Annotated in this window: 57 protein-coding genes (1 of these 57 cut by a window edge); 27 read left to right on the top strand and 30 right to left on the bottom strand. The window is 68.3% G+C overall.

Annotated elements, in window-relative coordinates:
- The 3 genes from glcE to VLK31_RS34280 all read left to right on the top strand — a co-directional run.
- Window positions 1-336, top strand: partial view of a glycolate oxidase subunit GlcE gene (gene glcE / locus VLK31_RS34290; RefSeq protein ID WP_409172960.1) — the final stretch only. Its footprint begins 771 nt before the window's first position; the window shows 336 of its 1107 coding nt (coding positions 772-1107); the start codon falls outside the window, past its left edge; its stop codon occupies window positions 334-336.
- A gap of 23 nt (window positions 337-359) precedes the next feature.
- Window positions 360-1589, top strand: coding sequence for a glycolate oxidase subunit GlcF (glcF, locus tag VLK31_RS34285; protein ID WP_409172959.1), 1230 nt, complete (start codon window positions 360-362; stop codon window positions 1587-1589).
- Between the two features lie 112 nt (window positions 1590-1701).
- On the top strand, window positions 1702-2139 hold the full coding sequence (locus tag VLK31_RS34280) for a carboxypeptidase regulatory-like domain-containing protein (protein WP_409172958.1): 438 nt from the start codon (window positions 1702-1704) through the stop codon (window positions 2137-2139).
- A 36-nt stretch (window positions 2140-2175) separates the two neighbouring features.
- Here VLK31_RS34280 and VLK31_RS34275 read toward each other — a convergent pair whose 3' ends face one another.
- The 3 genes from VLK31_RS34275 to lplT all read right to left on the bottom strand — a co-directional run bounded on the left by VLK31_RS34275 (window position 2176) and on the right by lplT (window position 5019).
- On the bottom strand, window positions 2176-2667 hold the full coding sequence (locus tag VLK31_RS34275) for a glutathione peroxidase (RefSeq protein ID WP_409172957.1): 492 nt from the start codon (window positions 2665-2667) through the stop codon (window positions 2176-2178).
- 10 nt (window positions 2668-2677) lie between these two features.
- Window positions 2678-3577 (bottom strand): DMT family transporter, encoded by a 900-nt coding sequence (locus VLK31_RS34270; RefSeq protein WP_409172956.1) that lies wholly within the window; start codon window positions 3575-3577, stop codon window positions 2678-2680.
- A gap of 137 nt (window positions 3578-3714) precedes the next feature.
- The gene (gene lplT / locus VLK31_RS34265) at window positions 3715-5019 is read right to left on the bottom strand and encodes a lysophospholipid transporter LplT (RefSeq protein WP_409172955.1); all 1305 of its coding nucleotides are present in this window, start codon (window positions 5017-5019) and stop codon (window positions 3715-3717) included.
- A gap of 180 nt (window positions 5020-5199) precedes the next feature.
- Between lplT and alr the strand changes: the two genes are divergently transcribed.
- Together alr and VLK31_RS34255 are read left to right on the top strand one after the other, a co-directional pair.
- The gene (alr, locus tag VLK31_RS34260) at window positions 5200-6309 is read left to right on the top strand and encodes an alanine racemase (protein WP_409172954.1); all 1110 of its coding nucleotides are present in this window, start codon (window positions 5200-5202) and stop codon (window positions 6307-6309) included.
- On the top strand, window positions 6306-7061 hold the full coding sequence (locus VLK31_RS34255) for a hypothetical protein (protein ID WP_409172953.1): 756 nt from the start codon (window positions 6306-6308) through the stop codon (window positions 7059-7061). Before alr ends, VLK31_RS34255 begins: the two co-directional genes overlap by 4 nt.
- Here VLK31_RS34255 and VLK31_RS34250 read toward each other — a convergent pair.
- On the bottom strand, window positions 7015-8019 hold the full coding sequence (locus tag VLK31_RS34250; protein ID WP_409172952.1) for a LysR family transcriptional regulator: 1005 nt from the start codon (window positions 8017-8019) through the stop codon (window positions 7015-7017). The genes VLK31_RS34255 and VLK31_RS34250 overlap by 47 nt on opposite strands.
- 96 nt (window positions 8020-8115) lie before the next feature.
- Here VLK31_RS34250 and VLK31_RS34245 point away from each other — a divergent pair, with 96 nt between their 5' ends.
- The 3 genes from VLK31_RS34245 to VLK31_RS34235 all read left to right on the top strand — a co-directional run bounded on the left by VLK31_RS34245 (window position 8116) and on the right by VLK31_RS34235 (window position 11144).
- Window positions 8116-9084 carry a DMT family transporter gene (locus VLK31_RS34245; RefSeq protein ID WP_409172951.1) on the top strand — a complete coding sequence of 323 codons (969 nt, stop codon included), beginning with the start codon at window positions 8116-8118 and terminating at the stop codon, window positions 9082-9084.
- Window positions 9085-9094: 10 nt separating this feature from the next.
- Entirely contained in the window at window positions 9095-10222 is a 1128-nt protein-coding gene (locus VLK31_RS34240) for a serine hydrolase domain-containing protein (RefSeq protein WP_409172950.1), read from the top strand.
- A gap of 103 nt (window positions 10223-10325) precedes the next feature.
- Complete coding sequence (locus VLK31_RS34235) at window positions 10326-11144, top strand: hypothetical protein (RefSeq protein ID WP_409172949.1); 819 nt, start codon at window positions 10326-10328, stop codon at window positions 11142-11144.
- Window positions 11145-11204: 60 nt separating this feature from the next.
- On the opposite strand, the gene VLK31_RS34230 is transcribed toward VLK31_RS34235, so the two are convergent.
- The 15 genes from VLK31_RS34230 to hpaR are packed head-to-tail and all read right to left on the bottom strand — an operon-like array spanning window position 11205 to window position 23931.
- Entirely contained in the window at window positions 11205-12182 is a 978-nt protein-coding gene (locus VLK31_RS34230) for a 2-dehydropantoate 2-reductase (protein ID WP_409172948.1), read from the bottom strand.
- 19 nt (window positions 12183-12201) lie between these two features.
- Window positions 12202-13029 (bottom strand): class II aldolase/adducin family protein, encoded by an 828-nt coding sequence (locus tag VLK31_RS34225; RefSeq protein ID WP_409172947.1) that lies wholly within the window; start codon window positions 13027-13029, stop codon window positions 12202-12204.
- An 18-nt stretch (window positions 13030-13047) separates the two neighbouring features.
- Complete coding sequence (locus tag VLK31_RS34220) at window positions 13048-14040, bottom strand: Bug family tripartite tricarboxylate transporter substrate binding protein (protein ID WP_409172946.1); 993 nt, start codon at window positions 14038-14040, stop codon at window positions 13048-13050.
- 35 nt (window positions 14041-14075) lie between these two features.
- Window positions 14076-15812, bottom strand: coding sequence for a dihydroxy-acid dehydratase (gene ilvD, locus VLK31_RS34215; RefSeq protein WP_409172945.1), 1737 nt, complete (start codon window positions 15810-15812; stop codon window positions 14076-14078).
- 37 nt (window positions 15813-15849) lie between these two features.
- Complete coding sequence (locus VLK31_RS34210) at window positions 15850-16320, bottom strand: ester cyclase (protein WP_409172944.1); 471 nt, start codon at window positions 16318-16320, stop codon at window positions 15850-15852.
- A 30-nt stretch (window positions 16321-16350) separates the two neighbouring features.
- A complete protein-coding gene (gene hpaI, locus VLK31_RS34205) occupies window positions 16351-17184 on the bottom strand; it encodes a 4-hydroxy-2-oxoheptanedioate aldolase (RefSeq protein WP_409172943.1) in 834 nt (277 codons plus the stop codon).
- 10 nt (window positions 17185-17194) lie between these two features.
- Complete coding sequence (gene hpaH, locus VLK31_RS34200; protein WP_409172942.1) at window positions 17195-17998, bottom strand: 2-oxo-hept-4-ene-1,7-dioate hydratase; 804 nt, start codon at window positions 17996-17998, stop codon at window positions 17195-17197.
- A 12-nt stretch (window positions 17999-18010) separates the two neighbouring features.
- Complete coding sequence (locus VLK31_RS34195) at window positions 18011-18418, bottom strand: 5-carboxymethyl-2-hydroxymuconate Delta-isomerase (RefSeq protein ID WP_409172941.1); 408 nt, start codon at window positions 18416-18418, stop codon at window positions 18011-18013.
- 13 nt (window positions 18419-18431) lie between these two features.
- Window positions 18432-19259 carry an extradiol ring-cleavage dioxygenase gene (locus VLK31_RS34190; protein ID WP_409172940.1) on the bottom strand — a complete coding sequence of 276 codons (828 nt, stop codon included), beginning with the start codon at window positions 19257-19259 and terminating at the stop codon, window positions 18432-18434.
- Window positions 19256-19591: an aromatic ring-opening dioxygenase subunit LigA gene (locus VLK31_RS34185; RefSeq protein WP_409172939.1), complete on the bottom strand. Its 336-nt coding sequence runs from the start codon at window positions 19589-19591 to the stop codon at window positions 19256-19258. Before VLK31_RS34185 ends, VLK31_RS34190 begins: the two co-directional genes overlap by 4 nt.
- Before the next feature lie 3 nt (window positions 19592-19594).
- Window positions 19595-20605, bottom strand: a complete 1011-nt coding sequence (locus tag VLK31_RS34180) for a tripartite tricarboxylate transporter substrate binding protein (RefSeq protein ID WP_409172938.1) — start codon at window positions 20603-20605, stop codon at window positions 19595-19597.
- Window positions 20602-22065 (bottom strand): 5-carboxymethyl-2-hydroxymuconate semialdehyde dehydrogenase, encoded by a 1464-nt coding sequence (gene hpaE / locus VLK31_RS34175; RefSeq protein ID WP_409172937.1) that lies wholly within the window; start codon window positions 22063-22065, stop codon window positions 20602-20604. The genes VLK31_RS34180 and hpaE overlap by 4 nt, the downstream gene beginning before the upstream one ends.
- Window positions 22062-22844: a fumarylacetoacetate hydrolase family protein gene (locus tag VLK31_RS34170; protein ID WP_409172936.1), complete on the bottom strand. Its 783-nt coding sequence runs from the start codon at window positions 22842-22844 to the stop codon at window positions 22062-22064. Before VLK31_RS34170 ends, hpaE begins: the two co-directional genes overlap by 4 nt.
- Window positions 22841-23500, bottom strand: a complete 660-nt coding sequence (locus VLK31_RS34165) for a fumarylacetoacetate hydrolase family protein (RefSeq protein WP_409172935.1) — start codon at window positions 23498-23500, stop codon at window positions 22841-22843. The genes VLK31_RS34170 and VLK31_RS34165 overlap by 4 nt, the downstream gene beginning before the upstream one ends.
- On the bottom strand, window positions 23497-23931 hold the full coding sequence (gene hpaR, locus VLK31_RS34160; protein ID WP_013538719.1) for a homoprotocatechuate degradation operon regulator HpaR: 435 nt from the start codon (window positions 23929-23931) through the stop codon (window positions 23497-23499). Before hpaR ends, VLK31_RS34165 begins: the two co-directional genes overlap by 4 nt.
- Before the next feature lie 100 nt (window positions 23932-24031).
- Between hpaR and radA the strand changes: the two genes are divergently transcribed.
- Complete coding sequence (gene radA / locus VLK31_RS34155) at window positions 24032-25420, top strand: DNA repair protein RadA (RefSeq protein ID WP_409172934.1); 1389 nt, start codon at window positions 24032-24034, stop codon at window positions 25418-25420.
- Window positions 25421-25483: 63 nt separating this feature from the next.
- Here radA and VLK31_RS34150 read toward each other — a convergent pair whose 3' ends face one another.
- On the bottom strand, window positions 25484-25939 hold the full coding sequence (locus VLK31_RS34150; RefSeq protein WP_409172933.1) for a hypothetical protein: 456 nt from the start codon (window positions 25937-25939) through the stop codon (window positions 25484-25486).
- Between the two features lie 148 nt (window positions 25940-26087).
- On the opposite strand from VLK31_RS34150, the gene VLK31_RS34145 reads away from it, so the two are divergent.
- Window positions 26088-26522 carry a glycerate kinase gene (locus VLK31_RS34145; RefSeq protein ID WP_409172932.1) on the top strand — a complete coding sequence of 145 codons (435 nt, stop codon included), beginning with the start codon at window positions 26088-26090 and terminating at the stop codon, window positions 26520-26522.
- Between the two features lie 6 nt (window positions 26523-26528).
- Here VLK31_RS34145 and VLK31_RS34140 read toward each other — a convergent pair whose 3' ends face one another.
- Entirely contained in the window at window positions 26529-27485 is a 957-nt protein-coding gene (locus VLK31_RS34140) for a LysR family transcriptional regulator (RefSeq protein ID WP_409172931.1), read from the bottom strand.
- A 214-nt stretch (window positions 27486-27699) separates the two neighbouring features.
- Here VLK31_RS34140 and VLK31_RS34135 point away from each other — a divergent pair, with 214 nt between their 5' ends.
- A complete protein-coding gene (locus VLK31_RS34135; protein ID WP_409172930.1) occupies window positions 27700-29061 on the top strand; it encodes an MFS transporter in 1362 nt (453 codons plus the stop codon).
- Between the two features lie 23 nt (window positions 29062-29084).
- Window positions 29085-30296 (top strand): M20 aminoacylase family protein, encoded by a 1212-nt coding sequence (locus VLK31_RS34130; RefSeq protein WP_409172929.1) that lies wholly within the window; start codon window positions 29085-29087, stop codon window positions 30294-30296.
- A 21-nt stretch (window positions 30297-30317) separates the two neighbouring features.
- Here the strand turns inward: VLK31_RS34130 and VLK31_RS34125 are convergent, their stop codons facing one another.
- A complete protein-coding gene (locus tag VLK31_RS34125) occupies window positions 30318-31343 on the bottom strand; it encodes a recombination-associated protein RdgC (RefSeq protein WP_409172928.1) in 1026 nt (341 codons plus the stop codon).
- A 132-nt stretch (window positions 31344-31475) separates the two neighbouring features.
- Between VLK31_RS34125 and VLK31_RS34120 the strand changes: the two genes are divergently transcribed.
- Both VLK31_RS34120 and VLK31_RS34115 read left to right on the top strand, forming a co-directional pair.
- Window positions 31476-32426: a branched-chain amino acid transaminase gene (locus VLK31_RS34120; RefSeq protein WP_409172927.1), complete on the top strand. Its 951-nt coding sequence runs from the start codon at window positions 31476-31478 to the stop codon at window positions 32424-32426.
- Between the two features lie 5 nt (window positions 32427-32431).
- Window positions 32432-32641: a zinc-finger domain-containing protein gene (locus VLK31_RS34115; RefSeq protein ID WP_093127844.1), complete on the top strand. Its 210-nt coding sequence runs from the start codon at window positions 32432-32434 to the stop codon at window positions 32639-32641.
- Window positions 32642-32669: 28 nt separating this feature from the next.
- Here the strand turns inward: VLK31_RS34115 and VLK31_RS34110 are convergent, their stop codons facing one another.
- The 8 genes from VLK31_RS34110 to VLK31_RS34075 form a co-directional block, all read right to left on the bottom strand.
- Window positions 32670-33683, bottom strand: coding sequence for a hypothetical protein (locus VLK31_RS34110; RefSeq protein ID WP_409172926.1), 1014 nt, complete (start codon window positions 33681-33683; stop codon window positions 32670-32672).
- A gap of 8 nt (window positions 33684-33691) precedes the next feature.
- Entirely contained in the window at window positions 33692-34951 is a 1260-nt protein-coding gene (locus tag VLK31_RS34105; protein WP_409172925.1) for an O-antigen ligase family protein, read from the bottom strand.
- Between the two features lie 132 nt (window positions 34952-35083).
- Window positions 35084-36283, bottom strand: a complete 1200-nt coding sequence (locus VLK31_RS34100; RefSeq protein WP_409172924.1) for an ATP-binding protein — start codon at window positions 36281-36283, stop codon at window positions 35084-35086.
- A 10-nt stretch (window positions 36284-36293) separates the two neighbouring features.
- On the bottom strand, window positions 36294-37016 hold the full coding sequence (locus VLK31_RS34095) for a response regulator (RefSeq protein ID WP_409172923.1): 723 nt from the start codon (window positions 37014-37016) through the stop codon (window positions 36294-36296).
- A gap of 53 nt (window positions 37017-37069) precedes the next feature.
- Window positions 37070-38722, bottom strand: coding sequence for an NAD(P)/FAD-dependent oxidoreductase (locus VLK31_RS34090; RefSeq protein ID WP_409172922.1), 1653 nt, complete (start codon window positions 38720-38722; stop codon window positions 37070-37072).
- 3 nt (window positions 38723-38725) lie between these two features.
- Window positions 38726-39565 (bottom strand): beta-ketoacyl synthase chain length factor, encoded by an 840-nt coding sequence (locus VLK31_RS34085; RefSeq protein WP_409172921.1) that lies wholly within the window; start codon window positions 39563-39565, stop codon window positions 38726-38728.
- Window positions 39566-39591: 26 nt separating this feature from the next.
- A complete protein-coding gene (locus VLK31_RS34080; protein WP_409172920.1) occupies window positions 39592-40797 on the bottom strand; it encodes a beta-ketoacyl-[acyl-carrier-protein] synthase family protein in 1206 nt (401 codons plus the stop codon).
- Between the two features lie 159 nt (window positions 40798-40956).
- On the bottom strand, window positions 40957-42366 hold the full coding sequence (locus VLK31_RS34075; RefSeq protein ID WP_409172919.1) for an AmpG family muropeptide MFS transporter: 1410 nt from the start codon (window positions 42364-42366) through the stop codon (window positions 40957-40959).
- A 59-nt stretch (window positions 42367-42425) separates the two neighbouring features.
- On the opposite strand from VLK31_RS34075, the gene VLK31_RS34070 reads away from it, so the two are divergent.
- From VLK31_RS34070 to VLK31_RS34010, 13 genes are all read left to right on the top strand, one after another.
- Window positions 42426-43292 (top strand): M48 family metallopeptidase, encoded by an 867-nt coding sequence (locus VLK31_RS34070; RefSeq protein ID WP_409172918.1) that lies wholly within the window; start codon window positions 42426-42428, stop codon window positions 43290-43292.
- A 315-nt stretch (window positions 43293-43607) separates the two neighbouring features.
- The gene (gene atzF, locus VLK31_RS34065) at window positions 43608-45347 is read left to right on the top strand and encodes an allophanate hydrolase (protein WP_409172917.1); all 1740 of its coding nucleotides are present in this window, start codon (window positions 43608-43610) and stop codon (window positions 45345-45347) included.
- A gap of 20 nt (window positions 45348-45367) precedes the next feature.
- A complete protein-coding gene (locus VLK31_RS34060) occupies window positions 45368-46375 on the top strand; it encodes an ABC transporter substrate-binding protein (RefSeq protein WP_409172916.1) in 1008 nt (335 codons plus the stop codon).
- Window positions 46376-46377: 2 nt separating this feature from the next.
- Window positions 46378-47205, top strand: a complete 828-nt coding sequence (locus tag VLK31_RS34055) for an ABC transporter permease (protein ID WP_409172915.1) — start codon at window positions 46378-46380, stop codon at window positions 47203-47205.
- Entirely contained in the window at window positions 47202-48035 is an 834-nt protein-coding gene (locus VLK31_RS34050; protein WP_409172914.1) for an ABC transporter ATP-binding protein, read from the top strand. Before VLK31_RS34055 ends, VLK31_RS34050 begins: the two co-directional genes overlap by 4 nt.
- 38 nt (window positions 48036-48073) lie before the next feature.
- Window positions 48074-48280, top strand: a complete 207-nt coding sequence (locus VLK31_RS34045; RefSeq protein WP_409172913.1) for an AtzG-like protein — start codon at window positions 48074-48076, stop codon at window positions 48278-48280.
- The gene (locus VLK31_RS34040) at window positions 48277-49737 is read left to right on the top strand and encodes an AtzE family amidohydrolase (protein ID WP_409172912.1); all 1461 of its coding nucleotides are present in this window, start codon (window positions 48277-48279) and stop codon (window positions 49735-49737) included. Before VLK31_RS34045 ends, VLK31_RS34040 begins: the two co-directional genes overlap by 4 nt.
- Entirely contained in the window at window positions 49734-50117 is a 384-nt protein-coding gene (hpxZ, locus tag VLK31_RS34035; RefSeq protein ID WP_409172911.1) for an oxalurate catabolism protein HpxZ, read from the top strand. Before VLK31_RS34040 ends, hpxZ begins: the two co-directional genes overlap by 4 nt.
- Before the next feature lie 56 nt (window positions 50118-50173).
- On the top strand, window positions 50174-51292 hold the full coding sequence (locus VLK31_RS34030; RefSeq protein WP_409172910.1) for a BMP family ABC transporter substrate-binding protein: 1119 nt from the start codon (window positions 50174-50176) through the stop codon (window positions 51290-51292).
- A gap of 19 nt (window positions 51293-51311) precedes the next feature.
- Window positions 51312-52388: an ABC transporter permease gene (locus tag VLK31_RS34025; RefSeq protein WP_409172909.1), complete on the top strand. Its 1077-nt coding sequence runs from the start codon at window positions 51312-51314 to the stop codon at window positions 52386-52388.
- Window positions 52385-53308 (top strand): ABC transporter permease, encoded by a 924-nt coding sequence (locus VLK31_RS34020; RefSeq protein ID WP_093127795.1) that lies wholly within the window; start codon window positions 52385-52387, stop codon window positions 53306-53308. The genes VLK31_RS34025 and VLK31_RS34020 overlap by 4 nt, the downstream gene beginning before the upstream one ends.
- Window positions 53309-53313: 5 nt before the next feature.
- On the top strand, window positions 53314-54306 hold the full coding sequence (locus VLK31_RS34015; protein WP_409172908.1) for a formamidase: 993 nt from the start codon (window positions 53314-53316) through the stop codon (window positions 54304-54306).
- A gap of 8 nt (window positions 54307-54314) precedes the next feature.
- A complete protein-coding gene (locus VLK31_RS34010; protein ID WP_409172907.1) occupies window positions 54315-55025 on the top strand; it encodes a cysteine hydrolase family protein in 711 nt (236 codons plus the stop codon).
- The last annotated feature ends 305 nt before the right edge of the window (window positions 55026-55330 follow it).

Genomic DNA, 55330 nt, shown 5'->3' with positions numbered 1-55330 from the left:
TTTTCCACCAGCGACGGCATCGATGCACTCTGGCGCCTGTCGGTGCCGCAGACCGCGCCGGTGCTTGCGCTCGACGGCGTGGCGCCATTGATCGAATGGCACGGCGGCCAGCGCTGGTACAAGGCGCCGGCTGATCAGTCCGCGCGCATCCGCGACATCGCACGCGCCGCCGGTGGCCACGCCACGCTGTTCCGGGTGCCCGGTGCGAACGCGCGCAGCCAGGTGCCGCGCTTCGACGCGCTGAGCGCGCCCATCGAACGCATTCATCGCGCGCTGATGCGCGAGTTCGATCCGCAGGGCATCTTCAACCGTGGCCGCCTGCTCGCCGCCACGTAAACCACGACAAAAAAAGCACCCACATGCAAACCGCGCTCGCCCCCGAATTCCAAGGCACCGACGAAGGCCGCGAGGCCGAGGCCATCCTGCGCAAGTGCGTGCACTGCGGCTTCTGCACCGCCACCTGCCCCACGTACCAGCTGCTCGGCGACGAGCTCGACGGACCGCGCGGGCGCATCTACCTCATCAAGCAGGTGCTCGAAGGCCAGCAGCCCACGCGCAGCACGCAGCTGCACCTGGACCGCTGCCTGACCTGCCGCAACTGCGAAAGCACCTGCCCCAGCGGCGTGCAGTACGGCAACCTGGTGGACATCGGCCGCAAGATCGTCGACCGCAAAGTGCCGCGCCCCGCGGCCGAATCCGCCAAGCGCTGGCTGCTGAAAGAAGGCCTGCCGTCGCCGCTCTTCGGCCCCGCCATGAAGCTCGGCCAGGCCGTGCGCGGCCTGCTGCCCGAGGCGCTGAAGGCCAAGGTGCCTGCCACGCAGAACGCGGGCACCTGGCCCACCGGCACGCACGCGCGCAAGGTGCTGATGCTCGCGGGCTGCGTGCAGCCGTCGATGATGCCCAACATCAACAGCGCCACCGCGCGCGTGCTCGACGCGGCCGGCATCCAGACCGTCATTGCGAAAGAGGCGGGCTGCTGCGGCGCGGTGCGGTTCCACCTGAACGACCAGGAAGGCGGCAAGGCGCAGATGCGCGCGAACATCGACGCCTGGTGGCCGCTGGTGGAACGCAATGAGGTCGAGGCCATCGTCATGAACGCCTCGGGGTGCGGCGTCACGGTGCGCGAGTACGGCCACCTGCTGCAGCACGACGCGGCCTACGCACTGAAGGCGGCGCGCATCAGCGAGCTCACGCGCGACCTGAGCGAGCTGCTGCCCGAGCTGGTGCCCGCGCTGAAGGCCCGCGTGACGGCGCCCGCGGGCGTGGTGGCCTACCACCCGCCGTGCACGCTGCAGCACGGCCAGAAGCTGCGCGGCGGTGTAGAGACGCACCTGCGCGCGCTGGGCTTCGACATGCGCGTGGCACTGAACGAATCGCACCTGTGCTGCGGCTCGGCCGGTACCTACTCGGTGCTGCAGCCCGAGCTGGCCTACCCGCTGCGCGACCGCAAGCTGGGCCACCTGAAGCAGCTGCAGCCCACCACCATCGCATCGGCCAACATCGGCTGCATCACGCACCTGCAAAGCGGCAGCGGCGACACGCCGGTGCGGCATTGGGTGGAGCTGCTGGATGCGGCGCTGAAGCCCTGATCGGCACACAGCGCAGGGTCTGCGCGCACAGCGAGGAAGGGCGCGGTCCGACTCGCGCAAACCGGGCGTGCGGCGCATCATGGCGCCACCGTATTTGCAAGGAGCTCGCGCCATGTCTTCCGTTTTCGTACCCCTCGTTTCTTCCGCCCTGCGCCGCGCGCTGCTCGCCGGTGCGTGCGCCGCCACGGCCATGGCCGCGCAGGCGCAAGGCGCCATGCCGCCCTGGCAGGGCGCGGGTGCCGCGCGCTATGTGTGCGGCGGCATCGGCTCCGACGAATCGACGGCCATGCGCTCGGCCATGAAGGCGCATCCGCTGGCGCTGCTGTTCGCGCGCGCTGATGGCGCGTACATGGCGAGCGTGGACGTGACGATCAAGGGCGGCGACGCCACCAACGCGGCGGCGCTGGCGTTTCGCGCCGACGGTCCGGTGTGCCTGGTCGACCTGCCTAACGGCCGTTACGTGATCGATGCCGCCGCGCCGGGCGGCACGCCGAAGAGCCAGACCGTGACTGTGGGCGGGGGCTCGAAGACGGCGGACTTTCGTTTTTAAGGCGCGGTTGACGCGTTCAAAACGCGTCGTTGAATCTCAGGCCGCGGCCGCCAGCGCCGCTTCCACATCGCGCGTGAGCGACGCGGGCGTGTCCAGCGGCGCATAGCGCTTGAGCACCGCGCCGTCGCGCCCGACCAGAAACTTGGTGAAGTTCCACTTGATGCCGGTGCTGCCCAGCAGACCCGGCTTTTCTTTGGTGAGCCACTTGTACAGCGGCGCGGCGTTGCCGCCGTTGACGTCGATCTTTTCCATCATCGGAAAGCTCACGCCGTAGTTCTTGGTGCAGAAGGCGCCGATTTCTTCATTGCTGCCCGGGTCCTGCGCGCCGAACTGGTTCGACGGAAAGCCCAGCACCGTGAGGCCCTGCGCGGCGTACTTCTCGTGCAGCGCCTCCAGCCCGGCGAACTGCGGCGTGAAGCCGCATTTGCTGGCCGTGTTCACGATCAGCAGCACCTGTCCCTTGAAGTCGGACAGCTTCACCGGCTTGCCGTCGATCTGATTGGCTTCGAAGTCGTAGACGCTGGTCATGGAGATGTCCTCAGTGAGCGGAAGTAACGCGGGGGGCCCGATCATCTCCCCGCACGGTCGTTCGCGCAAACGCCGACCACACCGCGCCCGCCACGATCAGCGCGCCGCCTGCCAGGATGCGCGGCTCCATGGTGGCCGCGCCCAGCGCCACCGACGAGACGCTGGCAAACAGCACCTCCGACAGCATGATCACCGAGGTGGCTGCCGCCGCCATTCGCGCCGCGCCGTACTGCAGGCACACGTTGGCAATCACGAAGCCCGTGCCCAGCAGCGCGGCCCAGCCGAGCCAGCCCGGCGACGCGAGCGCGGGCGAATCGATGGCGCCGATCGCGGTGCCGCTCAGCGCCGCCACGCCGGCCACCACGGTGCAGCCGCAGAACATCGCCAGCGCGCGCGATTCACCGGGCGCCGCGCGCAGGTGCCGCAGCGTGATGTTGGTCACCGCAAAGCCGAAGCCTGCCGCCACGCCCAGCCAGTCGGGCAGGCTGGAGGGCACTGGCCAGTCGGTGCCCGGCGCCTTCAGCACCACCACCACGCCGGCCAGCGCCAAGGCGACGCGCGCCAGAGCGCCGGCGCTCGGCCGCTCACCCAGCAGCAGCCAGCCCAGCAGCACGCTCCACAGCGGCATCAGATAGAACAGCAGCACCACGCGCACCACGTCGCCCTGTGTCACGGCCCAGTTGAAGCCCACGTTGGTGAAGCCGGCCGCCAGGCCCAGCACCGCCAGCATCGGAAATGCCGCGAAGCCTTTCCACGCCTGCCGCCGCACCAGGCCCATCAGCACGGCAATGGCCAGGTAGATCAGGCAGGTGGTCCACAGCGGGTGCAGGCCGTGGCTGGCGATCTGGCGGAACGGAAACCAGGAAACGCCCCAGACGAAGGCGTTGAAGACGAGGGCGAGCGCGGGCATGGGGGCGAAGACGGTGACGGGGGCGGAGACCGCGTTTTTTCAAGGAACACCGCGGAACCGGCTTCGCTGGGCCGCAGCTGTTGCCCCCGGCAAGGGGGTTGGCGCAGCGACACGAAGTGCGCGCAGCCTGGGGGAGGTCAGTGGTGCTTGTCGCTGCGGGCGATGGCGAGCAGGTGTTCGACTTCTTCGGGGTACTTCTTCAGGTTGTTCTCGTGCCAGCGCTTGATGAGCCACATGCAGCCCGCCACCACCAGGCCGAAGGCGCTGATGGCGCCGTACGCCGACAGGCCCAGGCCCGTGCACACGCTGTAGAAGCCGCCCAGCAGAAGAATGCAGGCCTGCTCGTTGAAGTTCTGCACGGCAATGGAACGGCCGGCGCCCATCAGGTTGTGGCCGCGGTGCTGCAGCAGCGCGTTCATCGGCACCACCAGAAAACCGCCCAGGCCGCCAAGAATGACCAGGAACGGCACTGCCAGCCAGATGTTGCCGATGAAGTTCATGCCGATCACCATCAAGCCCATGGCAATGCCCATGGGGATCACGCGGGTGGCCATGTCCAGCCGCATGTACATCGACGCCACGATGGCGCCCACGGCCGTGCCGATGGTCACCACGCCGGTCAGCGCCGACGCCTGGGTGGTGTTGTAGCCCAGGGCCAGCGAGGCCCACGCCAGCACGATGTACTTCAGGTTGCCCCCCGCGCCCCAGAACAGCGTGGTGGTGGCCAGCGAGATCTGGCCGAGGCGGTCGCGCCACAGGCGGGAATTGCAGTGCCAGAAGTCGGGCAGCAGCGCGGCGATGTTGCGCGCCATGCTCTGCTCGGGGTTGGAGCGCAGCGGACGCATTTCGACGCCGGTGTGCGGAATGCGGGTGTTGAACCAGGCGGCCAGCGCGTACACGAAGATCAGCACCGCAATGGCGGCTTCGGCCGGTGTGTTGACGCCGGTGTCGACGAACGGCATGTCGAAGGCCAGCAGCCGGCTCGACACCGCATGCCCCACCAGCGTGCCGCCCAGCACGATGCCCAGCAGGATCGACGAGATGGTGAGCCCCTCGATCCAGCCGTTGGCCTTCACCAGTTGCGACGCCGGCAGCAGCTCGGTGAGGATGCCGTACTTGGCCGGCGAGTAGGCCGCCGCGCCCAGCCCCACGATGGAATACGACAGCAGCGGATGCGAGCCGAACAGCATCATCAGGCAGCCCACCACCTTCATGGCATTGCTGACGAACATGACCCGGCCCTTGGGCAGCGCGTCGGCAAAGGCGCCTACGAGGGGCGCAAGCACCACGTAGAACACCGCGAAGATAGGCACCAGTGCTGCGCGTTGCCATTCGGGTGCGCCCGAACTTCGCATCAGGTCGACTGCAACAACGAAAAGTGCGTTGTCGGCCAGCGACGAGAAAAACTGGGCCGACATGATCGTGTAGAAACCGCGCTTCATCGATGGGCTGGCTGGCCAGAGGGTCTGCTGGCGGTAGTGAAAAAGTGTCGCCTGGTGGGCGAATGGGCGGTTATAGCATGGGGGTGTGGCGCCAAATTAGGCATCCCCACGGTGTTCGACCCCATTCCCGAAGATGCTAAAACGTGGTCTGCATTTTCCCCCAAGAGTTCGCACAGTCCCATGCCGCGCCCCATTCTTGCCACCGTGCACACCGACGCCCTGCGTCACAACCTCGACCGGGCGCGCCGCTCGGCCCTCGACGCCCGGGTCTGGGCGGTGGTGAAAGCCAACGCTTATGGCCATGGCATCGAGCGGGTCTATAAAGGCCTGCGCGGCGCCGACGGCTTTGCGCTGCTCGACCTGGCCGAAGCCGAAGGCGTGCGCGCGCTGGGCTGGCGCGGCCCGGTGCTGCTGCTGGAGGGCGTGTTCGACGCGCGCGACCTGGAGCTGTGCTCGCGCCTGGACCTGTGGCACACCGTGCACTGCGACGAGCAGATCGACATGCTCGCCGCCCACAAGACCCTGAAGCCGCAGCGCGTGTTCCTGAAGATGAACTCCGGCATGAACCGCCTGGGCTTCACGCCCGAGCGCTTCGGCTCCGCCTGGACCCGGCTGAACGCGCTCACGCAGGTCGACGAAATTTCGCTCATGACGCACTTCAGCGACGCCGACGGCACCCGCGGCATTGCTCACCAGGTCGAGGCCTTCGAGCGCGTCACGCGCGACCTGCCGGGCGAACGCTCCATTGCCAACAGCGCCGCCACCCTGCGCCACGCCGACATTGCGCGTGGCGACTGGGTGCGCCCCGGCATCGTGCTGTACGGCAGCGCGCCCGACTTTCCCGAGCACGACGCGGCGCACTGGCAGCTGCAGCCGACCATGACGCTGTCGACCCAGCTCATCTCGGTGCAGACGCTGAAGGCCGGCGACACCGTCGGCTACGGCTCCAGCTTCACGGCCGAAGGCCCGCTCACCATCGGCATTGCGGCGGTCGGCTATGCCGACGGCTACCCGCGCCACTGCACCACCGGCACGCCGGTGCTGGTGAACGGCGTGCGCACCCGCATGGTGGGCCGCGTGAGCATGGACATGATCACCGTCGACCTCACCAACGTGCCCGGCGCCAGGTTCGGCAGCGAGGTCACGCTGTGGGGCAAGTCGGTCAAGACCGGCGCGGTGCTGCCCATCGACGAGGTCGCGCGGGCAGCCGGCACCGTGGGCTACGAGCTCATGTGCGCCGTGGCACAGCGCGTGCCGTTCGCGGCCCCGGCGCCCACCGAAGGCGAATGAAGGTCCTGTCCAACTGGCGCTCCGTGCGCCTTTGGGAAACGCAGGTCGAGCGCGACCTGCACCGCAACTACAGCCTGCGCACGCACGGCATCCTGATAGGCAGCTTCACGCTGCTGCTGATGTGGTGCGTGTCGGCGCTGCAGATGCACCTGCTGCATGTCGACTCGCTGGCGGTGCGCTACTTCCTCACGCTGGGCGTGGGGTATCTGGGCTACCTGCTGGTGCTGCGCTGGTGGGCAAAGCGGCTGGTCGAAGGGCGCGAGCTGAACGCGGACATCGATGCGCCCGACATCGACTTCGGCGGTGGGCGCGGCGCAAGCGGTGGAGGGGGCGCGCACAGCCACGCGAGCGCTGGCGAAAGCGGTGCCGGCGGGGGCCTCTCCGACATGGCCAGCGGCGCGCTCGACGTGGCCGGCGCGGCCGACGAAGGCGCGGTCATCGTGGTGCCGGTGGTCGCCATCTTTCTGATCTGCACGGCCGTGGTGCTGGGCGCGGGCTCGCTGGTGCTGCTGTACTTCAGCTGGGACGCGCTGCTGGCCGTGGCCGTCGAAGTCGCGTTCTCGTATGTGTCGGCGCGCGCCGCGGTGCGCGTGGCACGCGAAGGCTGGCTCATGGCCGCCGTGCGGCTCACCTGGAAGCCGCTGCTGGGCGCGGTGGTCTGCGCGGTGGCACTGGGCGCGCTGCTCGACCACTTCATGCCGCAGGTCAACTCGCTGCCCGAGGCGGTGCGCGTGTTGCTGAAGAGGCACTGAGCCCGGGCCCGTTGTCGGTGACGTCAGTGCGGTCAGTGCCGTCCGTGCCGCCCAGCGCCTCGCGCAGGTGATCGACCAGCACCTGGCACTTGGGCGCGGTGAAGCGGTTCGGCGGGTACAGGATGTACGCGTGGCCTTGGTAGTTGCCCTGAAACTCCCAGTCGGCCAGCACGCGCAGCACCTCGCCCGCGTGCAGCGCCTCGCGCGCCATGAAGGCCGGCACGCAGGCCACGCCCAGGTCGGCCAGCGCGCCTTCGAGCCGCACCTCGCTGTGGTTGCAGATGTAGCGCCCGCGCACGACGACTTCGGCGTCCTGCTCCCCTTGCCTGCGAAAACGCCAGTGGTTGTCCCGCTCATGCTCGCCCAGCGACAGGCAGCTGTGCGCCACGAGGTCGCTGGGGTGCGCAATGGCCGGGTGCCGCGTCAGGTAGCGCGGCGTGGCGCACAGAATGTGCGCCACCGCCATCAGCGGCCGTGCCACCAGCCCTTCGGGCGGCTCGGTGGTGAGCCGCACCACCAGGTCGACGCCTTCGCGGATCGGGTCGACGTCGCGGTCGCTCACGATGAGCTGCACATCCACCTCGGGGTAGCGCTGCAGAAACGAAAGAACGTGCGGATGCAGCACGCGCCGCGCAAAGGCCTTCGGCGCGCTGATGCGCACCAGCCCGCTGGGCTTGCTCGCGAACTGCGCGCCCACGTCCATCGCGCCCTGCGCCGCCAGCACCAGTTCGCGGCAGCGCGCGAAGGCCTCGGCACCGGCCTCGGTCAGCCGCAGCTGGCGCGTGGTGCGCTGCAGCAGCTGCACGCCTATTTCTTTCTCCAGCCGCTTCACCTGCCGGCTCGCGGCCGAGGGCGTGATGCCCAGCAGGTCGGCCGCGGCCGAGAAGCTGCCGAGCTCGGCGACCCGCACGAAGGTCACCATCTGCGGCAGCACGTTGAGAAATGAATTCGTTCCCACGGCGCAATAGTCCTGTTCCGGCGGATGGCTGTGCAGAGCGTGTGATGCCCCGAACAATCCAGCCCTTGTGTGTTGTTGTTGAAGCGGGTAGACAGTATGAAGTCAAGAAAGTGGGCCGGCATCGGCGCGGCGGAACTCATGCTGCTGCTGGTGGCGGCGGTGTGGGGCGGCAGCTATGCGGTGGCCAAAGAGGCCACGCAGCAGCTGCCGGTGCTGGAGTTCATCGCGCTGCGCTTCGGGCTGACCTTTTTGGTGCTGTTGCCCGCGCTGGGGCCGCTGTTCAGTTCCCGCAACACGACACGTCGCCAGGGCCTGGCGGTGGGCGGTCTGCTGGGCGCCAACCTGCTGGCCATCTTCGTGTGCGAGACCTTCGGCGTGTCGCTCACCACGGCCAGCAATGCCGCGTTCCTCATCAGCCTGTGCGTGGCGTTCACGCCCTTCGTCGAATGGTGGCTGCTGGGCCAGCGCCCCGCGCGGCGCATGTTCTGGGCGGCGGGCCTGTCGGCGCTGGGCGCGGCCATGCTGTCGGCCACGTCGCCGGCCGAAATGTCGGTGAGTTGGGGCGACGGGCTGATGGTTGTCGCGGCGTTCCTGCGCGCCGTCATGGTCTGCATGACGCGGCGCCTGGCCGGGCGACACACGCTGCCGGCGCTGACGCTCACCGCCGTGCAGGCGGGCGTGATGGCGCTGGGCGCGGCGCTGATCGCGCTGGTGGCTTCCCCTGCCACAGCAGGCCAAGGAGCCTGGCATCTGCCGCCCGCCACCGCCTCGTTCTGGTGGGGCATGGCCTACCTGGTGCTGCTGTGTACGGTGTTCGCCTTCTTCGCGCAGAACCATGCGGCGTCTCGCTCCAGCCCGAGCCGGGTGTCGCTGCTGATGGGCAGCGAGCCGGTGTTCGGCGCGCTGATTGCGGTGTACGGCTTTGGCGAGCGCATCGGGCCGTGGGGCTGGGCGGGCGGGTTGCTCATCGTGGCGGCCGCGTGGTGGGTCACGCTGGCGCCGCGCGAACGATCGACGAAGAATTCGGTCGTTGCGCGCATGGATCGCCCGGCCCGCGCTCCCTAGACTAGAGGGCATGGACCAACCCACCGAAGCCCCACGCCCCGCCGCAGACCACACCAACTGGCGCACCCGGCCGCACAGCACCTGGGCCTTCCAGCATGTGCGCGAGATCGTGCCCGTGGCCGACATTGCCAACGACCCGGCCCGCGCCGCGCCTTTCCCCACCGAGCTTGCCGCGCTCGACCTGGCCGAGTTCCACCAGCTCACCCGCACCGACGGCTTCGTCGTGCTGCACAAGGGCCGCGTGGTGCACGAGTTCTACGACGGCGCCATGACGGCCCACACGCCGCACATCCTCATGTCGGCGACCAAGTCGGTCGTGGGGCTGGTGGCCGGCACGCTGCACGGCGCGGGCCTGCTCGACGTGGCGGCGCCTGTGTCGGACATCGTGCCCGAGCTGGCGCGCACTGCCTTCGAAGGCGCCACCGTGCAGCAGCTGCTCGACATGCGCACCGGCGTGGCCCTGGACGCACAGGCGCTGGAGGCCTACCGCCTGTCCACCGGCTGGGACCCGGCGCCGCCCGGCGCGGTGCAGTCCGACCTGCGCACCTTCTTCGAGACCACCACGGCCACGCATGCGCCACACGGCGGGCCGTTCAAGTACACGTCGGCCAACACCGACCTGCTGGGGCTCGTGATGGAGCGCGTGGCGGGCCGGCCGTTTGCCACACTGGCCAGCGAACACCTGTGGGCGCCGCTGGGCGCTGAAGACGCGGCGTACATCACCGTCGACCCGAAGGGCTCGGCCCGATGCACCGGCGGGCTGTGCGCCACCGCGCGCGATCTGGCGCGCGTGGGCTGGCTGGTGGTGCAGGGCGGGAAGGCGGCCGACGGCCGCGCGGTGGTGCCCGCGGGCTGGATCGACGACATGTGGCACGGCGGCGATGCCGAGGCCTGGAACCAGGGCGAGTTCGCGGCCGGCTTCGCGGGCATGCGCATGCGCTACCGCAACGGCTGGTACGTGGTCGACGACGCGCCCGGCATGCTGTTTGCCATGGGCATCCACGGACAGCACCTGTTCGTGGACCCGCGCAACGAGCTGGTCATTGCCAAGCTGTCGTCGCAGAACCAGCCGATCGACGCGATCGCCACAGCGCGCACGCTGCGGGCGGTGGGGGTGATCCGGCGCGCGCTGGCGTGATGGATTTGCGGAAAGTGCGAGCGGGCTGCGCCGGCCTGCAACTGTGAACCGGCCATGCCGGGCGGCGTGCGCAGACAATCCGCGCCGGAGGAATTCTGTTCACATGATCTCGAATAAAAAACATCGTGCAGCCTTGCACGCCTGCGGCCTCGCACTGGCCGCGCTGGGTTTCGTGGCGCACGCCGAGCCGGACGCGTCGGCACCGCTTGCTCGCACCGCGGAGGCACCCGTCGGGGAGGCGCCTGTCGCAGAGGCTCCCGTCACAACGTCCACTGCCACCGTGCCCGCCGCGCCGCAGACCCGCGTGCTTTTCAAGCTCGGCGTCTACAAGCCCGGCATCGAAAAGCTTCGCGTCGTGCGCCGCGAGGACACCGTCGGCCGTGTCGCCGGTCAGGTCGCCTTGAACGTCGCCTTCGCCGTGCTGGCGGGTGGCGCGGGCGTGCAGGGCTTCTCGAAGGACGACCTCGGCGGCACCACGCTCGCGGCGCTTCAGGACGACCCGCTCGGCGTCAACCCGGCCATCAGCGACCTGACCGACACGCTCAGCAAGGTCGCCACCGACATCTACCGCAAGCGCGCCGCAGCCGCGCACGCCCTCGCCCTGACAGACGGCTCCACGCCCGAGGAGATCGCGGATGCGGCCAAGGTCCAGGCGCAAGCCGACACGCCGCTGCTGCCGGGCCCGTGGCACCTGGTGTACGAGAACCTGCTGGGTTCCGACGAGCTGTTCCGCCTGAAGTTCGGCGCCCAGCTTGGCCGTGCGGGCTTCATGCGCCCGCCGGCCGAATGCTTCTACCAGTCGGAGCCCGTCGCGTGGGCCCAGTGGCAGGCCGACGACTGGCAGCACTTGCGCCAGGAGCGTGCAAAGGCCGTGGCGGCCTGCACCGCGGCGCTGTCCGCGACGCCTGAAAAGTTCTGGTAACTGCGCGGCTCGCCGACGCTTCAAGGGCTGCCAGGCGGCAGCCCGCGACCGGTCAGCGCCTCAATACAGCCCGAGCTGCCGCGTGCGCAAGCGCGCCAGCCCCAGCAGCGCATCGGTGAACGGCGTGGCCACGCCGGTCAGCTCGCCCAACTCGCGCACCACCGTCACCAGCGCGTCGAGCTCCACCGAGCGGCCGGCTTCCACGTCCTGCAGCATCGAGGTCTTGAACGCGCCCAGCTTCATCGTGACCGCATGCCGGTCTTCGGGGCTCTGCGTGATCTCGATGCCGATGCGCCGGCCGATTTCCTTGGCCTCCAGCATCACCGCCGAGATGAAGCCGCGCACGTAGTCGTCGGCCATGATCAGGTCGGTGGTGGCGCCGGTGAGCGCGCTGATGGGGTTCACCGTCATGTTGCCCCACAGCTTGAACCACACGTCCTTCTGAATCTGCGGCGACAGCGTGGTGTCGATGCCGGTGCTCTTGAGCAGCGCCACCAGCTTCTGCACGCGCGGCGTGGCCTCGCCCGACGGCTCGCCCACGATCAGCCCGTTGCCGAAGTGGTGCCGCACCACGCCCGGTGCGTCGAGCGAGCAGCTCGCGTGCACCACGCAGCCGATCACGTTGCGCGACGGAATGGCTCTGGCAATGGCGCCTTCGGGGTCCACGGCCGCGAGCCGGTGCCCCGTGATCTCGCCGCCGAAGCCGCCTTCCAGGAACCACCACGGCACGCCGTTCATTGCCACCAACACGATCGTGTCCGCGCCGATCAGCGGGCCGATGCGCTCGGCCACGCCGGCCAGCGCGGGCGCCTTCACGGCGATGACCACCAGGTCCTGCACGCCAAGCTCGGCGGGGTCGGCCACCGCGTTGACGGGCACGCGCGTGCGAACGTCGCCACGCATCAGGCTGAGGCCGTCGCGCTGCAGCGCCTCGAGCGTGGCGCCGCGTGCCACCACGTTCAGTCGCTCGCCGGCTTGCGCCAGGCTCACGCCGATCCAGCCGCCAATGGCGCCGGCGCCGTAAATGCAAATCTTCATGAGGTCTGTCGTTTCAGGTTCAGTTGCGGTATGTGGGGTCGATGCGGTCCACCTGCCGCACCAGCGCATTGAACACGTCTTGCCCGGCACCGTGCTCGGGGCTGAACTGCAGCGCGTCGCGCGTGCAGCGCTGGGCAATTTCTTCGCTCACCGGAATGGCCGCGCCCATCGAGAAGGTGGCCATCTGGATCTCGCAGGCGCGCTGCAGCGTCCACAGAATCGCAAATGTCTGCGGCAGCGTCTGGCCCCAGGCCAGCAGGCCGTGGTTGCGCAGGATCACCGCGTTGCGCTCACCGATGCTCTTGAGCAGGCGCGGGCCTTCGTCGGCATGGATGGTGATGCCCTCGAAGTCGTGGTACGCCACCATGCCGTGCAGTTGCGCGGTGTAGAAGTTGGTCTGCTGCAGGCCGCCCTGCAGGCAGGCCACGGCCACGCCGGCGGTGGTGTGCGTGTGCATCACGCAGTGCGCGCCGGGCAGGCCGTCGTGGATGGCCGCATGCACCACGAAGCCGGCCGGGTTCACCTTGTGCGTGGAGCCGTCGAGCACCTTGCCGTGCAGGTCGATCTTCACCAGATTGCTGGCCGTCACTTCGCTGTAGTGCAGGCCGAAGGGGTTGATGAGGAACTGCGGAGACCTACGGGCTCCTTCGCTCGCCGTGCCACCCGTCACGCTGTCGGGCAACCGCACCGTGATGTGGTTGTAGATCATCTCGACCCAGCCCAGCATCGCGAACACGCGGTAGCAGGCCGCGAGCTCCTCGCGCGCGGCGCGCTCGTCGGGATGGATCGAGGGCTGGACCAGCGCCGAAGGCGTGGACAACGGCGTGGGGGTGGCGAGTGTGTTCATTGCAGTTCCTTCATGGGGTTAGCCCTCCGCGGTGAAGCCGACCTCTTTCACGATCGGCGCCCACTTGGCGGTGTCTTTCTTCAACAGTTCGCTCAGCTCGGTGGGCGTGGAAGACATCGCTTCCAGGCCGAAGGTGCCGAGGCCGTCGATCACGTCCTTCTGCGCCAGCGCGTTCTTCATGGCCGTGTTCAGCTTGGCCACCAGTTCGGGCGAGGCCTTGGCCGGCAGGAAGAAGGCGAACCATTCGCTGTGCGCCATGTCCTTCAGGCCCTGTTCGCCGAAGGTGGGCACATCGGGCGCGAAGCGGTTGCGCTTGGCACCCGACACACCAAGGATGCGCACCTTGCCCGACTGCAGATGCTGCGTGATGTCGCCGATGGGCCCCGACACCGCCGAGATGTTGCTGCCCAGCAGGTCGAGCATGGCCGGCTGTGTGCCGCGGTAGGCCGCGTGCTTGAGCTCCACGCCGCCCTTCTTGCCCAGCAGCGCGCCAATGAAGTGCGGCGTGGAGCCCGCGGCCGGCGAGCCGAAGTTGGCGCCATCGGGATGGGTCTTGGCCCAGGCCAGGAATTCGGGCACCGTCTTCACGCTGGCCGGCACGGCCGGGCCCACGGCAAAGCCGAAGTCGAAGATGCAGGCCAGGCTCACCGGCGTGATGTCGACCATCGGGTCGTACGGCAGCTTCTTGTAGATGTGCGGGTAGATCGTGAGGATCGAGGTCGGCGTCTGCAGGATGGTGCTGCCGTCGGCCGGTCGGCCCTTCACGTAGCTCACGGCAATCTGGCCGCCCGCGCCGGTGCGGTTTTCCACCACGGCGGTCTTGGCGTATTCGGGGCTGAGCTTGAGCGCCAGGCGCCGGCAGGTGGTGTCCGACGTGCCGCCGGCCGCGAAGCCGGTGACGATGGAGGCGGTCTCGATGTTCATCGCTTGCGCGAAGACGTTCTGGCCCAGGCTGGCCATCAAGGCCGAGGCACTGGTGGTCTGCAGGATGTGGCGGCGTGTGAAGCTCATGGTGTTGTCTCTCTCCGGACGGTTGTTGTGGTCGCTCAAGACTCGTCGCGCAGCCAGGTGACCGCGCCCGAGTGGGTCACGGCGCCCTGGTAGGCAGGGCGCACGGTGAGCGCGTATTTTTCCAACAAACCGCCCTTTGGCGCCCCCGCGTTTACCTCACGTGCGGCAAGCCGCGACGCAATTTCGTCCGCCGTCAGTTCCACCGAAATGCTGCGCGCTTCGGCCCGCGCGTCGATGGCGATCACGTCGCCGTCGCGCAGGGCCGCAATGGGGCCGCCGTCGGCCGCCTCGGGCCCCGCGTAGCCGATGCACAGGCCGCGCGTGGCGCCGGAGAAGCGCCCGTCGGTCAGCAGCGCCACCCTGTCGCCCATGCCCTGGCCGTAGAGCAGCGCGGTAATACCCAGCATCTCGCGCATGCCGGGGCTGCCCCGGGGGCCTTCGTTGCGAATGACGATCACGTCGCCGGCTTCGTAGCGGCGGTTCTGCACGGCCGTTTGCGCTTCTTCCTCGGAGTTGAAGACGCGCGCCGGGCCACGGAACACCAGCCCCTTGAGCCCGGCCGTCTTGAGCAGCGCGCCGTCGGGGCACAGGTTGCCCTTGAGCACCGCCAGCCCGCCGTCGCGCGTGATCGGGTTGCCGGCCTCGCGCACCACGCGGCCGTCGGGCGCCAGCGCGCCGGCCAGTTCCTCGGCCATGGTGCGGCCGGTGAAGGTGAGCGCGTCGCCGTGCAGAAAGCCCTGCTCCAGCAGCGTGCGCAAAATGACGCCGGCCCCACCGATGTAGAACACGTCGCGCGCCAGGTACTGGCCGCCCGGGCGCAGGTCGGCAATGAGCGGCGTGCGCGCGAAGACCTCGGCCACGTCGTCCAGGTGGAACTTGATGCCCGCCTCGTGCGCAATGGCCGGCAGGTGCAGCGCGGCGTTGGTCGAGCCGCCGGTGGCCGACACCACGGCGCAGGCGTTTTCCAGCGCCTTGCGCGTGACGATGTCGCGCGGCAGCGGGCTGTCGCCCATCACCGCCTTCATGAGCGTTTTTGCGGCGCGGCGCATCAGCGGCGCGCGCTCGCTGAACACGGCAGGCACCATGCTCGAGCCGATGGGCGCCAGCCCCAGCGCCTCCGACACCATGCCCATGGTGTTGGCCGTGAACTGCCCCGCGCAGGCGCCGGCCGTGGGCAGGCAGGCGCGGCTCATGGCCTCGAGTTCTTCATGCGTGGCGGTGCCGGCCAGCACCTTGCCGATGGTCTCGTAGGTGTCGACCACGTTCAGGTCGCGCCCGTCCGGCCCCGGCATCTGGCCCGGCAGCGCCGAGCCGCCGTGCACGAACACGCTGGGCACGTTGCAGCGCACCATGCCCATCATCAGCCCCGGCAGGTTCTTGTCGCAGGCGCCGATGGCAAAGATGCCGTCCCACTGGTGGCCGCGCGTGGAAGCCTCGACGCTGTCGGCGATCAGCTCGCGCGAGATCAGCGAGAAGCGCATGCCCGAATGCGCCATGGTGAGCCCGTCGCTTACCGACACCACCGGGCATTCGTGCGGCGTGCCGCCGCCGGCGTAGATGCCGGTCTTGGCGTGCTGCGCCTGCTCGCGCAGGTTCAGGTTGCACGGGCTCATTTCGCCGCCGGTATGGAACACGCCGATGTGCGGGCGCGCGATGTCCTCGTCGTCCTGACCCAGCGCATGCAGAAAGCTGCGCGTGGTCGCGCGGATGGTGCCCTCGCGGATGGTGGCGGAGCGAAAGCGCGGGGGCTTCGGGTCGGTGGGCGTGGTCATCGGGCTGGCGTGGGCTGGCGGGTGGTCAAAAGAAGGCTCAGAACATCGTGTTGTTGTTCGCGGCCGTTTCGGGCACCGGCTGAACCACGTCCCAGTGCTCGACGATCTTTCCGTTCTCCAGCTTGAAGATGTCCACGATGGCGCTGCCGCGCGTGCCCGGCTCGCGCACCGCGTTCACATGCAGGATCACGTAGTCGCCTTCGACAAAGCTGCGCTTGATGATGCTGCGCGAGTTTGGAAACTTCTCGCGCATGAACGCGACGAACTTGCGAAAGCCCTCGGGGCCGTCGGTCGCCGTGGGGTTGTGCTGCACGTAGCGGTTGCCCACGTACTGCAGGGCCGCGTCGGCGTCCTTCTGGTTCAGGCCCTTCTCGTAGAAGGCGAGCACGGTCTGGCGGTTGGCTTCCTGCTGGGCGGTGGTGCCTGGCTTGCCAGGGGCCATGGGGGCGCAGGCGGTAAGGAACAGGGCGGCGGCTGCGGCCATGGCCGCCAGGGTGGTGCGTTGCATCAAAGGGTGCTCCGGTGTGAAAGAAGGAAATCAATAGCCGCTGGGCGCGGGTTTGTCGGACTTGTCGGCCTTGCTGGATTTGTACTTCGCCAGCAACTCCTTCGCCGCCGCCGCCAGCACGATGGTGTCCACCCCCACCGCCACGAACAAGGCGCCGGCCGCGAGCCACTTGCGCGCCTGCTCCTCGGTGGTCGACAGAATGCCCGGCGCCTTGCCGGCCTTCAGGATGCGCGCGATGGCGTCGGCAATCACCGCCTGCACTTCGGGGTGGTTGGGCTGGCCCACGAAGCCCATCGACGCCGACAGGTCGGCCGGTCCGATGAACACGCCGTCCACGCCCGGCGTGGCCGCAATGGCGTCGATGTTCTTCATCGCCTCCACCGTCTCGGCCTGCACCAGCAGGCAGGTCTGCGCATTGGCTTCGTGCAGGTAGTTGGGGTAGGCCTGCCAGCGCGAGGCGCGCGCCAGCGCACTGCCCATGCCGCGGATGCCTTCGGGCGGGTAGCGCATGCCCTGCACCAGGCGCGCGGCCTGCTCGGCCGTGTCGACCATCGGCACCAGCAGCGTCTGCGCGCCGATGTCCAGGTACTGCTTGATCAGCGTGGTGTCGCCCACCGGAATGCGCACCACCGGGTGCGAGCGCTCGGCCTCGGGCTGCGCCGACCAGGCGCTGGAAATGGCCTGCAGTTGCGCCAGCACCGAGCGCACGTCGTTGGGCGCGTGCTCGCCGTCGACCAGCAGCCAGTCGTAGCCGGTGCCGGCCAGAATCTCGGCCGCGTAGCCGTCGGCCATGCCGACCCACAGGCCGATCTGGGGCTTGCCCGATTGAAGGGCCTGCTTGAAGGTGTTGAGAGGGGTGTGCATGGTTTTCTTTTCAGACAAAACGGAAGGCGATGGAGCCGAGGGGGCCGTAGTCGGCATGGAAGGTGTCGCCGGGCAGGGCGGTGGTGGGGCGCGTGAACGAGCCGCCCAGCACCACCTCGCCGGCCTCCAGGCATTCGTCCCACGGCGCGAGCTTGTTGGCCAGCCACGCCACGCCGGTGGCCGGGTGGTTGAGCACGGCCGCGGCCACGCCCGATTCTTCGATCACGCCGTTCTTGTAGAGCAGCGCGCTCACCCAGCGCAGGTCGACGGCGTCGGGCTTCACCGGCCGCCCGCCCATCACGATGCCGGCATTGGCCGCGTTGTCGGCAATGGTGTCGAACACGCGGCGCATGGTCTTGGTGTGGCGGTCGAACTGCTCGATGCGCGCGTCGATGATTTCGATGGCCGGCACCACGTAGTCGGTGGCGGCCAGCACGTCGAAGATGGTCACGTTCGGACCCTGCAGCTTCTTGCCGAGCACAAAGGCCAGCTCCACCTCCACGCGCGGCGCAATGAAGCGCTTGAACGGAATGTCGCCGCCCTGGTCGAAGAACATGTCGTCCAGCAGCGTGCCGTAGTCGGGCTCGTCGATCTGGCTGGACTGCTGCATGGCGCGCGAGGTGAGGCCGATCTTGTGGCCCTTCACGACACGGCCTTCGGCCATCTTGGTCTTCACCCACTCGCGCGAAATGGCGTAGCCGTCCTCGATGGTCATCTCAGGAAAGCGCTTGGAGAAATGCTCGACCTGCACGCGCGTTTTTTCGCTTTCGTGCAGCTCGGCGGCCAGTTGGGCGATGGTGGCTTGGGAGAGCATGGGTGGCTTCGTTCAGGTCTTGTTGAACAGGGGGTGCAGGTTGCTGTGCTTGCCGTCGTACACCTGCCCGGGGCTTTCGTCGATCTGCAGGGTGATGCCGATGGGGCGCTGCGCGAAGATCGGCGCGAAATGCGCGCGCACGTTGCTCAGCAGGTCGTCGCCGGCCTTCTTCTTCACGGCCTCCGAGCGCCCCGCGGCCATGCGCAGGTTGAGGTACACGAAGGCGTAGTCGGCCTGGCCGTCGGCCACCGCGTGGTGCGCGGCCGGGTAGGCCAGCACGCGCGTGCCGCCGATGGGAAACACCGGCTTGCCGGCCTCGTCGCGCTGCGCGAGCATGGTGTCGGCCAGCGTGCGGCACAGCGCCGACATGTCGGTCTCGGCCTCGATGTTGGGCGTGTAAAGAATCACCAGGTGGGGCATTGTGGGTCTCCGTTCATTCCACCGACATGGTCGCCGCGGTGCATGTCACCGCGAAGATCGGGATGGCCTTCATGTGAAAGATCTGGCCCTTGCCGCGCGCGGCCGCGGCCACGCTGAGAAAGGTGCGAATCTCGAAGCCGCCCTGGCCCGCTTCGCGGTAGGTGGCCTCGTCGCCGTAGTCGCTTTGCGAGAGCATGCCTTCGCGGTCGTTGGCGCACCAGCGGCGCATGAACTCGGCGTCCCACTCGGCGTTGACCTTGCCCGAGTCCGGCGTGGCCGGCCAGTGCGAAATGCCGCCGGTGCCCACCAGCGCAATGCGTTCGGGTGCCTTGTCGCAGGCGCGGCGCAAGGCCTCGCCGAAGGCCCACGCGCGGTGCAACGGCGTGAGCGGCGGCCCCTGGCAGTTGATGTTCACCGGAATCACCTTGGTGTCGAAGTCGGGCGTGAGAAAGTTCAGCGGCACCATGATGCCGTGGTCGAACTTCCATTCTTCCGCATAGGCCACGTCCACCGTCTGCATCACCTCGCGAATGAGGCGCTGCGAGAGCGCGGCGTCGCCGGGGATGGTGCGCTTCGCGATGCCCAGCCACTTCGGGTCTTCGATCGGGCCTTCATAGCTGTCGGCCATGCCAATGGCATAAGCCGGCATGTTGTTCATGAAGAAGTTCGCGAAGTGCTCTGCGGCAATGACGATCACCGCGTCGGGCTTGGTCGCGCGCATGGCCTCGCCGAAGCGATGGAACTGCGCGTGGAACTCGTCCTTCACCGCCGGGTCGGCCAGATGGGCGCGGCCGGTGATGCCGGGGGCGTGGCTGCAGACGCCTGCGAATACGAGGCTCATACGCCTGCCACTTTCTCGTTGGTGCCGGTTGTCATTGCATAGATGCCCGCGCGCACCGGGCCGTACTTGCGCACGCCCTCGCGCATGGCTTCGAGGTAGTCGGCCCAGGCGATGCCCAGCAGCGGCGCGAAGTGCATCAGCAACTGGCCGTTGCAGCCCAGCACGTAGAGCTTGCCGATGTCGCCGCTGTCGATGGCCTCGCGCTCTTCGTCGCTGAGGTCGTAGCCGCCGAGCAATGTGGCGCGCGCATCGCCGCCTTCGGCATAGCGCCGTTGCACCTCTTGCTCGCGGTTCAGCGCAAACAAGAACTTCTGCATCGCATAGAGGCTCATCGTTCAGCCCTCGACCTGGATGTTGGCCTTGCGGATCACGTCGCCGTACTTCGCAATCTCGCTCTGGATGAACGCCGCAAAGCGCTCCGGCGTGCCCGACAGCGACGCGATGCCGCCCTTGTGGAAAGCTTCCGCCACCACCGACCCGGCCAGCGCGCGGTTCACCTCGGCGTTCATGCGTTGCACCACGGCGTCGGGCGTGCCGGCGGGGGCCAGAAGGCCGTTCCAAGAATTGGACTCGATGGGCACGCCCTGTTCCGCCAGTGTGGGTATGGACGGCGCGTACTGCGAGCGCTGCGCGGTCGCCATGCCCAACGCCACCAGCTTGCCGTTTTGCACATGGCTGCGGAACTCGGGCCAGTTGCCGAACATCATCGTCACCTGCCCGCCGAGCAGGTCGGTGAGTGCTGGGCCCTGGCCCTTGTAGGGCACGTGCACGATGTCCAGGCCCATCTGCAGCTTGAGCATTTCACCCGACAGGTGCGCGGAGGTGCCGTTGCCGAAGGACGCGAAGCTCAGCGTGCCCGGCTTGGCCTTGGCCTGGTTGCGCAGGTCGGCGAGCGTCTTCAGGCCGCTTGCCGGATGGGTGGCCAGCACGTGCTCGGACATGCCCATGAGCGCGACCGGGCGCAGGTCTTTCTGTGTGTCGTAGGGCAGCTTGCGCAGCAGCGTGGGGTTTGCCGTGAAGCTGTTGGCCACGCAGACGAAGGTGTAGCCGTCGGGCGCGGCCTTGGCTGCCGCGTCGACGCCGATCACCGTGCCCGCGCCGGGCTTGTTGTCGACGATGACGGGTTGGCCCAGCGCCTTCGACAGTTCCACGCCCACGAGGCGCGCGACGAAGTCGGTGGTGCCGCCTGGGGTGAAGGGCACGATGACGCGGATCGGTTTGTTGGGCCATGTGCCCTGCGCGCGTGCCAGCGAAGGGAGTGCGGTAAATGCAGCCGCGCCCTGCAGCAGCGTGCGGCGTCGCGTATTGACGCCACGCCCCAGTGCCAGTTTTGGCGCGTGGCTCACGCCACACCCCAGTGCGGAATATGGTGCGACCCCATCGACACAGCCACGTTCTTCGGCTCGCAGAAAACTTCATAGCTCCATGTGCCGCCCTCGCGCCCCGTGCCCGATGCCTTGGTGCCGCCGAAGGGCTGGCGCAAGTCTCTGACGTTCTGGCTGTTGACGAAGCACATGCCGGCTTCCACGGCCGCGGCCACGCGGTGCGCCTTGCCGATGTTCTCGGTCCACACGTAGCTGCTCAGGCCGTAGGCGATGTCGTTGGCCAGGCGAATGGCGTCGGCCTCGTCCTTGAACGGAATCAGGCAGGCCACCGGGCCGAAGATTTCTTCCTGCGCAATCTTCATGCGGTTGTCGACATCGGCGAACACGGTGGGCATCACGTAGTTGCCGCGCTTCACACGCTCGGGCAGGTTCGACGGCGCGTCCAGCCCGCCGCACAGCAGCGTGGCGCCTTCCTTCGGGCCCAGCTCGATGTAGCTGCGCACCTTGGCCAGGTGAGCCTGCGAGATCATCGGCCCGACGATGGTTTTTTCGTCCAGCGGGTCGCCCACGGTGATGCGCTTGGCGCGCTCCGCGAACTTGGCGGCAAAGTCCGCGTAGATCGACTGCTGCACCAGAATGCGCGAGCCCGCCGTGCAGCGCTCGCCGTTGTTGCTGAAGATCATGAACACGGCCGCGTCCAGCGCGCGGTCGAGGTCGGCGTCCTCGAAAATCACGAACGGGCTTTTGCCGCCCAGCTCCATGCTGAACTTCTTCAGCCCGGCGCTCTTCACGATGCGGTTGCCCGTGGCGGTGGAGCCGGTGAACGAAATGGCGCGCACGTCGGGGTGCGCCACCAGCGGCTCGCCGGCTTCCTTGCCGTAGCCGTGCACCAGGTTCAGCACGCCGGGCGGAATGCCCGCTTCGAGCGCCAGCTCGCCCAGGCGCGCGGCCGAGAGCGGCGAGAGCTCGCTCATCTTCAGCACCGCCGTGTTCCCGAAGGCCAGGCAGGGCGCGACCTTCCAGGTGGCCGTCATGAACGGCACGTTCCACGGGCTGATGAGCGCGCACACGCCCACGGGGTGGAACAGCGTGTAGTTCAGGTGCGTGGGCGTGGGGTAGGTGTGGCCGTCCACGCGGGTGCACATCTCGGCGAAGTAGTAGAAGTTGTCGGCCGCGCGCGGAATGAGCTGCTTGCCGGTCTGTGCGATGACCTGGCCGCAGTCGTTGGTTTCGGTCTGCGCAATCTCGGGCACGTGCTGCGCAATCAGGTCGCCCAGCTTGCGGATCAGCTTGGCGCGCTCGGGCGCGGGCATGCCGGCCCACTTGGGGAACGCTTCCTTGGCGGCGGCCACGGCCGCGTTCACTTCGGCCTCGCCGCCCGAGGCCACCTCGGCCAGCACTTCCTGCGTGGCGGGGTTGACGGTTTCGAAGTAGTCCTTGCCGGTGACAGACTTGCCGTTGATCAGGTGGTCGACTCTCATGTTTTTCCTTGGATGGTCTCGATGGTGTTCATGAGCGCGCCAATGCCCTCGATCTCCGTGACGATCACGTCGCCTGGCTGGCAGTCGACCACGCCGTCGGGCGTGCCCGTGAGGATCAGGTCGCCCGGCGAGAGCGTCATGAAGCGGCTGAAATACTCGATGAGAAAAGGCGCGTCGAAGATCATGTCGCGCGTGTTGCCCTGCTGCGTGACGGTGCCGTTCACCGTGGTGCGCAGTGCCAGCGCCATCGGGTTGGGCACGTCGGCCGCGTCGACGAACCACGGCCCCACCGGCGTGCAGGTGTCGCGGTTCTTCACGCGCAGGTTGGGGCGGTACCAGTTCTCCAGGTAGTCGCGAATGGCGTAGTCGTTGGCCACCGTGTAGCCGCCGATGAAGTCGCAGGCATCGGCACGCTGCACGTTCTTCGCGGTCTTGCCGACCACGATGGCCAGCTCGCATTCGTAGTGCATGAACTTCACGTCCGCCGGGCGGTGCGTGCGCTGGCGGTGGCCGATGAGCGCGCTCTGGCCCTTCACGAACACCAGCGGTTCTTCGGGCGCCTTGAACTCCAGTTCCTTCGCATGGTCGGCGTAGTTCAGGCCGAGCGCGAGGATGGTGCGTGGGCGTGCCGTGGGTGCGAGCGGCGGCAGCCAGGTGAGCTGCTCTTGCGGCACGACGCGGCCGTCGTCCAGGCGAACGGCGGCGTCGGCATGGCCGTTGAATTCGTGCGCGGTGCCGGTGTGTTCGCGGCCTTCGAAAATGACGCGTGCGTGCTTCATGCGGCTTCCTTCACCGGCGTGTCGATCAGGGTGTCGACCAGTGTGTTGCCGAGGGTCTCGAAGCCCGGGGCCGAGATGTCGATGCGGTCACCCGCGCGGGCCAGCGGGCGGCCCAGGTCGCAGCCGAGCAGCAGCACGTCGCCGTGCGCGAGCGTCATGAACTCGCCCACGTCGGCCAGCAACTGCTGCGCAGGGCGCACGAGCTGCGAGAAGTCGATGGACTGCGCCAGCGTGCCGTTGATGCGCACCTCGACACGAAAGCTCGCGGGGTCGGCCACCTCCTGCGCGTCGCGCAGCACCGCGCCGATGCCCAGGAAGCCGTCGACGCACTTGAACTTCACCGGCGGGCGGAAGAAGCTCGCATGCGGAATCGACAGGTCGTTGACCAGCACGAAGCCTTCGATGTCGCCCTCGGCGCCGATCACCATGCCGATGCTCGCGCCGACTTCCACTTCGGGCACGCCCGCCGGCACCGCGATGGCGCTGCCGTGCGGGCTCCAGGTGTTGGCCGTCTTCACATAGAGCACGGGCGCCTTGGGCGGTGCCTTGTAGGGCGGCTGCGTCATCTGCGGCGCAAGCGCCTCGGCCTCGGCGCGAAAGTTCAGCAGGGTGCCGTACACCGTGCCGGTCGGAAGGAAATGCGGTGCGCTGCTCATGAAGGTTGCTCCAGTGCGATGAGTTCGTCGAGCAGCCCGTAGAGCTGCGTGAGCTTGGCTTTGCCAAGCGACTTTTCCATCCAGTCGTAGTGCGCCTCGATGCTGGTGCCCAGGCGCTTGACCAGCTTCATGCCGTGCGGCGTGGCCTCCACCACGGTGCGGCGCTGGTCGGCCGGGTCGCGTGCGCGGGTGATGAGGTTGTCGCGCTCCATGCGTGCCAGCACGCCAGTGAGGCTGGGGCCGAGGATGAAGGCCTCGCGCGCCACCCGGCCGGTGTCGACCGCGCCGTGCTCGCCCAGCACGCGCAGCACGCGCCATTGCTGGTCGGACAGCGCGTGTTCGCGCAGGCTGGGCCGGGTGTGGGCCATCACGGCTTCGCGGGCCTGCAGCAGCAGGCGCGGCAAATTGCGGTGCGTGAATGTCGTGCTCAAGGCAGGTCTCTTTTCTGAATTAGTTAACATGTTAAATGATTGGTGCTTTCTTTCCAAGGCACCCGGCATCAGGGTTTGTGCGGACACCTAAACTCGTTGCATGGCCAAGGACAAAACAACTTTCGTCTGCAGTGAATGCGGCGGCACCAGCCCCAAATGGCTCGGCAAATGCCCGAGCTGCGGCGCATGGAACACATTGATCGAGCAGGTGGCGGGCAGCAACGCGCCGGCCAACAACCGCTTCGGCACGCAGTTCTCGCCGCTGGCGGGCGTCTCCGAACTGGCCACCCTGTCGGAAATCGAAGCGACCGACATCGCGCGCACGCCCACCGGCATCGACGAGCTCGACCGCGTGCTGGGCGGGGGCATCGTGTCGGGCGGCGTCACGCTGATCGGTGGCGACCCGGGCATCGGCAAGTCGACGCTGCTGCTGCAGGCGGTCGATGCGCTGCAGCGCGCGGGGCAGAACGCGCTGTATGTCACCGGTGAAGAGAGCGGCTCGCAGGTGGCGTTGCGCTCCAGGCGGCTCGGTCTGGACCACTCGCAGGTGCAGGTGCTGGCCGAGATTCAGCTGGAGAAGATCATCGCCACGCTCGACGCCACGCGCCCGGCCATTGCGGTGATCGACTCGATCCAGACGGTGTACTCAGACCAGCTCACGTCCGCGCCCGGCTCGGTGGCGCAGGTGCGCGAATGCGCGGCGCACCTCACGCGCTTTGCCAAGACCAGCGGCACGGCCGTGGTGCTGGTGGGCCACGTCACCAAAGAAGGGGCGCTGGCCGGCCCGCGCGTGCTCGAGCACATGGTCGACACGGTGCTGTATTTCGAGGGCGACACGCATTCGAGCTTTCGTCTGGTGCGCGCCATCAAGAACCGCTTTGGCGCGGTCAACGAGATTGGCGTGTTCGCCATGACCGAGCGCGGCCTGAAGGGCGTGACCAACCCGAGCGCCATCTTCCTGAGCCAGCACACCGAGCCGGTGCCCGGCAGCGTGGTGCTGGTCACGCTCGAAGGCACGCGGCCGATGCTGGTGGAAATTCAGGCGCTGGTCGACAACGGCGGGCCCAGCCCGCGCCGCCTGTCGGTGGGCCTGGACCGCGACCGCCTGGCCATGCTGCTGGCCGTGCTGCACCGTCATGCGGGCGTGGCCTGCATGGACCAGGACGTGTTCGTGAACGCGGTGGGCGGTGTGCGCATCAGCGAGCCCGCGGCCGACCTGGCGGTGATGCTGGCCATCACCTCGAGCCTGCGCGGCAAGCCGCTGCCCAAGGGCTTCATCGCGTTCGGTGAAGTGGGCCTGGCCGGCGAGGTGCGCCCGGCGCCGCGCGGGCAGGAGCGCCTGCGCGAGGCCGCCAAGCTGGGCTACAGCGTGGCGGTGGTCCCCAAAGCCAACGCGCCCCGAAAGGGCGCGAAGGAAATCGAAGGGCTGACGATCCACGCCGTCGACCGCATCGAAGAGGCGATGGACGTGGTCCGCCGCCTCGATTGATCCGTTGCCGGCCAGCCGGCAAAAAATGACCCGGCGCACCGTGGCGCGCCGGGCCTACCCTCCCTACCCCCCGATGTGCATCGTGAACGCCGGTCCGCCGTTGAGCACGCATTGACCGCTGCCCAGCGTGGCCGAGTTCATCGTGTACTGGCAACTCAGGTTGCCGCCGCGTGTACCGGTGGCATTTGCCACACCGGTGCCTCGCGAGCCTGCAACCCGGGTCGCCTCTCCCTGAAACTGTTCACCGCCGATGAGCGCGTTGAAGTGGCCACGGCCGTTCATGTCGTTCGTGACCGTGCCGGCCACCGCGCCGTAGCGTGATGCCTCGGCGTTGGACGGGTACAGCCGCGCATTGAAGGTCTGCGCGATCGGGCCCGGTGCCACGGCGTACGACTGCGAAGACGGTACGGCGGGAGCGGGTTGTCCGAGCGGCACCACGTAGCAGCCGCTCAATGCGGTGCCCGCGAGCGCGGCGACAAGGGTGAGACGAACGAAGGTGACGGAACGCGGAATGGTCATACGCTTTTCAGTGGCCCGGGCCGATGCCCGTGAAGCGAAATGTGCCTGCTGGCGCTCCCGGCGCAGGTGTATTTGGGCCTGAGTACCTTCCTGTGCGCCCGGCGGTAGTCGGGGCCGCTACTTCGAGGCCCCGCGGCGGGCGGCGACAATGCCCGCCATGAATTTCAAGAAATTTCTGGTGCCGGTCGGCGCCATCCTTCTTCTCGGGCTGGCCTGGCGCAGCGGCGGATGGGGCGGCGTGGCCCTGGCCGGCGGCGCGATCATCATGTTCCTGCTGCTGCACTTCAACCGCGCCATGCAGGTGCTCAAGCGCGCCGCCGAGCGGCCCGTGGGCTACGTGGGCAGCGCCGTGATGCTCAACGCCAAGCTCAAGCCCGGCGTCACGCTGATGCACGTGATTGCGATGACGCGCGCCCTGGGCGAACTGCGCTCGCCCAAGGACGAGCAGCCCGAGCACTACCGCTGGACCGACGGCGGTGAGTCGTATGTCGACGCGGTGTTCGTGGGCGGCAAGCTGCAGAGCTGGACCATGACGCGGCCCGACACGGCAACGGACGACCCCACGCAGACCCCCGCTGCCTGAGCCTCTTCAGCCCGCATCCGCATCCGCATCTGACTTGCGCTGCGGCAGCCGCCACGGCGGGTTCGCCTTGGCATGGTGGCGCGCTTCCTTGGCGAACTCGGCGCATGCGTGCGTCATCAGGTCGGCCGAGCGGTAGACCAGGAACACGTCGAAGTCGGGCAGCGCGTCGGTGATCGGCAGCTTCTCCAGCAAGCCGGGCTGCAGCCGCAGCGGCCCGGCGCCGTGGAACACGAAGTCCGACCACATGCTGATCATGTCGGTCTGCGTGGCCAGCTGCAGGCCCAGCAGGTTCGACGCGCTCTGCACCATGCGCCGGGGCAGTTCGAGCCCGTGCATCTGCATCATGCTGACCAGCGGGCTGCCGGCGTCGTCGATCGGGTCGAGCACCAGCCAGTCGGCGTCCAGCAGTGTGCGCAGCTTGCGCACGCGCCGCAGCGGATGCCCGGCGCGCACCGACAGGTGCATGGCCACCGAAAACAGCGGCTCCCACTGAAAGGCGTTGGTGCCCGGCCCGTTGCAGGTCGATATCAACCCCAGGTCGAGCCGGCCTTCGCGCAGACCTTCGAAGATCTGCTGCGGGCGCAGCTCGAAGCCGCGCATCGCCACATTGGCAAAGCGCTGGCGAAACGACGCCATGGCGTCGGGCAGCGGCCCGCTGGAGGCCACGGCGGTGAAGCCGATGTTCAGCTGCGCCTCGTCGTGCCCGCGGATTGCTTCGATGTCTTCCAGCGCATGCCGCAGCTCCTGCTCGACCAGGCTGGCGCGCTTGACCAGCGCCACGCCATAGGCCGTGAGGCTCACACCGCGCGTGGAACGCGACAGCAGCGTCACGCCCAGTTCGCGCTCCAGTTCCGAGATGGTCTTGGACAGCGCGGGCTGCGTGGTGTGCAGGCTGCGCGAGGCTTCATGGATGCTGCCGTGCTGGGCCACCGCCAGCAGAACGCGCAACTGTTGCAGCTTCATCGTGGTGCCGTTCTTTCTGGGTACGCTGGAAAAAGAGGCGCGCATGCGCCGTGCTGGTACTTGTACGGATGGTCCCGCACGGCTGTTTGTGTGGGGGATTCCATTTGGTTATCAGCATGAAAATTTGTGATTCTGCGCCCGCGCGCTTTGGCTGAATACTCCGCCGCCAAGGGGTCGTCCGATCCTGCGCAACCTGTTCGTGGAGACACATGAAATGAGCCAAGCCGCACTGCCCGCCAGCCCGATACGGGTTTCTTCGCCGCCCACCTCCACGCCGGCCGCGCCCGCCGCGCCCGCCGCGCCCGCTTCCGAAGGCGCCGCGCGCGGCAAGGGCAAGCAGAGCCAGTTCCGCCTGATTGCGGCCTGCTCGCTGGGCAATGCGCTGGAGATGTACGACTTCACCGTCTACAGCTTCTTCGCGCTGCTCATCGGCAAGCTGTTCTTTCCTTCCGACAGCGCCTACGGCTCGCTGCTGCTGGCCGTGGCCACCTTCGGCATCGGCTTCGTGATGCGCCCGCTGGGCGGCGTGATCATCGGCAACTACGCCGACCGCAAGGGCCGCAAGGCCGCCATGACGCTGACCATCGGCCTCATGGTGCTGGGCACGCTGTGCATCGCCTTCGCGCCCACCTATGCGTCGGCCGGCGTGTTCGGCTCGCTGATGATCGTGGCGGGCCGGCTGCTGCAGGGCTTTTCGCTCGGCGGCGAAGTGGGCGCGGCCACCGCCATGCTGATGGAATCCGGCGGCGTGAAGGGCCGCGGCTTTCGCGTGAGCTGGCAGCTTGCCAGCCAGGGCGTGTCGGCCTTGCTGGGCGCGCTCACCGGCGCCGCGCTGTACGCCGCGCTGCCGCAGGCCTCGCTCGAAAGCTGGGGCTGGCGCCTGCCCTTCCTGCTCGGCCTGCTGATTGCGCCGGTGGGCCTGTACATCCGCTCGCACCTCCAGGAAACGCACACCGCCGACAGCCACGAATCGAGCCCGGTCGGCCGGCTGCTGCGTGCGCATGGCGGCACGGTGCTCAAGGGCATTCTGGCCACCACCGCGGGCACGGCCACGATGTACCTGGTGGTGTTCTTCATGCCCACCTACATGATTCGCGTGCTGCACATGCCGCCCTCGCTGTCGCTGCTGTCGGGCTGCGTCACCGGCATCACGCTGTTCGTGGTGTCGCTGGTGGCCGGCCGCCTGGCCGACAGGTTGCCCCAACGCAAGCCGCTGGTGATCGGCTCGCTGCTGTTCAGCGTGATTGCGGTGTACCCGGTGTTCTGGCTCATCGGCCATTACCCGAGCGTGCCGCTGGTGCTGGCGCTTTCCGCGCTGCTGACCGCGAGCGTGAACATCGGCACCACGCCCATGTTTCTGATGCTGCTCGAGATGCTGCCGGCCGGCGTGCGCGCCAGCGGCATTTCGGTGATCTACAGCGTGGGCGTGACGGTGTTCGGCGGCTCCTCGCAGTTCGTCGTGACCTGGCTGCTCGCCAAGACCGGCAACCCGATGGCGCCGGCCTTCTACATGATGGTGTGCGGCGTGCTGAGCCTGGGCGCGCTGCTGAGCCTGCGCGAACGCAAGGCCGCCTGAACTTCGACAACCGAGCGACTGCCATGACCCGCCAACTCAGCCCCCACACCGCCCGCATTCTGTCGCGCCTGCTGCCGCAGGCCGACATCGACACGCAGGCCTTCGTCGACATCCGCCGCCAGATCCACGCCAACCCGGAGCTCGGCTTCGAGGTGAGCGCCACCAGCGAACTCGTTGCCAACCTGCTGCGCAGCTGGGGCTACGCGGTGCACACGGGCATCGGCAAGACCGGCATCGTGGCGCAGCTGAAGCTGGGCCACGGCACGCGCCGTCTGGGCATTCGCGCCGACATGGACGCGCTGCCCATCGCCGAGGCCACCGGCCTGCCGTATGCCAGCCGCAACCCCGGTCGCATGCACGCCTGCGGGCACGACGGCCACACGGCCATCCTGCTGGCGGCGGCCAAGGCGCTGGCCAAGGCGCGCAACTTCGACGGCACGCTGAACCTGATCTTCCAGCCCGACGAAGAAAACCTCTGCGGCGCGCGCGCAATGATCGAAGACGGTCTGTTCGAGCGCTTCCCCTGCGACGCCGTGTACGCGTTGCACAACGCGCCCGGCGTGCCGGTGGGCACGATGCTGGCCGTCACCGGGCCAGTGACGCTGTCGTCCGACGTGGCCGACGTCACCCTGAAGGGCGTGGGCGGCCATGGCGCCATGCCGCACCGTGCGCGCGACCCGGTCGCGGCCGCCGCCGCCGTGGTCACGGCCTTGCAGACGGTGGTGGCGCGCAACGTGGCGCCCGACGACACGGCGGTGGTGTCGGTCGGCTTCATTCGCGGCGGCGCCACGCACAACGTGATTCCGCAGTCGGTGACGCTGGGCCTGAACGTGCGCGCCGCGCGGCCCGAAACGCGCGCGCTGGTCGAGCAGCGCATCCGCGAGATCGTGCAGTTCACCGCGCAGGCGCACGGCGTGGAGGCCGAGATCGACTACCGCCAGCTGGTGCCGCCGGTGGTCAACACCGCGGCCGAGACGCTGCTGGCCGCGCAGGTCTGCGCCGAGCTGGTGGGCGAGGAGAACGTCGTCACGCAGGTGCCCAAGGGCTTTGCGGGCAGCGAAGACTTTGCCTGGATGCTTGCCGCGTTGCCGGGCTGCTATCTGATGCTGGGCAACGGGGAGGGCGAGTTCGGGGGCTGCATGGTGCACAACCCCGGCTACGACTTCAACGACGCGGTGCTGCCGCTGGGCGCGGCCTGCTGGGTGCGGCTTGCGCAGACCTACCTGGTCGCTTGAAGGTCGTTGCTCGAGGGGGCGTCAGAACGGCGCGTCTTCTTCCTCGGGCGCGTCGCTGGGCGCCGCTGCCTTGGGGGCTGCGGTCTTCGGGGCTGCGGTCTTCGGTGCTGTCGCGGTCTTGGCCGCTTCGTCCGGCAGCGCCGCCGAGAACGCCGCCTCGCCGCCCAGCGCCTCCAGCAGCGCCGGCACCAGCTGGCCGAGTTCGCCGGTGGCAATGGCCACGTCGGCGTCGAAGTTGTCTTCCTTCTTGCCGCCCGAGGCACCGTCGCCGGTGCCTTCGAGGAAGGTGATCTTGCGAATCAGCATGCCGTGCGTGAGCTCGAAGGACACGCGGTCGTCCCACGTCATGGCCAGGCGCGTGGGGCGCTTGCCGTCGGTGATGTGCTGCTTGACCTCTTCGATGTCCAGCGGGTGCTTGGCGTAGCGCACCACGGCCTTGGAGTCGTCGGAGGCCTTGAGCTCGCAGTCGCGGTCGATGGTGAAACCGGCCGGCGGCTCCTGCGTGAGCAGCCAGTTGGCCATGGCGGCGGCGGGCTCCACCTGCGTGTTGACCAGCGCCACGGCAAAGCCGTCGAACGACTTCACCAGGCTGGTGACCACTTCGTCGGCGCGCGAGGCGTTGCCGCTGTTGATCACCAGGCGGTTCTCGGCCTTGTCGAGCCACACCGTCACGCGCGCGCTGCGCGTGAAGGCCATGGGCAGCAGCTCCAGCGTGATGTCTTCCTTCAGGTCCTTCTTTTCCTTCTTGCCGGGTTTGCGCCCGGTGGTGGCCTCGATGCCGGCGCAGCGCTCGTCGAGCTTGCGGCGCACCACGGAGCCTGGGACCTGCTTGCTTTCGACCATGTACTCGACCAGCCACTGGCCGTCGATGGACTCCACCAGCGGGCCGTTGGCCTCGCCGCGGGGCTCGACCCAGCCGGCGGACTTCTCCTGCGAGGGGCCGCACGGCACAAAGCGCTGCTTGCCGAGGCCTTCTTCCGCCTCGGCCAGTGTCTGGGACCAGCCCGGTTCGATGCGATAGACGATGACGTTCTTGAATACGGACACGGGAACCCTTTTTCCACTGGTTTGGACAACCGATCATTGTCGGGCACCTCGGGAATTGCGCCGCCGTAAAATCGAAAGCTTTTGCGACTGGCCCCGGTCGCTCCCCCACACCGCTCCCAAAGGAATCAGTAAATGAGCTCGATCCCCCCCTCGCTGGACGACCGTGACGGCAAGATCTGGATGGACGGCGAACTCGTGGACTGGCGCGACGCCAAGATCCACGTGCTGAGCCACACGCTGCACTACGGCTGCGGCGCTTTCGAGGGCGTGCGCGCCTACAAGACGCCCGAGGGCACGGCCATCTTCCGCCTGGCCGAGCACACCGAGCGGCTGTTCAACAGCGCCAAGATCCTGCGCATGACGATTCCGTTCACGCAGGAGCAGCTCAACGAGGCCCAGAAACAGGTGGTGCGCGAGAACAAGCTCGAAAGCTGCTACCTGCGCCCGCTGATCTGGATCGGCTCCGAAAAGCTCGGCGTGAGCCCGCGCGGCAACAAGATCCACGCCATGGTCGCGGCCTGGTCGTGGGGCGCCTACCTTGGCGAAGAAGGCTTGCGCCGCGGCATCCGCGTGAAGACCTCCAGCTACACGCGCCACCACGTCAACATCACCATGACGCAGGCCAAGGCGGTGAGCAACTACACCAACTCGATCCTGGCCAACATGGAAGCGCTGGACGACGGCTACGACGAGGCGCTGCTGCTCGACGCGAGCGGCTTCGTGTCGGAAGGCGCGGGCGAGAACGTGTTCGTGGTCAAGGGCGGCGTGGTGTACACGCCCGACCTGTCGGCCGGCGCGCTCAACGGCATCACGCGCAACACCATCCTGCACATCTGCAAGGACCTGGGCCTGGAGCTGGTGCAAAAGCGCATCACGCGCGACGAGGTCTACATTGCCGACGAGGCCTTCTTCACCGGCACCGCCGCCGAAGTGACGCCCATCCGCGAGCTCGACCGCATCGAGATCGGCAACCGCGGCGACGGTGGCTCGCGCGGCCCCATCACCGAGAAAATCCAGTCTGCCTTCTTCGACATCGTGAACGGCAAGAATCCCAAGTACGCCCACTGGCTCACGAAAGTCTGAATCCCATGTCCACCAATGCAGTCGTCGAACTCCTGGCCAAGGAGCTCAATCATCAAGGCGGCGTGTTCTGCCCCAGCCCCAAGGCCGACATGAAGCTCTGGAACAACCACCCGAAGGTCTACCTCGACGTGGCGCGCACCGGCGAAGCCAAGTGCCCGTACTGCGGCACGGTGTACCGCCTGAAGGCCGGTGAAACGGTTTCATCGCGGCATTGACCCGCTGACCCGCTGAGCCGCTCGCGGCTCAGGGCGCGACGGCCACGGGCAGTGTCTTCTGCCCGCTGCGCCAGTCGCCGCGCAACGCGGCGCCTTCGGTCTTCAGTCGCAAGCGGGCATGCGACGCGCGCTCTTCCAGTTCGACCGTGCCGTCGCGCACACGGCCCGCCAGCATGATCGGCGCGCGGTAGCGGTCGTAGAAATACACGCCGTCCACTTTGCCGTCGGCCCGGGGCTCGCCCAGGCTCAGCGTGATGGGCAGCTTGGCGTCGATGCTGCCGTGCAGCACCTGGCCGAACGGCGATGCGGGTTCCGGCGCCGAACCTTCCCCCAGCAGCAACAAGCGGCCGTAGTCGCTCATCCAGGGCCTGAGCTCGGCCATCGGCATGCGGCTTTCGTGGTCGCCGAGATCGTCGAGCTGGCGCTGCGCGCGGTTGGCGCAGCGCGGCTGCACGAACACCACCGCCTGAGCCTCGACCCGCATGCGGCCGACCAGCGCGGGGCCGGGCTTGCAGGCCTCGTACAGGCCGATCTTGTCTTGCGCATCCATGTCCGTGGCCGGCTGCCTGCGCAGTGTCGCCAGCTCGGCGCGCTTCGCGGCGGTCCGTGCGTCCAGTGCCTTGCGCGCGATGGCCTCGCGGCCTTGCGCCGTGAACAGGTCGTCGGCCAGCAGGTGGCGCCCGGAGGCGACGTCGAAGGCCGGTGTGGCGCTCGAATGCCCGCAGGTGTTGCCGCACTGGTCGTTGTCGAGCTGCAGCGACAGCACGTGGCTATCGTTGCGCAACACGCGGTAGCTCATGCCGTCGATCGGCGGTACGGCATCGCCCGCGCGGGGCGCCATCTGCGCAAAGTGGCCGATGAACAGCGCCTGGTTGATGCGTTCGGTCGCCTTGGCGTTGCCACCGGCTATGACGGGAAAGTGCGCGCCTGCGCCTGCTGTTGCGCTCAGGTCGCGCACGTCGAGGGGCGCCGCATGGGCCGCGGTGCCGAAGGCAAGGGGGGGCAGGAGGGCGGCCGAAAGAAGGGTCGCAGCAAAGCGCATGGGCGGGTTCAGTTGGAGGTGGCGGTGGTGGGAAGCACCTTGGCGCCCAGGCGGCGCGGCCACAGGTCGCGCCACGGGTCCGGGTCGTTCTTTTCCTGCGCCAGCCGCAGGTAGATCATGGCGATCCACAGCAGCGCCAGGCCGATCTGCGCATCGCGCAGCGCCGAGTTCACGCTCGACGCGATCAGCGCAATCAGCGTGGCGGCCAGCGCATAGCGGCCCGCGATGTCGGGCCGTTTCCAGGCCTGCCAGACCGCGCCGGCCATGATGACCAGCAGGCTCAGCAAGGCCGGCAACCCGCCCTGCGCGCCCACCCAAAGAAAGTCGTTGTGCGGCATGTTCGAGTCGGCGAACAGCACCGGGCCGTGCTTGTGCCATTGCTCGGTCCAGCCGCCGATGCCCCAGCCGGTGAGCGGCCGTTCGGCAATCATGAGGCTGGTGTCGCGGTACATGTAGTAGCGAATGACCCAGCTGCCGTGGAACACCGCGCCGGCCTGCGCCTTTTCGAGTTCCTGCACGCCGGTCTCTACCTTCTGCTGCAGCTGCGGCAACTGGTACAGCCCCGTGCCCAGCACCACGGCACCCAGCACCAGCGCGCCCACCAGCATCTTCAGATGGTTGCGCCACTGGTGGATGCACACCGCCGGCACCACCAGCAGCAGCGCCAACACGGAGGTGCGCGAGGTCAGCGGCAGCGCCACCACCAGGCCCAGCCCGAGCATCAGCACAAAGGCCGGAATGGCGCGCAGCGGCCTGTGCGCGGCAATCTGCGCAAGGCCCCACACGGCGGCGGTGGATGCCACCACGCTGAACAGCAGCGCGTTGCTGATCGACTTGTTGCCCACCTCCATCACCACCGCGCGCAGTGGCGACCACAGCGGAAAGCCGATGGCGTAGTAAAGAACGATCAGCAGCACGTTCAGTGCCGCCACCAGCAGGAAGCCGCGCAGCGCCCAGATGGCTTCTTCGCGCGTGAGCGCCATCGCCATCAGCAGCGTGAGGCCTATGCGCAGCCCATGGAACAGGTTGGAGGGGGTTTCGGGGTAGTGCGGTCGCACGGCCAGCACCACGAGGGTCCAGGCCAGGTAGGCCATCACCGGCCACCACAGCGGGTTGGCACGCAGCCGCGCCAGTCGCTCGCGCCCGTCGCCGGCCACCAGCAGGGTGAGCAGCAGCAAGATGGCCGACAGGTAGGTGACGCCGACCGGCATGAACACCACCAGCCCCCAGAACATGGCCGCGGGCCGAACGATGTGCGATCTCTGCATAGGGCCGGGATTTTAGGTGGACAGGTTTGGTACTCCCCCAGGCTTTGCGCACTTCGTGTCGCTTCTCCTTCCCCCTCGCCGGGGGCGACGCTTGCGGCCCGGCGCTGCGTTCAGCGCACGAGCGCGGGAGGGTCAGTGGGCGCGCGCCGCCGTCGGCAGCCGGATCACGAAGCTCGCGCCGCCGCCTGGGCGGTCTTCGCAGCGCACCGTGCCGCCGTGCCGCTCGGCAATCGACTTCACCAGCGCCAGCCCCAGGCCCACGCCGCCGTTGCGCTCGCTGGCGCCGGGCAGGCGGTAGAAGGGCTCGAAGATGCGTTCGCGCAGGGCCGGCGGCACGCCCGGCCCGCGGTCGTTCACGCGCACCGTCGAGTAACCGTTGGCGCTGCCCAGCTCGACCGCGATTTCGCCGGCACCGTAGCGGCGCGCGTTTTCCAGCAGGTTGCGGATGGCCCGGCGCAGCAGGCGCGACACGCCCGGCACGGTGAGGTTGGCGTTGTCTGTGCCTTCGGCCAGGTCGAGCTCGGCGTTCACTTGCGCGCATTCCTCGGCCGCCAGGCCGGTCAGGTCGACCGCCTCGATAGTGCCCATGTCGGCCTCGCTGGCGTCCAGCCGGCTGGCCAGCAGAATTTCGTCGATGAGCTGGTCGAGCTCGCCGATGTTGCGCGAAATTTCTTCGCGCGCGGAAGGGCTCGGGCGATCGCCCATCAGCTCCAGCCCCATGCGGATGCGTGTGAGCGGCGAACGCAGCTCGTGCGAGGCGTTGGCCAGCAGCGACTTGTGCGAGCGCACCAGCTTTTCGATGCGCTCGGCGGATGCGTTGAATCGTTTGGAGAGATCAGCCACTTCGTCTTGCCCTTCTTCGGTCACGCGCACCGACAGATCCCCTTCACCCCAGCGCTGCACGCCGCGCTGCAGCGACTCCAGCCGCTGCGTGATGCGCCGCACGATCGGGTACACACCCAGCGCCACCGCCACGCCCACCAGGGCGATCATCCAGCCCAGCCCGAAGGGCGTGCGCCACGGCGCAAAGCCACCCCCGCCGGCGGGCCGCTCGCGTGGCGCCACGCGCAGCGTGACGGCTTTGCCGTCGCCCAGCGTCACGTCGAACTCCAGGCCCTGGCCCGGCACGCGCAGCGCGGTGCCGGTGCCGATCTGCTTGTCCTGCGCGTCCAGCACCACCACGTTGCGCGGCACCGGCGCCAGCCGCTCGCGTTCGGCCTCGGCCGCCTCGCGCACGATCCAGTTGGCCATCAGCGTGAGGATGACCACGCCGGCCACCACGGCCAGCCAGATGCGCACGTACAAGTGGCGGGAATAGAAGCTGCGCAGCATCGGCAGCCGCTCAGTCTTGCTGCTTGGCGAAGACGTACCCAACGCCGCGCACCGTGAGGATGCGCTTGGGGTTCTTCGCGTCGACCTCGATGGCCGCGCGAATGCGGCCCATGTGCACGTCGATGGAACGGTCGAAGGCCTCCAGCTCGCGCCCGCGCACGGCCTCCATGATCTGGTCGCGCGTGAGCACGCGGCCCGCGCGCTCTGCCATGGCCACCAGCAGGTCGAACTGGTAGGAGGTGAGGTCGGCCAGCGCGCCGGCCACGGCCACGGTGCGCGCGTTGCGGTCGATTTCCAGGGTGCCGAAGCGCATCACCGTGGAGGCTTCGCTCTCGGTGGCGTTCTCGCTGCGCCGGCGCAGCACGGCGCGAATGCGCGCCAGCAGCTCGCGCGGCTCGAAGGGCTTGGGCAGGTAGTCGTCCGCGCCGATCTCCAGGCCGATGATGCGGTCCATCGGGTCGCCCTTGGCGGTCAGCATCAGCACCGACACCTTCGACAGCGCACCCGGCAGCGCGCGGATGCGGCGGCACACTTCGAGCCCGTCGGTGTCGGGCAGCATCAGGTCGAGGATCACCAGGTCGGGCGCGTGCTGTTGCAGCTGCTCCAGGCCGCTGGCGCCGTCACCGGCGTGGTTGAAGGCGAAGCCCGACTGCGTCAGGTACTCGCCCACCATCTGTGCCAGGCGGGCGTCGTCTTCGATCATCAGGAGTTGGGGGGTGCTCATGCGCTTCATGGTCGTCCACAGGGAGCAAGCAGGCTTGAACGCTCCGTAAAGTTGGGTAAACCTCAGGCGGCAGTGTCAACCGGCGCAGCTGCGAAAAGCATAGCGCCCTGTCCTGCGGCCGCCGGGGGGAGATTGAGATTCTGCGCGAGCAGTTCAGGCACTTCGCCGGCGTCCACGTTGGCATCGGCGGCGCGTGCGCGTTCCAGGATTTCACCGGCCAGCTGGCGCAACTGCACGGTGGCGGCGCGGATGCGCGCGCGAAAGCCCGCGTCGTCCAGCGTGTCCTTCAGGCTGCGGTTGAGCTCCGCGAACCACGGCATGGCGGCCTGGTCGAGCATCACGGCGGGGTTGGCGCGCTCGCTCACGCCCGACCAGTGGCGCAGCAGCGTCTGCACCGCAAGGTTGAGGCGCTGGCAGTGGTGCATCTCGCTCTTCAGGCTGCCCAGCGCGTGCAGGTCGGTCAGGCGCTGCTGGAAGAAGATTTGCGAGAGCACGCCCCAGTAGTAGGCGTAGTCCCAGATCACCTTCACCGGCAGCACCTCGGGGTCGCCGAACAGCGGGTACTGGTCTTGGTAGAGCGCCAGCGTGCTCTCGTAGAACGAGTGGTAGATCTGGTCGTACAACTGCGCGCGCGCCTCCAGCGGGCGGCCCGCGCGGTCTTGCGCGATCAGGTCGGTGATGTAGGTGTTGCCGATGGCAATGAAGTCGCTGCCCGGCGAATAGAAGGGGTCGAGAAACAGGCCCGCCTCGCCCGTCATTGCCCAGCGCTGGCGCCCCGAGAACACCTGCTTGCAACCGTGCGAGAAGTGCTTGAGGAACGCGAAGTCCTGCAGCAGGTGGCGCTTGCCGTCCAGCGCCTCGTACAGGCGCGGCTGGTAGGTGGCGAACCAGGCCATGGCCTTGTCGAAGGTGTCGATGGTGTCCAGCGGATGCAGCTTGGGGTCGGCCACGATGCCCACCGAGTGCGAGCCCGAGGCCAGCGGAATCAGCCAGGCCCAGTAGCCCGCGCCCACCAGGTGGTTGGTCGACAGCCAGCGCGCCTGCGGGTTGCAGCGCTCGCGCCATTCGGCGCTGTCGCTCCACTCGTCGATGGCAATGCGCTCGCCAATGCGAAACCACACCGCGTTCACGTCGTGCGCGTTCGGCTCGGCCAGGCCCAGCTTGCGCTTGAGCATGCCGGCGCGCCCGCAGGCGTCGATGAGCCAGCGGGCCTGGGTGCGGTGGGTTTGCTCGCCGCGCGTCCACTCGATGTGGTGCGGCGTGGCCGCGTCCTCGCTCAGCTCGATGCGCCGCACCAGCGCGCTGTCGACAAACTGCACGCCCTGGCGCGCGGCTTCCTCGGCCAGAAAGTTCTCGAAGATGCCGCGGTCGATCTGGTAGCTGGGCACCGACAGGTAGCGGCTTGCGCCGATCTCGGTCACGTTGTCGATGTCGCTGCGGCCTTCGCTGAAGAAAAAGCGAAAGCCGAACTTGCGCAGCTGCTTCTCGTCCATGTGGGCCTTCAGGCCCAGCACGGTGTCGAAGTAGTGCGCGCCAATTTCCACCGACGACTCGCCCACCTTGTGCGCCGCATGCGGCACCGGGTGCGCGCGGCGCTCCAGCACCAGCACGCGCAGGTCGGCAAAGCGCTGGCGCAGTTGCAGTGCGAGCGTCAGGCCTGCCAGGCCGCCGCCCATGATCACTGCGTCGAAGTTGTCAGGCGCAGCATCGTTCATGGGTCAGTTCCGGTTGAGGGGCTGCAGCTGCAGCCGAAGTGAAAGGGAAGGGGACAGGGGCAGCTCGACGGGGGCGATGTCGCTCGCGTCCAAGTGCGCCAGGCGCTCGAACAGCGCCAGCGCGTCCGCCATCGGGTTGAGGCCGACGAGCGACCTGGCGGCGTCCGAGCGCGGCGGCGTGGCCACGGGGGCCGCGTCGGCGTCGCTGGCCAGCGACCAGTGCAGCGCCGCCACGGTGCGCTCGGAGGGCGCGGGCGCCAGCACCAGCGCCACCGCGAGCAGGCCGCGGCTGTCGGTGGCGGACGTGAGCGCGCCCACGGTGGGCGTGTCGTAGCCCACCAGCAGGACCGCCTCCTGGTCCGCCGCGCATTGCACGGCGGCCTCGAGCAGGCCCTCGGCAAAGCTGTGGTCGAAAGCCGAAATGGCGTTGCTGGCCGCCATGCAGCCGGTGCCGATGGTCCAGTAGCCCACGGCCGCGTTGTGCACCGAGTTGTGGAACTTGGTGGGTGACAGCACCTTGGGGTCGGTTGCCAGCGTGCTGCACATGTAGTCGTTGATCGACAGGTCGCCGTGCGCCGACGTGAACACGCAGGGCACTTCGGCGGCATTGCGGCCCGAGGCGGCCATGGCCGCGGCCGCCACTTCGAGCGCCAGCGCCACGGTGTCGGGTGCGCGGCGGCGTTCTGCCGGGGCCAGCACCTGCGGCGAGGGGCGCTTGGCGGGCGGGTCGGTCAGCGTGCCTTCACCGCGAAAGGCGGCGCGCGCGGCCTCCCAGCCGGGCAGGGTGGGTGTCCAGAAGGCGGGGCCTTCGATGTAAAGAACGGGGGGTGTAGGGGCGCTCATCGGGGGTGTCATCGGGTGGGCGAGTGTCATGCCTGCGCCTTGCCGAACACCAGCGAGCAGTTGTTGCCGCCAAAGCCGAACGAATTGGACAGCGCGTAGCGCACCTCGCCGCGCACCGGCGCCAGCTTGATCTGCGGGCCGAAGCCCTCGTCCAACGTGCGGGTGTTGACCGTGCCCGGCATCAGGCCGCGCTCGATGGCCAGCAGGCTCACGACTGCTTCGACGATGCCCGCGGCGCCCAGCGTGTGGCCCATGAAGCCCTTGGTCGAGCTGGCGTGCGTGGTGGCCGGAAAGCGGCGCGACACCAGCGCGCCCTCGACCTCGTCGTTCTTCTGGCTGGAGGTGCCGTGCATGTTGATGTAGTCGATGGCGTCGGGCGCGAGGCCGGCGCGTGCCAGCGCCTCGTCGAGCGCGCGTTCGGCGCCCAGGCCCTCGGGGTGCGGGGTGGACATGTGGTGCGCGTCGCTGGCTTCACCGTAGCCCAGCAGGCGCAGCGGCGACGCGTGGGCGCCGGCCTGCACGCGCTCCACCAGCGCAAAGCCCGCGGCCTCGCCCAGGCTGATGCCGTTGCGGTTCGCATCGAACGGGCGGCAGGGTTCGGTGGACACCAGCTCCAGCGAGTTGAAGCCGAACAGCACGCTGCCGCACAGCGTGTCGGCCCCGCCCACCACGGCAGCGTCGGCCAAGCCCAGGCGAATGAGCCGCTCGGCCGAGGCAAACACCTTGGCGCTGGACGAGCAAGCCGTGGAGATGGTTTCGCTCGGCCCGCTGATGCCCAGCAGCGCCTGCGTGAACATGGCCAGCGAATGCGGCGTGTGCACGCCGGCGCGGCGCTGGTGGGGCTGAAAGTTGCCTTCCGCGTCCAGCTGGGTGTAGGCCAGCTCGGTCTCGCCGATGCTGGCGGTCGAGGTGCCCAGGATCAGCGCGATGCGCGAGGCGCCGTACTTTTCGCGCGCGGCGGCCACCGCCTGCATGAAGCCGTCGGCCTGCAGGCCCATGTAGGCCAGCCGGTTGTTGCGGCAGTCCCATTGCGCGAGCGCTTCGGGCAGGCGCACGTCTTCCACGCCTTCGACCCGGCCGATCCAGGTGGGCAGCGGCGCGTCGCCGAAGTCATTGGCGCGCAGGCCGCTGCGCGACTGCGCCAGCGCGTCGGCCAGTGCTTCCTTGCCGACACCGACCGCGGAGGTCGCCGTGTAGGCGCTGATTTGGAGGGGAGTGATTCGGGTCGGCACGGTCTTGGGGGTGTGGGCTTGCTGGCGACGCAAAGGCGCTGAAAAGAAACGGAAAGCAGCAAAAATTGAATGTAAACACAAACAGCCTACCAGTTGCGGGCTGCGCGGCGCGTCGGCGGTGTCCTATAAGCACCGGCGTCCCGCAAGACGCCATTGCCCCTAGGGCGGGTCCGCGGGCCGGGTGTTGGTGAGCCGCGCGGCCAGCGCCACCAGTACCAGCACCGGCACGCCCAGCACGGCGGTGGCAATGAAGAAGGTGCTGTAGCCGTAGGCGTCGACAAACACGCCGGAATAGCCGGCAATGAACTTGGGCAGCAGCAGCATCAGCGAGCTGAACAGCGCGTACTGCGTGGCCGAGTAGCTGATGTTGGTCAGGCTCGACAGGTAGGCGATGAAGGCCGCCGAGGCGATGCCGCCGGCCAGGTTGTCGGCCGACACCACGGCGATCAGCGCGGTCAGGTCGTGCCCGCGCGAGGCCAGCCAGGCGAACAGCAGGTTGCTGGCCGCGCTCAGCACCGCGCCCAGCATCAGCACGCGCATCACGCCCAGGCGCATCGACAGCACGCCGCCCACGAAGGCGCCCACCAGCGTCATGACCACGCCGTAGATCTTGCTGACCGTGGCCACCTCGTCCTTGGTGAAGCCCATGTCCACATAGAACGGGTTGGCCATGATGCCCATCACCACGTCGCTGATGCGGTAGATGGCAATGAGCGAGAGGATCAGCGCGGCCTGCCACTTGTAGCGGCGAATGAAGTCGGCAAAGGGCTCGACCAGCGCAACCTGCAGCCATTCGGCCGCGTTCTTCGCCTTGGGCAGCACGCGCCGCACCGGCTCCGGCGAGAGCAGCACGGTGACCACGCCCACGGCCATCGAGGCGGCCATCACCAGGTAGGCCGTCTTCCAGGCGCCGTTCTGGTACGCCGCCACGCCGGTGGCCGCCACGGCGGGCGCCACCTCGGCCCAGGCCGCGACCCACAGCACGCCGGCGCCGGCCCAGATCATCGCCAGCCGGTAGCCCGTTTGATAGGCGGCGGCCAGCGCGGCCTGCTTGCGCGATTCGGCCGACTCGATGCGAAAGGCGTCCAGCGCAATGTCCTGCGTGGCCGAGCCGAAGGCCACCAGCAGCGCGCACCATATCAATGGCTTCAGCCCCAGGCGCGGGTCGTTCATGGCCATGCCGACCAGCCCCACGATGACCACGCCCTGCGCCAGCAGCAGCCAGCCGCGCCGGCGCCCCAGCAGCGTGGTGAGCGGCGGCAGCGGCAGCCGGTCGACCAGCGGCGCCCACACCCACTTGAAGCCATAGGCCAGCCCGACCCAGCTCAGGTAGCCGATGGTGGTGCGGTCGATGCCCGCCTCGCGCAGCCGGAAGCTCAGCGTGCCCAGCACCAGCAGCAGCGGCAGCCCGGCCGAGAAGCCCAGCGCCAGCATGCGCAGCGTGGCGGGCTCCAGGTAGACCTTGAGCGCGTCGCGCCACGGCAGGGAGGGCGGGGTGGACGTGGATGACGTCGAGGAGGGGGTAGGGGTTTCTGCAGGCGATGCGGACATGGGTGTGGGATTGTCCATGAGTGACGGGGGTCATCGGGGCGCCGTCTGTCGTCATTTGTTCCTATGATCCGGCCCCTATGTGCACACGATGCGATCGCCCTGAACTCACCGCGTCGGCTGCGGCGTCGCCCTGGAACCCCCGGCGGGCCTTTCTGCTGGCCGCTGCTGGCGTGGCCGGCACGGCCTTGAGCGGGGCGGCGCTGGCGCAGGTCAACGTGGGCAACGCCTCGATGGCGCGCAACCTGGTGCCGGCCGACAAGATCGAGGCGGCCGGCGTGCAGCAGTACGGCCAGTTGCTCGAGCAGGCCCGTGCCAAGGGTGCGCTGGCCGACGACGGCAACCCGCAGTTGCAGCGCCTGCGCACCATTGCCGGCCGCCTGATTCCCTTTGCCACGCCGTGGAACGCGCGTGCCCGCGAATGGAAGTGGGAGGTCAACCTGATCGGCAGCAAGCAGATCAACGCCTTCTGCATGCCCGGCGGCAAGATCGCGTTTTTCACCGGCATCCTCGAGCAGCTCAAGCTGAGCGACGACGAGGTGGCCATGGTGATGGGCCACGAAATGGCCCATGCGCTGCGCGAGCATGCGCGCGCCCGGATGGCCAAGAGCGCGGGCACGGGCGCGGCGCTGTCCATCGGTGCGCAGTTGCTCGGCCTGGGGCAGGTGGGCGACATGGCGGCACGCGCCGGCACGCAGCTCATCACGCTCAAGTTCAGCCGTGGCGACGAGACCGAGGCCGATTTGGTGGGCCTGGAACTGGCGGCGCGCGCGGGCTACGACCCGAAGGCGTCGGTGTCGCTGTGGCAGAAGATGGCGGCTGCCTCCAAGAACCAGGGCGGGCTGAATTTTCTGTCGACGCACCCGAGCGGGCCGGACCGTATTGCGAAGCTGGAGGCGAATCTGCCGAAGGTGGACAAGCTGTATCGGGACGCCAGGAAGAGCTGAGGTTCTGCCTCCTCTCACCAGTGGAAGAGGACGCAAGACTTCAGGGCACGGTTTCACGGCGCGGTTCCAGGTGTTGTTCCCTCTCCCTTTGGGAGAGGGTCAGGGTGAGGGCGCATCGGCCTCACGACATCGCGCAGCCTCGATGGCCGCACACCCTCACCCCAACCCTCTCCCCGGGGGGAGAGGGAGCAAGACTTCGCGCTTCCGCCCTGAGGAAGGGGAAGGAGCAAATCCCCCACTGACCTGATCCCCCCAGGGCCCATTCCCGCTGGCACGCAGCTTGCATCTCGACTTGTACACAAGTTTGGATGCCTGATGATGGTGCATGAAGAAAACGGATCGCCCGCTGCCGCCTGGATCGCGAAATTCGCTTCGCCCGTCGTGGACGCGCGGGCCGGCGATGCCCTCGGTTTCGCGTTGCCGTTGGCCGGCCTGCGCTTTGCGGTCAAGGACAACATCGACGTGGCCGGCGTGCCCACCACCGCCGCCTGCCCGGCCTTCGAGCGGCACCCCGCGGCCCATGCGGCCGTGGTGCAGCGCCTGCTCGAAGCCGGTGCATCGCTGGCCGGCAAGACCAACCTCGACCAGTTCGCCTGCGGCCTGAACGGCACGCGCTCGCCCTACGGCGAGGTGCCCAACGCCTTCGATGCGCGCTACGTGTCGGGCGGCTCCAGCTCGGGTTCGGCCTACCTGGTGGCGGCCGGCGAGGTCGACTTCGCGCTCGGCACCGACACCGCCGGCTCGGGCCGCGTGCCGGCCGGGCTCAACAACATCGTCGGCCTGAAGCCCTCGCGCGGACTGCTGAGTGCGTTCGGCGTGGTGCCCGCGGCGCAGAGCGCGGACTGCGTGTCGATCTTCGCGCGCACCGTGGCCACCGCCGTCGACGTGCTGCTGGCCGCGGCCGGCCACGACGCGCGCGATCCCTATTCACGCGACTTCTCGCATGAGCCGCTGCTGCGCCGCAAGCCGCTTCCCGCGCACTTCAATTTCGGCGTGCCCGACACGCTGAGCTTCTTCGGCGACGCCGCAGCCGAGCAGGCCTTCAACGACGCCACCGCGCGGCTGCTGGCCCTGGGCGGCTCGCCCGTCGTCATTGCCTACGCGCCGCTGGCCGAGGCCGCCGCGCTGCTGTACGAAAGCGCGCTGGTCGCCGAGCGCTACGCCGCCGTGCGCGCGTTCTTCGACGCCCATGCCGACGACGTCATCGAGCCCGTGCGCGGCATCCTGGCCCAGGGCCAGGGCTACACCGCCGCCGACGTGTTCGACGCGCAGACGCGCCTGCGCGCCATTGCGCAGAAGGTCGAGCCCATGTGGCGCCACATCGACGTGCTGGTGGTGCCCACCGCGCCCACGCACTACACCCGCGAGCAGATGCGTGCCGACCCGGTGGTGCTCAACCGCAACCTGGGCGCGTACACCAACTTCGTCAACCTGCTCGACTACGCCGCGCTCTCGGTGCCCAGCAGCCTGCGCGCGGACGGCCTGCCGTTCGGCATCACGCTGATCGGCCCGTGCGCCAGCGACCTGGCATTGGCCGAACTGGGCCAGCGCTTCCACCATGCCACCGGCCTCGCTCAGGGTGCGACCGGCGTGCCGCTGCCCGCGCCGCGCGCCATTCCGGGCATGGCCGCAGCCGATGCCGACATGCTTTCCATCGCCGTCGTCGGCGCGCACCTGTCGGGCATGCCGCTCAACGGCCAGCTCACCGAGCGCGGTGCCACGCTGCTGCGCGCCACCACCACCTCCACTGCCTACCGCCTGCACGCGCTGCCCGGCACCGTGCCGCCCAAGCCGGGCCTGCAGCGCATGACGCCGGGTGATGAGGGCGCCGCCATCGCGCTCGAAGTCTGGGCCGTGCCGCTTGCGCAGGTCGGCAGCTTCCTCGCGCTGATTCCGCCACCTCTGGGCCTTGGCAGCGTCGAGCTGGCCGATGGCAGCTGGGTGAAGGGCTTCATCTGCGAAGGCCATGCGCTGGCCGGCGCGCAGGACGTGACTTCGCACGGCGGCTGGCGTGCCTACGTCGCCAGCCTCACCCCACCTTCTTCTTCTCTTTGACCTCGACCCCAGGAGCCCCGATGAGCACCCAAGACAAACCATCCGCATCGCATCGCCGCCGCCGCCAGCTGCTGCAGGCCGGCGCCGCGGGCCTGGCCGTGCTGGCCGCGCCCGGCATCGTGCGCGCGCAGGGCACGCCCAAGCTGCGCATCGGCTTCTGGCCGGTGGCCGCCGGCCTGCCGTTCTTCGCGGCCGTGGACAAGGGCTACTTCAAGGAAGCCGGCCTCGACGTGGAGCCGCTCAAGTTCGCGGGTGCCCAGCAGGTGATGGAGGGCATGCTCGCCGGGCGCTGCGACGGCAGCGCCAACGGCACCGGCTCGGCCAACCTCGCCATCGGCGAGATCGCGCAGCCCGGCCTGTTCAAGATCTTCTGCACCAACCCGAGCAACGCCAAGTTCGTGCTCGACGAGTTCATCGTCGCCAAGGACAGCCCCATCAAGACCATGGCCGAGCTGGCCGGCAAGCGCGTGGCCTCGGGCCCCGGCATCCAGAACGTCACGCTGTGCAAGACCATGCTGGAGCGCGCCGGTGCCAAGGGCGCCACCGTCACCGAGCTGCCCATCGGCCAGCACGTGGCCGCGCTGGTGGCCGGACAGGTCGATGCCTGCTACACGCTGGAACCCACCGGCACCGTGGGCCGCATGAACGGCACCACACGCGTCATCGAGGCGGGCGTGGTGGCCAAGTACATCCTTGGCGACCCGATGGCGCCGTGGCACGGCGGTGCGGCCAGCCTCACCACCGAGTTCATCAAGAAGAACCCCGAGGTCGCGAAGAAGTACATCGCGGCCTATGCGCGCGGCGTGGAACTGGTGCGCAACCAGCCCGACGAGGCTCGCCAGTTCATGAAGGGCTACACCGCCATCGAAGGCAAGCTCACGGCCGAAGTGCCGCTCGCCTCGTACATGCTCTACAACGAGTTCAAGCCCAGCGACGTGGCGTACTTTCAGAAGTTCTACGACCTGTTCACCGAGAAAGGCATCTTCGACAAGAAGGTGCTGGTGGACGGCCTTCTCTACAAGGCATGACCATGGCCGACGCAAGCCCGACCACGGCCGCGCCGTGGACCCCGCCGGCCAGCCTCACCGCCGCCGTACCCAAGACTGCGCTGCGCGACCGCCTGCTGCCCTTCATCGGGCCGGTGGTGCTGTTCATTGCATGGGACCTGGTGGTGCGCCTGGGCTTCATCAAGCCCATTCTTCTGCCCACGCCCGCCGACACCATCGCCGCGCTGATCACGGGGCTTGCGGGCGGGCCGCTGCTCACCGACTTTGCAATGACCGTGTGGCGCACCTTGCAGGCCTTTCTCATTGCAGCCGTGGTCGGCGTGCCGCTGGGCGTGCTGCTCGGCAGCAACGAGAAGGCGTACCGCAGCGTGGAGTTCCTCATCGACTTCTTCCGCTCCACGCCCTCGTCCGCGCTGATTCCGCTGTTCCTGTTGATCTTTGGCGTGAGCGATGTCAACAAGATCGCCATTGCGGCTTTCGGCGCGCTGCTCATCGTGGTGTTCAACAGCGCCTACGGCGTGATGAACGCGCGCAAGCAGCGCGTGATGGCGGCCAAGGTCATGGGCGCCTCGCGCTGGCAGGTGTTCAAGGACGTGCTGATCTGGGAGAGCCTGCAGCCCAGCTTCGTGGGCCTGCGCTCGGCCGTATCGATGGCGCTGGTGATCGTCATCGTGGCAGAGATGTTCATCGGCTCCGACACCGGCCTGGGTCACCGCATCATCGACGCGCAGCAGGTGCTCAACGTGAAGAGCATGTACGCGGCCATTCTCGCGGCCGGCGCGCTGGGCTACGCGCTCAACATTCTTTTCTTGGTGGCCGAGCGCCGCATCGTGCACTGGAGCGGGAGATGAAAGTGACACCCGACATCGTCGTCAACGGGCCGGTGTACGCCGACGTGCCCAAGCCCGTGTTCAAGCCCGGTCCGGCCGGCACGCACATCACCATTCGCGGCCTGACCAAATACTTTGCGGGCTGGCCGCTGTACGAGAACTTCGACCTCGACATTCCCAAGCAGGCCATCGTGTCGGTGTTCGGGCCCAACGGCTGCGGCAAGTCCACGCTCATCAACATGATTGCGGGGCTGATTCCCATCGACGCGGGCGAGATTCTGTTCGACGGCAAGCAGCGCAAGGACACCAAGATCGGCTACGTGTTCCAGAACTACCGCGAGGCCATGTTCCCGTGGATGCGCACCATCGACAACATCGCCTATCCGCTGAAGCTCGAAGGCCGCAGCAAGGCCGAGGTCGACCGGCGCATGGAAGAGCTGGTGGCCTCGTTCGACGTCAAGTTCGACCTGAAGCGTTTTCCGTACGAGCTCTCGGGCGGCCAGCAGCAGACCGCATCGATCATGCGCGCGCTGGCACCCAACCCCGAGGTGCTGTTTCTCGACGAGCCCTTCTCCGCGCTCGACTTCGAGATGACCCTGTTCATCCGCGAGAAGCTGCAGGAGGTGTTCATGCAGACCGGTACCACCATGCTGCTGGTGTCGCACGACCTCGAAGAAGCGGTGTACCTCGCCGACGAGGTGCTGCTGCTGACCAAGCGGCCCACCAAGGTGGCCGAGATCTTGCGTTACGGCGATGCACGCCCGCGCACCGTGGAGACGCTGAGCACCGAAAGCTTCGTTGCCATGAAGAAGCTCAGCCTGGACATCTTTCAGCGCGAAGTCCGCCGATAAGGCGGCCATCAGAAGGATTTGCCATGACAGGAGTTGCCATGACGCCCGCACAGATCGAAAGCTATGTCGATGCCGCCGCCGCGGCGCTGGCGTTGCCGCTGTCGCCCGCCCACCGGCCCGGCGTGCTGCGCTACTTTGCGCTGGCGGCCGACTTTGCCGCGCTCATCGAGGCCGTGCCGCTGTCGATGTCGGCCGAATCCGCCGTGCATTTCTCGCCCGTGGAACCGCAGGAGAAAGAAGCATGACCACCGCCGCCGAACTGCTGGCGCGCGACGCCTGCGCCATGGCCGAGGCGGTGCGTGGCGGCGGCGTCAGCGCCACCGCGCTGGTGCAGGCCAGCCTGGACCGCGTGGACGCGACCGACGACAAGGTCAACGCCTTCACTTCCGTGCTGGCCGAGCGCGCGCTGCGCCGCGCGACGCAGGTCGATGCATCGCTGGCCTCGGCCAACGCCGCGCGCACCCGCCAGCTGCCGCTGCTGGGCGTGCCCTTCGCGGTGAAGAACCTGTTCGACATCGCCGGCCTGCCCACGCTGGCCGGCTCCAAGATCGAACACCAGACCGCGCCCGCGCGCGCCGACGCGGCGCTGGTGCGCCGGCTGGAGCGCGCGGGCGCGGTGCTGGTCGGCGCGCTCAACATGGACGAGTACGCCTACGGCTTCACCACCGAGAACAGCCACGAAGGTCCCACGCGCAACCCGCACGACCTCACGCGCATCGCGGGCGGCTCGTCGGGCGGTTCCGGTGCCGCCGTGGCGGCTGGCCAGGTGCCGCTGGCGCTGGGCTCCGACACCAACGGGTCGATTCGCGTGCCGGCCTCGCTGTGCGGCGTGTTCGGCCTGAAGCCCACCTTCGGGCGGTTGCCGCGCACCGGCAGCTTTCCGTTTGTGTCGAGCCTGGACCACCTCGGCCCGTTCGCCCGATCGGCGCGCGACCTGGCGCTGGTGTACGACGCCATGCAGGGCCCCGAAGAAGCCGGCGCACCGCACGACCCCGGCTGCGCGCAGCGTGCCGCAGAGCCCGTGTCGGCCTCGCTGGGGCACGGCACGCGCGGCCTGCGCGTGGGCGTGCTGGGCGGCTACTTCCGCGAGCGTGCGGGCGCCGAGGCGCTGGCCGCCGTCGACCGCGTGGCGGAAGCGCTGGGCGCCATCGTCTCGCAGGGCAGCGTCGAGCTGCCGATGGTGGAAGCAGGGCGCGCCGCCGCGTTCCTCATCACCAACGCGGAAGGCGCGGCGCTGCACCTGGCCGATTTGCGCCGCCGCGCGCACGACTTCGAGCCGTTATCACGCGACCGCTTTCTTGCGGGCGCGCTGCTGCCGGCCGCCTGGGTGTCGCGCGCGCAGCGCGTGCGCCTGGCCTACGCCGAAGCGGTGGCGCGGCTGTTCGGCCGCTACGACATCCTGTTGGCGCCGGCCACGCCCAGCGCGGCCACGCCCATCGGTGCCGAGACCTTCGAGGTCAACGGCCACACGCTGCCGGTACGGCCCAACATGGGCCTGCTGACCCAGCCCTTCTCTTGCATCGGCCTGCCGGTGTGCGCGGTGCCGGTGTGGGGCGCGCATGCCAGTCTGCCCATCGGCGTGCAGGTGGTTGGTGCGCCCTGGCGCGAAGACCTCGTGCTGCGCGTGGCCGCCGCCCTCGAAGCGGCCGGCGTGGCGCAGGCGCCCATCGCCGCGCTGACCCCCGAGCGAGCCCGCGCATGAACGCCAGCGACATCAACCTGCCCGACGTGCTGGCCGAAGTGCAGGCGGCCTTCGCCCGCTACGAAGACGCGCTGGTGAACAACAAGGTCGAGGTGCTCGACGCGCTGTTCTGGAACAGCCCGACCACGCTGCGCTACGGCGCCACCGAAAACCTGTACGGCTACGACGAGATCCGCGCCTTTCGCGCATCGCGCCCTTCGCAGGGGCTGGCGCGCGAGCTGCTGATCACCGTCATCACTACCTATGGCCGCGACTTTGCCACCGCCAACTGCGAATTTCGCCGCGCAGGCGCGCAGCGCACCGGCCGCCAGAGCCAGACCTGGATGCGCACGCCCGACGGCTGGCGCGTGGTCTCGGCGCACGTCAGCCTGCTGGCCTGAGGCCACGATTTTTTCCGCACCCACCCCCTCACTTTTTTCCTAGATCGGAGCACGTGATGACCCGCCAATTCAATCGCCGCGATTCCCTGAAAACCCTGGGCGCACTGGGCGCCGCCGGCTCGCTCGGGGGCTGGAGCGCCCTGGCCGGCGCGCAGGCCAAAGCCCTGACCGTGGGCGTGATCTACGTCGGCGCGCGCGACGACTACGGCTACAACCAGGCGCACGCCATGGCCGCGGCCGAGGTCAAGAAGATGCCCGGCATCAAGGTGGTGGAAGAAGAGAACGTGCCCGAGACCGCCGCCGTGCAGAAGACCATGGCCGGCATGATTTCGCAGGACGGCGCCAAGCTGCTGTTTCCCACGTCGTTCGGCTACTTCGATCCGCACATCCTGGCCGTGGCACCCAAGAACCCCGACGTGCGCTTCTCGCACTGCGGTGGCCTGTGGACCGAGGGCAAGCATCCGAAGAACGTGGGCAGCTTCTTCGGCTACATCGACGAGTGCCAGTTTCTGAACGGCGTAATTGCCGCGCACATGACCAAGAGCAACAAGATCGCCTTCGTTGCCGCCAAGCCCATTCCGCAGGTGCTGCGCAACATCAACGCCTTCACGCTGGGGGCGCGCTCGGTCAAGCCCAACATCACCTGCAGCGTGATCTTCACGGGGGACTGGTCGATGGCGGTGAAAGAGGCCGAGGCCACCAACAGCCTGGCCGACCAGGGCTGCGACGTGTTCACCATGCACGTGGACGGCCCCAAGGTGGTGGTGGAAACAGCAGCCAAGCGCGGCAAGATGGTTTGCGGCTACCACGCGAGCCAGGCCAAGCTTGCCCCCAATGCCTACCTCACGGGTGCCGAGTGGAACTGGCTCACTGCGTACAAGACCATCATCGACGCGGCACAGGCCGGCAAGCCGCACCCCAACTTTCTGCGCGGCGGCCTGAAGGAGGGCTACGTGAAGATGTCGGCCTACGGCCCCATGGTGCCGGATGCCGCGAAGAAGCAGGCCGACGACATCAAGGCGAAGATGATCGCGGGCAGCTTCGACATCTTCAAGGACGGCATCAAGGACAACAAGGGCGCGGTGGTGGTGCCTGCGGGCAAGGTGCTCAAGCAGAACGACCTGGAGCTCGAAAAGATGAACTACCTGGTCGAAGGCGTCGTCGGCTCCGTCTGAACTCGAACGCACCGCCGCCATGCGCCACGCACTCAAGGAATTCGCGTTGCCGGTGTTCGCCATTGCGGCGGCACTGTTGCTGTTCGGCCTGATGGTGGCCTTCGCCGGGGTCGACCCGGTGGCGGTGTGGACCACCTTGTTCAAGGGCGCGTTCGGCGACTGGTTCTCCTGGCAGAACACGCTGCAGCGCGCCGCGCCGCTGATGCTCACTGCCCTGTGCGTGGCGCTGCCCGCGCGCGCCGGGCTGATCATCATCGGCGGCGAAGGCGCGCTGGTGCTGGGCGGGCTGGCCTGCGCCGCGCTGGCGCAAGCGGTGCCGCTGCCGGGCAACCTCGTCGGCACGGTCATCGTGTGCATTGCGGGGGCGGTGGCCGGCGCGCTGTGGATCATGTTCGCGGGCTGGCTGCGGCAGTTTCGCGGCATCAACGAAACCATCAGCAGCCTGCTGCTGGCCTACATTGCCATCGGCATCTTCAAGCACCTGGTCGAGGGGCCGCTGCGCGACCCGGCGAGCCTGAACAAGCCGTCGACCTATGCGCTGAACGACGGCATGCTGATCGGCGGCATTGCCGGTTCCGACGTGCACTGGGGCCTGGCCATCGGCGTGGTCGCCTGCCTGGGGCTGGGCTGGTGGCTGCGCGCCACGGCCTCGGGTTTTTCGGTGCGCGTGGTGGGCGGCAACCCGCGCACCGCGCAGCTGGTGGGCTTGCCGGCCACTCGGCTCATTCTGTCGGCCTGCGGCCTTGGCGGTGCGTGCGCGGGGCTCGCGGGCGCGGTCGAGGTGGCGGCGGTGCACACCAACGCCAATGCCTCGCTGATTGCGGGCTACGGCTATGCGGGCATCCTGGTGTCGTTCATTGCGCGGCACAACCCGGTGGCCATCGTGCCGGTGGCCATCTTGTTCGGCGGCTTCGGCGCGGCGGGCAGCCTGCTGCAGCGCCGGCTCGGCCTGCCGGATGCGTCGGTGCTGGTGCTGCAGGGCATCGCCTTCGTGCTGATTCTGGCCAGCGAAGGGTTGCGCACGGTCAACTGGAAGAAGTTTGGCGACCGCATGCTGCCCGAGGCCAAGCACTACGACAGGAGCGCCACTGCATGACCGCCGACCAATGGATTGCGCTGGTGGCCGGCATCGTGGGCGGTGCACTGCGCGTGGGCGCGCCGTTCTTGTTCGTGAGCCTGGGCGAGTGCCTCACTGAAAAGTCGGGCCGCATCAACCTCGGCCTCGAAGGCGTGCTGGTCCTGTCGGCCATGGCGGCCTTCGGCGGTGCATACCTCACCGATTCGGCCTGGCTGGGCGTGCTCATCGGCGCGGTGGCGGGCGCTTTGCTCGCGCTGCTGCACGGCCTGCTGTGCTCGCTCGACCGCGTGAACGATGTGGCGACCGGCATCGCGCTGATGCTGCTGGGCACCGGGCTCGCCTTCTACCTGGGCAAGCCGCTGATTCAGCCGCAGGCGCCGCAGATTCCCGCCATTCCGCTGGGCTTCTGGAGCGACAACACGGTGGTGCGCTCGGCCTTGCAACTCAATGCGCTGGTGCCCATCGGCGTGGCGCTGGCGGTGCTGCTGTGGTGGGGCTTTGCGCGCACGCGGGCCGGCTTGCTGGTGCGCATGGCGGGCGATTCGGCGCAGGCCACGCGCGCGCTGGGTTACTCGGTGTCGGGCCTGCGCATCGCGGCGACCACGGCGGGCGGCTTCATCGCCGGGCTTGGCGGTGCGTCGCTCACGCTGTTCTATCCGGGCAGCTGGAACGAGGGCATCTCCAGCGGTCAGGGCCTGATCGCCGTGGCGCTGGTGATCTTCGCGCGCTGGAGCCCGTTGCGTTGCGTGGGCGCGGCGCTGCTGTTCGGTGGCGCGGGCGCCATCGGGCCGGCGCTGCAGTCCATCGGCATCGGCTGGGGCTACCACCTGTTCAACACCGTGCCCTATGTGCTCACGCTGGTGATCCTGGTGTTCACCTGCAAGCCCGGCAGCGCGGCCGTCGGCAGCCCCGGCGAACTTTCATCGACAAGGAGCTGAACTTCATGAGCGGTCTTGGAGGCCTCAACAAATCGGCGCACGGCGTGGTCGTCGGGCTGGTGCAACTGCAACTGCCGAACGTGAAGACGCCGGCCGACCTGGCCGCGCAGACGCGGCGCATCTGCGACATGGTGGGCAAGGCCCGCCGCAACCAGGGCACGATGGACCTGGTGGTCTTCCCGGAGTACGCGCTGCACGGCCTCTCGATGGACACCAACCCCGAGATCATGTGCACGCTCGACGGCCCCGAAGTAGCGGCCTTCAAGCAGGCCTGCATCGACCACAGCATCTGGGGCTGCTTCTCCATCATGGAGGCAAACCCCGGCGGCAACCCTTACAACAGCGGGCTGATCATCGACGACCAGGGCGCCGTCAAGCTCTACTACCGCAAGCTGCATCCATGGGTGCCGGTGGAGCCCTGGGAGCCGGGCAACCTGGGCATTCCGGTGTGCGCGGGGCCCAACGGCAGCACGCTGTCGCTCATCATCTGCCACGACGGCATGTTCCCCGAGATGGCGCGCGAGGCGGCGTACAAGGGCGCTGACATCATCCTGCGCACTGCGGGCTACACGGCACCCATCCGCCACGCCTGGAAGATCACCAACCAGGCCAACGCCTTCTGCAACCTGGCCTACACCGCGAGCGTGTGCCTGAGCGGCAGCGACGGCAGTTTCGACTCGATGGGCGAGGGCATGTTCTGCCACTTCGACGGCACGGTGATGGTCGAGGGCGGCGGGCGCGTCGACGAGATCATCACCGCCGAGCTGCGGCCCGACCTGGTGCGCGAGGCGCGCACCGGCTGGGGCGTGGAAAACAACATCTACCAGCTGTACCACCGGGGCTATGTGGCGGTGAAAGGCGGCGCGCAGGACTGCCCCTACACCTACATGCACGACATGGCCGCGGGCACCTACAAGCTGCCGTGGAGCGCCGAGGTGAAGGTGACCGACGGCACCCCCTGCGGCTTTGCGCCGCCAGAACGCAACTACCGGGGATGACGCGCGCCATGACCACCACCATCGCCCACACCACCGAGCGCCATGTGGCGGCCCAGCCTTATGCCTGGCCTTACAACGGCGCGCTGCGGCCCGACAACACGGCGCTGATCGTGATCGACATGCAGACGGACTTCTGCGGCAAGGGCGGCTATGTGGACGTGATGGGTTACGACCTGTCGCTGGTGCAGGCGCCGATCGAGCCGATTGCGCGCGTGCTGGCGGCCTTGCGTCCGCTGGGCTTTCACATCATTCACACGCGCGAGGGCCATCGGCCGGACCTGGCGGACCTGCCTGCCAACAAGCGCTGGCGTTCGCGGCAGATTGGCGCGAACGGCGTGGGCATTGGCGACGACGGGCCGTGCGGGCGCATTCTGGTGCGGGGCGAGCCGGGCTGGAACATCATTCCCGAGCTGGCGCCGTTGCCGGGCGAGGTGGTGATCGACAAGCCGGGCAAGGGGTCGTTCTATGCGACGGACCTGGAGCTGGTGTTGCACACGCGTGGCATCGAGAACCTGATCCTCGCGGGCATCACGACCGATGTATGTGTACACACGACGATGCGCGACGCGAACGACCGGGGGTTCGAGTGTCTGCTGTTGTCGGACTGCACTGCCGCAACGGACTACGGCAACCACTTCGCTGCTTTGAAGATGATCACGATGCAGGGGGGCGTGTTTGGGGCGCATGCCACTTCTCAGGCTTTGCTGGCGGTTCTATGACGTCTGGTGTTCTTTTTGTTGACGGGGTTTTTTGTTCGGGGCGACGCTCACGCCGACGGGGTGCCTTGCTCCGCGAATGTCCCCCGGGGCTGCGCCCCTCCTCCTTTATTTCGCTGCGCAAGGCACCCCATCGACTTGCGCGTTGTAAGCCGCGGTGGTTGATCGCGCGATCACTCAGAGCGTGCCCTGGTGCACAGGGCGTCGGGTGCTCCCCGCAGCGAAATAAAGACACCGTTATGTTTGTCAAGCGTTGGCCATCAAGCGCGGGCCTTCTTGCCGTGATTTGGGTCGAAGGGCTTGCCCGA

It is taken from the genome of Variovorax sp. H27-G14 (genome assembly GCF_046156345.1).
GTDB lineage: Bacteria > Pseudomonadota > Gammaproteobacteria > Burkholderiales > Burkholderiaceae_C > Variovorax.
This window is presented reverse-complemented; position numbering and strand designations above follow the sequence as displayed.

Bases quoted from the DNA above. Each gene is read 5' to 3' on its own strand.
- glcF (WP_409172959.1), top strand. From the start codon at position 360: ATGCAAACCGCGCTCGCCCCCGAATTCCAAGGCACCGACGAAGGCCGC.
- VLK31_RS34280 (WP_409172958.1), top strand. From the start codon at position 1,702: ATGTCTTCCGTTTTCGTACCCCTCGTTTCTTCCGCCCTGCGCCGCGCG.
- VLK31_RS34275 (WP_409172957.1), bottom strand. From the start codon at position 2,667: ATGACCAGCGTCTACGACTTCGAAGCCAATCAGATCGACGGCAAGCCG.
- VLK31_RS34270 (WP_409172956.1), bottom strand. From the start codon at position 3,577: ATGCCCGCGCTCGCCCTCGTCTTCAACGCCTTCGTCTGGGGCGTTTCC.
- lplT (WP_409172955.1), bottom strand. From the start codon at position 5,019: ATGAAGCGCGGTTTCTACACGATCATGTCGGCCCAGTTTTTCTCGTCG.
- alr (WP_409172954.1), top strand. From the start codon at position 5,200: ATGCCGCGCCCCATTCTTGCCACCGTGCACACCGACGCCCTGCGTCAC.
- VLK31_RS34255 (WP_409172953.1), top strand. From the start codon at position 6,306: ATGAAGGTCCTGTCCAACTGGCGCTCCGTGCGCCTTTGGGAAACGCAG.
- VLK31_RS34245 (WP_409172951.1), top strand. From the start codon at position 8,116: ATGAAGTCAAGAAAGTGGGCCGGCATCGGCGCGGCGGAACTCATGCTG.
- VLK31_RS34240 (WP_409172950.1), top strand. From the start codon at position 9,095: ATGGACCAACCCACCGAAGCCCCACGCCCCGCCGCAGACCACACCAAC.
- VLK31_RS34235 (WP_409172949.1), top strand. From the start codon at position 10,326: ATGATCTCGAATAAAAAACATCGTGCAGCCTTGCACGCCTGCGGCCTC.
- VLK31_RS34230 (WP_409172948.1), bottom strand. From the start codon at position 12,182: ATGAAGATTTGCATTTACGGCGCCGGCGCCATTGGCGGCTGGATCGGC.
- VLK31_RS34225 (WP_409172947.1), bottom strand. From the start codon at position 13,029: ATGAACACACTCGCCACCCCCACGCCGTTGTCCACGCCTTCGGCGCTG.
- VLK31_RS34220 (WP_409172946.1), bottom strand. From the start codon at position 14,040: ATGAGCTTCACACGCCGCCACATCCTGCAGACCACCAGTGCCTCGGCC.
- ilvD (WP_409172945.1), bottom strand. From the start codon at position 15,812: ATGACCACGCCCACCGACCCGAAGCCCCCGCGCTTTCGCTCCGCCACC.
- VLK31_RS34210 (WP_409172944.1), bottom strand. From the start codon at position 16,320: ATGCAACGCACCACCCTGGCGGCCATGGCCGCAGCCGCCGCCCTGTTC.
- hpaI (WP_409172943.1), bottom strand. From the start codon at position 17,184: ATGCACACCCCTCTCAACACCTTCAAGCAGGCCCTTCAATCGGGCAAG.
- hpaH (WP_409172942.1), bottom strand. From the start codon at position 17,998: ATGCTCTCCCAAGCCACCATCGCCCAACTGGCCGCCGAGCTGCACGAA.
- VLK31_RS34195 (WP_409172941.1), bottom strand. From the start codon at position 18,418: ATGCCCCACCTGGTGATTCTTTACACGCCCAACATCGAGGCCGAGACC.
- VLK31_RS34190 (WP_409172940.1), bottom strand. From the start codon at position 19,259: ATGAGCCTCGTATTCGCAGGCGTCTGCAGCCACGCCCCCGGCATCACC.
- VLK31_RS34185 (WP_409172939.1), bottom strand. From the start codon at position 19,591: ATGAGCCTCTATGCGATGCAGAAGTTCTTGTTTGCGCTGAACCGCGAG.
- hpaE (WP_409172937.1), bottom strand. From the start codon at position 22,065: ATGAGAGTCGACCACCTGATCAACGGCAAGTCTGTCACCGGCAAGGAC.
- VLK31_RS34170 (WP_409172936.1), bottom strand. From the start codon at position 22,844: ATGAAGCACGCACGCGTCATTTTCGAAGGCCGCGAACACACCGGCACC.
- VLK31_RS34165 (WP_409172935.1), bottom strand. From the start codon at position 23,500: ATGAGCAGCGCACCGCATTTCCTTCCGACCGGCACGGTGTACGGCACC.
- radA (WP_409172934.1), top strand. From the start codon at position 24,032: ATGGCCAAGGACAAAACAACTTTCGTCTGCAGTGAATGCGGCGGCACC.
- VLK31_RS34150 (WP_409172933.1), bottom strand. From the start codon at position 25,939: ATGACCATTCCGCGTTCCGTCACCTTCGTTCGTCTCACCCTTGTCGCC.
- VLK31_RS34145 (WP_409172932.1), top strand. From the start codon at position 26,088: ATGCCCGCCATGAATTTCAAGAAATTTCTGGTGCCGGTCGGCGCCATC.
- VLK31_RS34140 (WP_409172931.1), bottom strand. From the start codon at position 27,485: ATGAAGCTGCAACAGTTGCGCGTTCTGCTGGCGGTGGCCCAGCACGGC.
- VLK31_RS34135 (WP_409172930.1), top strand. From the start codon at position 27,700: ATGAGCCAAGCCGCACTGCCCGCCAGCCCGATACGGGTTTCTTCGCCG.
- VLK31_RS34130 (WP_409172929.1), top strand. From the start codon at position 29,085: ATGACCCGCCAACTCAGCCCCCACACCGCCCGCATTCTGTCGCGCCTG.
- VLK31_RS34120 (WP_409172927.1), top strand. From the start codon at position 31,476: ATGAGCTCGATCCCCCCCTCGCTGGACGACCGTGACGGCAAGATCTGG.
- VLK31_RS34115 (WP_093127844.1), top strand. From the start codon at position 32,432: ATGTCCACCAATGCAGTCGTCGAACTCCTGGCCAAGGAGCTCAATCAT.
- VLK31_RS34110 (WP_409172926.1), bottom strand. From the start codon at position 33,683: ATGCGCTTTGCTGCGACCCTTCTTTCGGCCGCCCTCCTGCCCCCCCTT.
- VLK31_RS34105 (WP_409172925.1), bottom strand. From the start codon at position 34,951: ATGCAGAGATCGCACATCGTTCGGCCCGCGGCCATGTTCTGGGGGCTG.
- VLK31_RS34100 (WP_409172924.1), bottom strand. From the start codon at position 36,283: ATGCTGCGCAGCTTCTATTCCCGCCACTTGTACGTGCGCATCTGGCTG.
- VLK31_RS34095 (WP_409172923.1), bottom strand. From the start codon at position 37,016: ATGAAGCGCATGAGCACCCCCCAACTCCTGATGATCGAAGACGACGCC.
- VLK31_RS34090 (WP_409172922.1), bottom strand. From the start codon at position 38,722: ATGAACGATGCTGCGCCTGACAACTTCGACGCAGTGATCATGGGCGGC.
- VLK31_RS34085 (WP_409172921.1), bottom strand. From the start codon at position 39,565: ATGAGCGCCCCTACACCCCCCGTTCTTTACATCGAAGGCCCCGCCTTC.
- VLK31_RS34075 (WP_409172919.1), bottom strand. From the start codon at position 42,366: ATGGACAATCCCACACCCATGTCCGCATCGCCTGCAGAAACCCCTACC.
- VLK31_RS34070 (WP_409172918.1), top strand. From the start codon at position 42,426: ATGTGCACACGATGCGATCGCCCTGAACTCACCGCGTCGGCTGCGGCG.
- atzF (WP_409172917.1), top strand. From the start codon at position 43,608: ATGATGGTGCATGAAGAAAACGGATCGCCCGCTGCCGCCTGGATCGCG.
- VLK31_RS34060 (WP_409172916.1), top strand. From the start codon at position 45,368: ATGAGCACCCAAGACAAACCATCCGCATCGCATCGCCGCCGCCGCCAG.
- VLK31_RS34055 (WP_409172915.1), top strand. From the start codon at position 46,378: ATGGCCGACGCAAGCCCGACCACGGCCGCGCCGTGGACCCCGCCGGCC.
- VLK31_RS34050 (WP_409172914.1), top strand. From the start codon at position 47,202: ATGAAAGTGACACCCGACATCGTCGTCAACGGGCCGGTGTACGCCGAC.
- VLK31_RS34045 (WP_409172913.1), top strand. From the start codon at position 48,074: ATGACGCCCGCACAGATCGAAAGCTATGTCGATGCCGCCGCCGCGGCG.
- VLK31_RS34040 (WP_409172912.1), top strand. From the start codon at position 48,277: ATGACCACCGCCGCCGAACTGCTGGCGCGCGACGCCTGCGCCATGGCC.
- hpxZ (WP_409172911.1), top strand. From the start codon at position 49,734: ATGAACGCCAGCGACATCAACCTGCCCGACGTGCTGGCCGAAGTGCAG.
- VLK31_RS34030 (WP_409172910.1), top strand. From the start codon at position 50,174: ATGACCCGCCAATTCAATCGCCGCGATTCCCTGAAAACCCTGGGCGCA.
- VLK31_RS34025 (WP_409172909.1), top strand. From the start codon at position 51,312: ATGCGCCACGCACTCAAGGAATTCGCGTTGCCGGTGTTCGCCATTGCG.
- VLK31_RS34020 (WP_093127795.1), top strand. From the start codon at position 52,385: ATGACCGCCGACCAATGGATTGCGCTGGTGGCCGGCATCGTGGGCGGT.
- VLK31_RS34015 (WP_409172908.1), top strand. From the start codon at position 53,314: ATGAGCGGTCTTGGAGGCCTCAACAAATCGGCGCACGGCGTGGTCGTC.
- VLK31_RS34010 (WP_409172907.1), top strand. From the start codon at position 54,315: ATGACCACCACCATCGCCCACACCACCGAGCGCCATGTGGCGGCCCAG.